Genomic DNA, 57,671 nt, shown 5'->3' with positions numbered 1-57,671 from the left:
AACAGATCTCTTAATCGCCCTTCGCGCTGAAGGTATTCACCTAACGGAATTAAGTGTCCAGAAGCCGACTCTTGACGAGGTATTCCTAACGATTACAGGTAATGGTGTAACGGATGAATCCACGGATACACCTCAGCAATCCAAACAAATGGAGGTAGCAAACGTATGAGTAGAAACGCATATGCAGCAAGTGCAACTCAAACCCTTAAGAAGCATGCCAGCTTCGGTCAATCTATTCGTCAAGCATTAACGATGGCCTATCGAGGTTTACTTAAAATAAAGCGTACACCCGAGCAATTGTTTGACGTAACCCTTCAACCCATTTTGTTCACGTTGATGTTTACGTATATTTTCGGAGGAGCGATCTCCGGTGACATACAAAGTTATTTGCCTGTCATTATCCCAGGGATTCTCGTTCAGACCGTCATTACCACTTCAGTCGTCACAGGTGTTCAATTGCGCGAGGATATGGATAAGGGTGTCTTTGATCGATTCAAATCACTGCCAATTGCACGAATTGCACCCTTAGCAGGTGCGCTGCTTGCCGACACCGTTCGCTATACGATTGCAACTGTCCTTACATTCGTAATGGGATATATCATGGGCTACCGACCTGAAGGTGGACTTGAGAGTGTCGCACTCGCGGCTGTACTCGTTATCTTCTGCTCATGGGCAATTAGCTGGATCTTTGCTTTCTTCGGCGTTATCTCCCGTACAGCTTCCAGCGTACAAGGGATATCGATGATCGTGCTATTCCCACTCACTTTCTTATCCAATGCCTTCGTACCTGTAAACACAATGCCGAGTTGGCTGCAATGGTTCGTGAACATCAACCCTGTATCCCACCTTGTCTCTGCCGTTCGTGAGCTAACGAACACAGGCACAGTTGGATCTGATCTTGTCATCTCCCTAATCGGAGCCATTGTGATTGTCGCGATCTTCGCACCGATTACTGTTCGTGCTTACATGCGCAGAACTTAGTACATGAGTCGTACATTTAACTTCTCTTTGTATACAAAAGACCCCGAACTTGATAACAAGTTCGGGGTCCATCTATTTATCCATAACGATTAAGTAATGGAAGCTTCATAAATACCTTTAATTGTATGACCCAACAAAGCATCGAAATCTTCTTCGGTTTGTTGCGCTGTTAATCCTTGCGATAATGCACGAGAGAAACTTGCGATTAAGCCGTTATTGCGAGATAACTTTTCGTTCGCATCGGATTGTGAATAACCACCAGATAATGCGACAACACGCACCACGCGCGGATCTTCCATCAATTCTTTGTACAAATTATCTTGCGTCGGAATCGACAGCTTCAACATGATTTTCACATCGGAATCAAGCTTGGCTAATTGAGCAGCAATCTCATCTTTCAAAATTTGCTCCGCTTCCGCCTTATCTGAAATGTTAATATCCACTTCAGGCTCGATAATCGGTACAAGTCCCATTGCCGCGATTTGTTTACCGACTTCGAATTGTTGTTCCACTACTTTCTGGATACCAGCTGCATTCGCTTCTTTAATGACAGAACGCATTTTCGTACCAAAAATATGACGATCTACCGCACGCTGAAGTAAATCATTCAGTTCTGGCATCGACTTCATTACCTGAACACCATTCTCAAGATCCGCAAGACCTTTGTCCACTTTCAAAAAAGGAACAATGCCTTTCTTCTCCCACAAATAATCTGCTGTGTATTCCCCGTCAATCTTACGATCCATCGTGTTCTCAAATAGGATCGCTCCCAATATGTACTTGGAATCAAATGATGGACTCTTAATAATGCGTGTACGCATATCGTGTACTCGACCATACATCTCTTCTTCACCTGAATAGCTATCTTCTTTCACACCATACTCCAGCAATGCCTTCGGTGTACTGCCACCACTTTGATCCAAAGCTGCGATAAAACCTTGACCTGATTGAACGCGTTCTAACTGTTCTTTATTCATGAAAAAACGCTCCTTCCCTAGCATGGAATAAATAGTTACTTGAATCCTTTTATTATAGCACTTTTGTGAAAAGACATACATGCCCTAGTTTCAAAAAGGGAATGATTGCCCCTTCGCCGAACATATTCATCATACATATTGGAACAATTTCCGCGTAGAACGGTGGTTTATGATGACAACACCTATCACCCTAACTAAACTAAATATCCCCCACTGTCGAACCAAACTCGTTACTCGTCCTCGATTAATGACTATTCTTAATGAAGGACTAGAACGTAAGCTAACTCTCATCTCAGCATCTGCTGGTTATGGCAAAACGACTCTAGTAAGTGAATGGATTAACCACTCGCCTTACCCGGCGGCATGGTTATCACTAGATGAACAAGACCACAATCCCATCCGCCTCCTCACCTACTTCATTCGTGCACTACAGACGGTAGAACCGAAGTTCGGTGATCATCTAATCGATCGCCTTACCTCCTCACAACCTATACCTAATCATCTATGGATGACAACACTATTAAATGAACTTACCACAATCACAAGCCCATTCGTCCTCATTCTCGATGACTATCATCTCATTGATACTGAACCCGTAAACGATATGATAACTCTACTTATCGAGCATATGCCGCAGACCATGCATCTATATATTCTTACACGTACACAACCTAATTTAGCTCTATCCAGGCTGCGCGTTCGACATCAATTAACCGAAATTCGACCCCCATCACTACAATTCACCTCTGCAGAAACAGATGATTTCTTACATCAAGTCATGGACCTAAATCTTTCTTTGGAAAATAGGATGGTGCTTCATTCCCATACTGAAGGTTGGGTCGCTGGGTTACAACTAGCAGCTCTATCCATTCAGGGTAGTCTAGACCCTAATCCTTCTCTACAACAATCCGAACAAGTTCAGACGTTTCTACTACAAACTTCAATTGTAGAACGGTTGTGTGGCTCGCTTTGTGATGCTTTAACTTCGCATAACTTCGCCTCCACAGACCAGCAATCAAGCACTTTATCAGGTCAAGAAACATTAGAATACCTCGAACAAATAAATCTTTTCATTATACCGCTGGATCAAGAGCGTCGATGGTATCGATACCACCATTTATTTGCGGATGTGCTACGCAAAAAGCTACAACCTCATATCTCCACTCTTGATAATAAGGATGTCTATATGGCTGAGCTGCATCATCGTGCTAGTCAGTGGTTTGAAGAACACCACTTCGAAGAGAAAGCCTTTCACCATGCTGCTCTGTCAGGCAATATCGACCGCGCCGCTTACTTAATGGATGGGAACGGGATGCCGTTCATTTTTCGAGGAATCCTTACACCTGTACTAGAGTGGCTGGATACTTTATCTGACTTGGAACTGAATACCCGACCCTCATTATGGGTCACCTATGCCGCTGCCCTGCTCATCTCTGGTCACATAAGCAACATCGAACCTAAACTCCAAGCTGCCGAAAGCCTGTTAAAGAAGACAACTCACGAACAACATACACGTGATCTAATCGGACATATCGCATCCATACGAGCAACCATTGCGGTAAGTAAACATGATCCTGAAGTCATTATTGCGGAATCTCTCCGTGCATTACATTATTCTAGTCCAATTAACCTCCCTATTCGTACTGCTGCGAATTGGTCTCTTGGATACGCCTACCAACTTCAAGGCAATCGCCTTGATGCAAGTAAAGCCTATACGGAAGCGATAAGAAGCAGCCAGCAAATCAATCACCACATCATCACGCTGCTAGCTACACTTGGGCTTGGCAATCTACAAGAAGCAGACAATTTACTACTTGTGGCTAGCGATACCTATCAACTTGTCATTGAGCAGGCAGGGTATCCTCCCCTTCCTGTAACGTGTGAGGCATACCTTGGATTAGCGCGTATTCAGTATGAATGGAACAACTTGGAGACAGCTTTACAGCATGTGGAACAAGCGATTCAGCTTGCTAGATTATTAGATCAGTCCGATCGGGTCATCGCAGGGGAAATATGGCTTGCGAAGATCAAGCTTGCACAAGGCGATTGTTCTAGCGCGGCCACTCTACTTGCGCAATGCGAACATATTGCTAAACAACATCAGTTCATTCACCAGCTCCCAGATCTCGCTTCTGTACAAGTGCTCGTCTTGATACGACAAAGCAATGAACTTGCAGCTACATTCCTAGCTAAGAAGTTTAACTTAACGCAAGATATAGCTCGGATATATCTTTCGAAGAATGAACCAACAGCAGCGCTAATACTCCTTGAGCCGCTATTCGAACAAGCACAAGGAGCCCAACATCAAGATAAGCTGCTATTGATCATGCTTCAGCAATCGGTCGCCTATTATTCACTTGGAGATAAACGACACGCAATGCAATTGTTAAAAGATAGCTTATACCATACCGAATCCCATGGATTCATTCGAACGTTCATCGAGCTTGGAAAGCCCATGTTTCAATTGCTGCAGGAAACGGCTAATGTTGGCTTGATGCCAAGCTATGTGCAACAAATATTAGTCCATTTTGATACAACGTATACCGCTCATCATACTTATTCTCTGATCGAACCCTTAAGTTCACGTGAAATCGAAGTTCTTCGTCTGATTAGTGAAGGGCAATCTAACCAAGAAATCAGCGAGAAACTGTACATTGCATTGGCAACGGTTAAGGAACATAACCGAGTAATCTTTGATAAATTGCAAGTGAAACGCAGGACCGAAGCAGTCGCTCGTGCACGTGAGCTGGGGTTTCTATAAGGGGACACTCATGCAACCACAACCCCATTTTTACAAAACCATACTTTAGTATCTGTTCTCACTTCGCTCGTAATCGTTATACTCATTGCAAAATGATGTAGAGGAGACACCTTATGCGAGCAATGATATGTACGAAATATGGTTCACCTGACGTGCTTAAACTACAAGAAGTAGATAAACCCTTCCCAAAGCCTGATCAAATCCGAATCAGAATTCATGCTACAACCGTAACCTCTGGAGATTGCCGTGTCCGTGGGTTCAAGAGCCCTCTCTTATTATGGCTTCCTATGCGGCTCTTCTTAGGGATACGTATCCCAAGAAAACCAATTCTAGGCGTCGAATTCGCAGGGGAGGTTGAGGCAATAGGACATAACGTCACACGATATAAAGTCGGAGACCAAGTATATGGACTAAATGGCATGCAATTCGGTGCTCATGCAGAATTTATGTGTATATCTGAGCAAGCTAACCTCGCTCTAATGCCGGCATCGCATACTTATGAAGAAGCGGCTGCAATTCCTTTTGCCGGAACAACGGCCCTTGACTTCCTTCGTCGCGGACATATCCAGAAAGGACAACACGTGCTCATATACGGTGCATCAGGAGCTGTCGGAACCGCTGCTGTCCAGCTTGCCAAACATTATGGAGCGGAAGTAACAGCCGTATGCAGGACAGTCAACTGGGATCTTGTTCAATCGCTAGGCGCAGATCATGTGATTGATTACACGAAGGAAGATTTTGCGAGTATAGGGAAACGGTACGATCTAATCTTCGACGCTGTTGGCAAAATCTCAAAATCTAGTTATAAAAAAGCTTTGCTCCAAAGCGGTAGATTCGTAACCGTGGAAGGGCAAGGCATCGCAAAAGTACACCCAGAAGACTTGGAATTTCTAAAAGTATTAGTGGAAATGGGTAAGCTGAAAGCTGTAATCGATAGAAGCTATCCCTTCGAGCAAATTCCAGAAGCTCATCGCTATGTGGAGCAAGGACATAAGAAAGGGAATGTGGTGATCGTCGTTTCACAATAAATTCGTAAATTATTTTCTAAAAAATGACATATTGTTCCCTCTTCTCGCATGTAATGATTCTGATATCGTTATTTTGTGAAAAGAGGTGAAAATTCGTGTTTAGAAGATTAGCATTGTTCCTAGTTGCCCTTCTTATGGTACAGGCAATATCAATTAGCATTCCTAAGTCCGCACTTGCCGCAAGCAATCGCGCACCAGTCGCCATAAACGGTACACTCACTGTCATGCAGAATCAAGCAGCATTGAACTATTTGCAAGCAACCGATGCGGATCGTGATTCATTAACCTTCATCATCGTCACTCAGCCATCCAAAGGTTCAGTCGCTTTAACCAACAAGAAAACAGGCGAATTTGTATATACACCAAAGTCTAACGTTAGTGGCTCTGATTCATTCACTTTCAAAGTAGATGATGGGGAAGATGACTCCAACCTAGCCACGATGAAAATTACGATTACTGCACCTAATGTGAAACCCGTAGCGATTGGAGCTAATATTGCAACAACCATGAACGCTGAACTTGCCTTTGCTCTGCAAGCTGTAGATTCTGACAATAACACGCTAACCTACAGCATCGTCTCCGCACCAACTAAGGGTAAGATTACTTTCATCGACAAGGATAAAGGCACAATTCGTTACAAACCGAACTTGAATGTTGCAGGAACCGATTCCTTCACATTCAAGGTGAACGACGGTCGAGTCGATTCAGCACCTGCCACTGTAAATGTTTCTATCTATGGGAATAATGAACCCCCTGTCGCTGCAAGTCTCGTCATTACAGGCACTCCTCAAGTCGGAAAAACCTTGACCGCCAACTATATTTACTGGGATCCTGAGAATGATCCAGAAGGCAGATCCCTCATTCGATGGTATGCAGCAGATCCTGATGGAACGGACAAGAGACTCATCGCGAATGAAACAAGTACTACACTGCGCCTAACTTCCGCACATCAAGGTAAAATCATCTCATTTCGTGTGACACCTGTATCGTCGACTGGTAATTCAACTGGATCGGTTGTTGAAAGCCCTGCTACTCCTATCATTGTTGATGAATACGGAGCAGTAGATCCGAATTCAACTTATATCGAGATCCAAACGCCATATGGCGTCTATCGCATTGCCGTGAATCGTGCGTCACTTATCCCTGGACTTAGCCAGTTACTTGCGGCTAATAACCTGAGAGTCGAAGATGTGAAGCTTAATATTTCTTTACGCGATCAGATTAATAGCAAAGATATTCGAAGTGCTCTATCTAAGGATCTACCTAGTGCGAATGTGCTTGGTGCGGTTGTCGATTACAATATCGACATCATTAACAGACGTACAGGAAGAACCCTTACGAATTCAGACTCGATTAGCCTCTCCTTACCGAAGTTAATCCCGCTTCCGAAGAATATGACGCATTTGCCTGATGCATGGGGAGCCTTCCACTATAACACGAAGACCAAATCCTTCGAGTTCGTACCTGCTAGACAAATCACGATCGATGGTGTGACTTATGCTGTCATCACTTCGGGTACGAATGATGTCTATGTGGTTGTCGAAAATCAATTATACTTCTCCGATACCCAGTATCATTGGGGTAAATGGTTCGTACAGAATGCCGCTGCCAAAGGACTGCTCTTCGGGGTTGGTAACAATCTGTTCGATCCGGAAAAATCCGTCACACGAGCCGAATTCACATCCATGATTGTCCGTGCACTCGGTCAAGGAACTTCCGCGTCAAACAGATCTTATAATGATGTGCCAGCTAATGCTTGGTATGCAGGAACAGTAGCTAAGGCCAAAGAACTCGGTCTACTCAATTTCGCAAGTCCGTATTACTTCTACCCAGATGATCCAATCACTCGTGAAGAGATGGCAAGCGTACTTGCCGCAGTCGTTAAGCTCCAGAAAACATCAACCACAATGGAGTATGTGAGCTTGAATCAGTACCAAGATATTCGAAATGCGGATCCTTCCCTCTTGGAGGACATTCGCTTAATTGTTAAGCTCAAAGTGATGACAGGAACGAGCAATGATACATTCAGTCCTAAGGGTGAGACTACACGCGCGCAAGCTGCTGTTGTGCTAATCAAGATTTTGCAGACAACAAGCATGATTGATTAAGTCATTCTCAATTGGAAAATAAATAGAAAAAAGCACCCGATACGGGTGCTTTTTCACTTGCTTGCGAATTAATCCTGCTTATGTTCCTGATTTCCCCACTGGGAAGCACGCTTGCGAACCAGTTCAAGGAACCTTTTGAAAGCGGCAGACTGCCATTTATTCTTATGAAACACAAGCTGTGTCTTTAACTCCACATCTTGCTCCCATACTACTCCAGTTAGCTTACCTTCACTTATTTCCGATGATACCGCAAAATACGGCAAAATGGACAAACCCAGTCCGCACATCACACTTTGCTTCATCGCTTCAACACTCCAGAAATCAAGTGAAGCCTTCGGTGAAATTCGAAGTTCTTGCAAATAACTTTCAAACAAATCACGATACACGCAACCTGATTGTGTAAAAAGAAATGTAGAGCTTGGGATCGCCTCCACCAATTGTGACCAAGAACAGGCACGAAACGTTGGTGGAGCTATCAGTGCGAGCGGTTCATGACTTATGTTCTCAATATGTAAATCTTGTTCTTCTAACATTCTATCTAGCATATAGACCATATCAAGATCACCTGAACGCAGCTGTCTTAATGCTTCGCTATTGGAATGGGATGGTCTTAAGATTAAATCTACTTTCGGATACGATTGGACGAATTCCTTGACAATTGCCGGTAAGCAGTAGCTCGTTAAAGATTCGGGAGCAGCTATCGTAAGTGTACCAGTTGGATGTTCGCTGGATGCAGCTATATTCTTCGCATTCGTGTACAGTTTTAACATCTCAATTGCATAAGGCATTAGTTGCTCACCTGTTTGTGTGAGAATCACACTTTTGCCTAAACGATCGAATACTGGAACGCCTATCTCCGATTCTAGCGATTGGATGTGTGAGGTCACCGTTGATTGAGCGTAACCGAGATGTTCGGCAGCTTTGGTGAAGCCACCATAATCATATATCGCTTTAAACGTAATAAGATGTCGTAGCTCCATACCGTTCACTCCCTAATCAATAACTCGATACATTCCATATTATCACAATATTCGATCATTACGATTATAACTATCTATTTTACGAATTCCGTAGCTCCATATACACTTTGAACATCACAGTGCGAGTTAAAGGAGCTAGGTGAGAATGAACAAATCATGGATTATTATTGGATCAATCACGACAACTTTACTTTTGTGGGCATCTGCATTTGTTGGCATACGAGCAGGTCTTGAAGCTTTTTCACCGACTCATCTATCCTTACTCCGATATGCAACAGCTTCGATCGTCTTAATCATCTATGCCCTAATCGCCAAGGTGCGTCTGCCGGAGCGCAAAGATGTACTGAAAATCATGCTGCTTGGTTTCATTGGCATTACCTTGTATAACGTAGCATTAAACTATGGGGAGCTAAGTGTGACGGCTGGGGTCGCAAGCTTCATCGTCAATTCCGGACCCATATTTACAACGATATTAGCAAGCATATTCTTAAAAGAACGCATTTCCTGCTGGGGTGTATTCGCAATTGTGATTAGCTTTATTGGTGTTCTTATTATCTCTCTAGACGATTTGCGGAAATTGCAATTTAACGAAGGCATTCTGCTACTTATTGTTGCCGCCCTCACACAAGCGATTTATTTCGTCTTTCAAAAACCGCTTCTGCGCAAATATCGACCACTTGAACTAACTACATTCATGATCCTATCAGGAACAATATTCATGCTTCCTTTCTCACCTGGAATAATCGAGGCGATTGCACTTGCTCCAATAGACAAAACGATAACTGTCCTATATTTAGGTATATTTCCCGGAGCGTTAGCTTATTTAACTTGGTCGGTTGCATTATCTAAGATTCGAGCTTCGCTCGTATCCAGCTTTCTCTTCCTTATCCCGCTTCTTACAATTGGCATTGCATGGATCTATTTATCCGAGATTCCGACGCTGTACACATGGATTGGCGGTTTCTTGATTCTAATAGGTGTAATCATAATGAATATTGTCGGAAAGAAATAAGCATCCATGCACCCGTTTTGTGTAATTCTTTATTTAGAAAATGTTTGGTATTGATTTCTTTTTAAAGCAAAAGGTAAAATATGGTTAAGATTGTATTTTTCAAAAAAGAAAGGATGCATTGGCCATGTCCATCTTCAAGATCGCACCACCCCACAAAATTCGGAGGGTGACTCAGATCTAACCCTCCATCAAAATGGAGGAATAACAATTGAATTCAAGAATGAAGAAGTTTATTTCGTATTACAAGCCTTATAAGGGCTTACTACTTGCAGATTTGTTCTGCGCCTTAATCGTTGCGGCAATATCACTTGCTTTACCACTTTTAATCCGACACATTACTATGCTGCTAGATAACAAAGTACCCAATGTACTGGAGCAAATATACATCACAGGTGGCACCATGGTTGTTCTAGTTGCTTTGCTTACCGCATGCAACATGTTTATTACGTATAAAGGACATATGATGGGTGCAATGATGGAAGGCGACATGCGCCGCGAACTATTCGACCACCTGCAGAAGTTATCATTCCGTTTCTATGATGAACATAAGACCGGTCAATTAATGACTCGATCGACGACCGATATTTTCTGGTTAACCGAGCTGTATCACCACGGTCCAGAAGATATTCTAATTACACTTGTTACGATCATTGGTTCCTTTATTATCTTAGGTCAGATTGATATGGAACTGACAATAATCATATTTATGTTCTTGCCGTTCATGGCTGCTTACTTTATTTATTTTAGTAAAAAAATGAATAAGGCAGAGCGACGCAGTAAAGATCGGATTGAAGATATCAACGCGCAATTGGAAGATTCACTCTCAGGTATTCGGGTTGTGAAGTCATTTACGAATGAACATGTAGAGCGGAAGAAGTTCGGTACTGCGAACAAGCGATTTGTTCAGAGCAGAGGCGTTGGGTACTGGAGTATGGCGTATTTCCATGAAGGATTATATGGATTTACACACCTGATCTCGATTGCAGTCATCATATTCGGCGCGATCGGCATCTCCGGAAACGCTCTTACTTTACCGGATCTGCTAACTTTCTTCCTAGTCGTAGGGATCTTGATTGCACCGATTCAGAAGATCATTAACTTCATGGAATTGTATCAAGTCGGTATCACAGGCTTTGAACGATTCATGGAAATTCTAGAGGTAGAACCTGATATCGTAGATGCTCCACATGCCAAGGAGCTTAAACATGCTGATGGGCAGATCACCTTCCAGAACGTTGGTTTCAAATATAATGAGGGTCATGAACACATTTTCCATAATGTATCCTTGAATATCCGTGCAGGTGAATACGTAGCTCTTGTTGGACCTTCAGGTGCAGGGAAGACGACTTTATGCTCCCTCATCCCTCGCTTTTATGAAGTGAATGACGGGCAGATCTTGCTGGATGGTACGAACATTAAAGATATTACGATGCAATCGCTGCGTCAGAATATTGGGATCGTGCAGCAGGATGTTTACTTATTCGCTGGAACCGTTATCGATAATATTCGTTATGGCAAAATGGATGCGACAGACGAAGAGATCATTGCAGCTGCGAAGATGGCCAATGCGCATGACTTTATTATGAGTTTGCCAGATGGCTATCTAACAGATATTGGTCAGCGTGGTGTTAAACTCTCTGGCGGTCAGAAACAGCGACTGAGCATTGCCCGTGTATTCTTGAAAAATCCATCGATCTTGATCTTGGATGAAGCGACTAGCGCACTGGATAATGAGAGCGAGCGTGCGATTAAAGAGTCCTTAGAGAAGCTGACCAACAACCGTACGACCATCGTCATTGCACACCGTTTATCGACTGTCCGTAATGCGGAGCGAATTATCGTGCTTACAGATAACGGCATTGAGGAGCAAGGCACGCATGAGGAGCTGCTTAAACAAGGTGGAACCTATGCGAATCTATATCAGATGCAGGATACTGTAACTACATTCGGCTATTCTAAATACAAACCCCGAGAACCTAACGGCACATGTGCCACCGCTATGCGGTAAGGTTGTCGGGGTTATTTGTTTATACCTGTAATCTCTCCATAATCTGCTTGTACAAGAGAATTGCCGTTTCTTCAACGAACTTATCCATTTCCGTTACGGATACATACTTAAATTCATTATCATCAGGTACACGATTCGTTACATAAAACTGCGTAATTCTATGAATCTGTTTCAATATTTGTCCTTCTTCAAAAAATGGCAGATAGTCCGGGAACTCTTCTATGTATTGAAACACACTCCAAAAGACGTGATTCGGATTATTTTGCAAATATACAAAGTCATGTCCATACCAATCTAATTTAATCAAGTTGTTATATTCAGGATTACCCAGCGTATCAATTATGTCTTGATGCATGGGTTCTTGTCTCTTCTTCCTGTGCAAAATGCTCCATTCTTCATCTGTACGTAAGTGAATGTAATAACCTAAATAAAAGGAAAACTCCTCGTGTGAATAAGCTTGATCCCTTAGGTATTGCTCATAGAATCGTTCTGCACTAATTTCATTATTCACCTTAAAATGCGTAATTTCCTTAGGTGGGTAAAAACCATTTTCCGATGGCAGACCACAATCTGGTCCAATATTCCCCACAACAAATTCCTTCTGACTTACATCAAGTCCTAGTTCCATCATCTTCTCAGCAATTCTAAAATGGGTAATCCACGTTGCCATCACATGTACCTCCAATTGTGTTCGATCACTTGCAACTCAATTCAATCTAATTTCACACTTATGCTTTCGCTCTTACTAAACTGTAAACCTTCTTTTACTTCGTTTATATATCCATTCATTTCGATATACAGATGGTCTGAATTAATATGTTTATTGCCTTCATACATTTCTTTAGGTGCAAAGGCAGTTAATAGGACAACCTCATTAGGTACAACATTTAACTTGTTATTCTGCAATTCAATTTTAAACCCATTCACTTTTGTTCCACTTGCAGTTTTTATTGGGTAACTCAAATAAACATTGTTTTGGATTATTGTTAACTTAGATTCATTTATTAATTTGAAAGTATATAACTTGCCATCCGGTGTTATAGACGACTTAACAATCTCAATCTTAATCTGATCGATTTCAATCTGATTAGCTACTATATCTCTCTTACAGCCGGCTAAGATCAAGATACTCACGAACAATAATACAATAACTTTCAGACTTTGCATCCTCGCACCACTCCTCGAACGATTTTCAAACCATAAGGAAAATTTTCAAATCCCTATCCGTCTCTAATAATATACGATGAAAACGCAGTAACTTCCCTCTACCTCAACTCCATTCCCGAAATATTCTTCACAAAAACAAGCAAATTTTTTATCAAAACAACAACAAATACATATCAATAATTAGTAATAATTTATTGTAAAACAATAAAAACTATGTTAAGTTGTGTGTAGAAAAATCAAATGAGGTGCTTCTTATGAAACACAATACACTCTTTTTAAAAATCGTCATTATTTTAATGGGTCTTCCAGTTCTGGCATTATGTATATTTGGACTGCCAGCTTTCGCTCTTAATGCCTCTGAACATTTCTCCACGTGGGTATATGTAACTTGCATAGTTGTCGCGTATTTGGCTGCAATCCCGTTCTATATTGGATTGTATCAGGCTTACAAGCTGTTGTGTTATATTGATAAGAACAATGCATTCTCGGAATTGTCTGTACGTGCTTTAAGAATTATTAAGTACTGCGCGTCCACTGTCAGTTTCTTATACTTAGGCTGTTTGCCCTTCATTTATTATGCAGCACAAGAGGAAGATGCTCCCGGTCTAATGATTATCGGAGTAGCCTTTATCTCTGCTCCACTTGTGATCGCAGTCTTTGCAGCTGTTCTTCAGAAGCTATTAAAGAATGCCATCGATATCAAATCTGAAAATGATTTAACAGTCTGAGGTGAATAACATGGCGATAATTATTAATATTGATGTGATGTTGGCAAAAAGAAAAATGAGCGTAACCGAGCTATCGGAGCGGGTTGGCATTACGATGGCTAATCTTTCGATATTGAAGAATGGCAAAGCTAAAGCAATTCGATTATCAACCTTAGAGGCCATTTGCAAGGCACTTAACTGTCAGCCTGGAGATATTATCGAATACCAAATGGACGAAGAAGAGATATCATGAACAACTGCACCTCCTGCGTTAGATCCTGTCTAACCATGGGGTGCAGTTCTTTTTACAACCATTCCTGAAAAAGATCTCTTAACTCGCGAAGCATCACTTGCTGATATTCGTTTCCTGACCGATAAAGACTTCCGATTTCCCGATAGGTCTGATTCAGGTTTTCCCGATAATCAGGTGCCTCTTTATCTGGATTATTCGCTTTAAACCGGTCCATCACCGCTTGGATATAAGCAGGACGTGCTCCCCAACTGCCAAGCACCTCTCCACTAGTCTTCATTAGTACAGCAATCGGCTGTGCCCGCCCACCATCCGTTAAAAATAGATCCATCGTCTCTAGATGATCTTCCATAATTAATACTTCAACCGCAATAGCTGCCTGCTCCATTACCCGAAAGAGCACCGGAACATTCCAGATGACATCCGGACACCAATCCGTACATAAGATCAAGCAATGTAAATCCTCAAGAATCGTGCCGAAATAATCACTATCCTCATCACTTACCCAAGCAAAATTCTCATATATCGAGTTCAACTGATCTTTGGTATTTGGGATTCCGCTAAGCTCCATCGTACGTACTTCCATCCCTTCCATAAATGCACGAGGTGAAATTCCTTGACCGATTTTGTGTTTTAAATTCAATATTTCATTCATAGGTAACACATCCTTCTTGTCAGCTCCATTTATATAAAAAGGATATAAGAAAACTGACCCTCATTAAATGGTCAGTTTTTAAGTGAATTTAAAGACAGATTTTGTATATAAAAACAAAATAACTATTTTCAAAAATAATGTCACAGATCCTCTTACTTCGCCGTCATACATGTACAAAACTTGAAAGGAATGGTTCTGATGATGAAATATGATGTAGCAGTAATCGGTGGAGGTATCGCAGGGTTAACAGCTGCAATCTATACAGCGAAAGCAGGCAAACAAGTCGTAGTTATTGAAAAACAAGAGCGTTTAGGCGGTCGCGCGATGACGAATTATAAGAATGGTGCTTTCTTCAATCTTGGTGGTCATGCGCTATACTTTGGAGATGCCTATCACACATTCCGTGAATTAGGCCTAAGCTTACAAGGGAATAAACCTTCTACCGATGCACATGGTGTATGGAAAGATACCGTCAATACACTACCTTTAAGTGTTACGTCGTTATTGACAACCCCACTTCTGACTTGGAAAGGCAAGATGGAATTTGCAAGCTGGTTTACGAAACTTACCAAGCTAGACACGCACAAATACGATCACATCAGCCTGCGTGAATGGATCGAAGGGCATATTAAAGATCCGATGTTAAGGAACATTTTCTATGCCTTGCTTCGTACTACTAGTTACGTTGCATCCCCTGATCTACTTGCAGCAGGTCCTGTGCTCAAGCAATTAGCCTCATCCATGAAAGGTGTACTTTATCTTGACCGTGGTTGGGCACCTATGGTTGAACAATTAAGACAACTAGCAGTCAAGCTCGGCGTCCATTTTGTCACGAAAAATAAAGTCGTGGCAGTTGGTCATCAGAATGGGGTCGTTCAACATGTACGATGTGAAGATGGAACGCAAATTGAAGCGAGCCATGTCATCATGACAGTTTCCCCAGCAATCGCTCATCAGCTTGTTCCTGATGCAGAATATACTGCCCTCCACACATGGAGAGATCAAGCGATGGAAGCTACTGTCGCCTGTCTCGATGTTACATTGAAACGTCTGCCGAAACCTAAACAGCAATTTGTATATGGGATTGATCAGACTGTATTCTTATCCAATCACTCGCGTGCTGCTTACGTAACAGATGATGGATCACAGCTCATCACATTGTGTAAGTATCAAGGTCCAACAACAGATGCACAGCAGGACTTACAAGATTTAGAGCATATGCTAGACTTGGTGCAACCCGGTTGGAGAGACGTGCTTGTTGCGAAGCAATATTTGCCTAAGATTACCGTCAGCTATGACTTCATGCATACGAAGCGTGTAGAGAATCCGGGTCCGGCTGTTCCTGAGATTAAGGGATTATATGTAGCAGGAGAGTGGGTTACACATGGTGAATTGTTGGTAGATGCGGCTACAGCAAGCGCTAGACGAGCCGCCGAGCATATTATCGCGCACGATAGATCGGAGCGGACTGCCAATTATGGACATCGCAACATTATATAAAACGTATCGCACACCCCTGTTTTCACTCGCTTACCGAATGTTAGGCAGTGTCATGGATGCTGAGGATATTGTGCAAGAAGCTTTTCTTGCCTACGATCAGCTTGCAGATCGCACAACCATACAGAACGAACGTGCTTTTCTTTATAAAATCGTAACGAATCGCTGTCTGGACCTCCTTCGTTCTTCGCATAAGAAGCGAGAGCTGTACGTTGGTCCTTGGTTGCCTGAACCTTTAATCGAACGCGGATCTATGAGCGATGGCGACCCAGCCAGCACCTATTTACAGCACGAGTCCATTTCAACTGCCTATCTGCTCTTATTACAACAATTGAACGCCGTGGAACGTGCCATCTTCCTGCTACGCGAAATCTTTGACTACTCTTATGAAGAAATTGCGTACATGGTGGGGAAAAGAAGTGCTAATTGCAGACAAATTTACTCACGAGCGAAGAAAAGCTTCGATCATCACCCAAACCAAGCTCCGAGCATATCCGTTGCTGAGACGCAAATCAAGGAATTTATCGGCTCCCTTCTTCAAGGTAATAGGAGTAGATTACTAGAGCTTGTCAGCAGCGATGTTGTATTCCTATCGGATGGTGGCGGCAAAGTGAAGGCATCTCTAAATCCTGTTATTGGATTCAAAGCCGTTATTTCCGTTATTGGCAATTTACTTAAATTATATGAAGGTCAATATTCGTTTGAATTCGTAGAAGTCAATGGTCATATCGGTACACGCATCGTCATCAATAATGGCATTCAGTATATCCTTTCATTTGCTTTCCAAGATGGTCAAATTCAAGGCATTTACGCTGTTGCTAATCCAGATAAACTGCGTCACTTATCCTAACTCACACACAATTTACGCAACAAAAAGCCCCGAGCTAATTCGCTTGGGGCTTCTGCATTTCTTTTCCTACAACTTTATGCTTCTTTCATTAACTGTTCTTGCAAAAGAGTCGATATCTGCCCACTCGGGACAGGACGACTGATCAGGTAACCTTGTGCTTCATTACACTCTTTTTCCTGAAGGAATTGAAGTTGATCCTGTGTCTCAACACCTTCGGCTATTACTTTTAAATTCAAGTTATGCGCCATTGCAATAATCGTATGCACAAGCGCTGCATCTTTCGTATCGGAGAAAATATTCATCGTGAACGACTTGTCGATTTTCAAGCAATCAATCGGGAACTGCTTTAAATAACTGAGCGACGAATACCCCGTTCCAAAGTCATCAATCGACAGATGAATACCCATGTCCTTAAGCTTATGCATAGTCGCAATCGCATACTTGGAATCTTGAATGATGCTCTCTGTTAGTTCCAATTCAAGACTAGATGGTGGCAAACCTGTCTCATCCAATATTCGACTAACCACCTCAACTAGATTGTTTTGTTGGAATTGACGTGAAGATATGTTAACAGCGACTCGCAAATAGTGGAAGCCTTCATCCTGCCAGGTTTTATTCTGCCTACATGCTTCACGCAGTACCCATTCCCCAATTGGAATAATAAGCCCTGTCTCTTCTGCCAGTGGAATAAAGTCCATTGGAGAGATAAAACCAAGTTCAGGATGCTGCCAACGAATAAGCGCTTCTACGCCAACAAGTTTGCCCGAACGAACATCAATCTGGGGTTGATAATAGATTTCAAATTCTCCACGCTCTAGCCCTTTGCGTAGCCCGATCTCTAGCTGCATTTTTCTCGAGACAGCCTCATTCATCTCTGGTGTATAGAACCGGAAGTTGTTACGTCCTTGCTCCTTGACCTCATACATGGCCGTGTCTGCATTCTTAATAAGCGTATCTGAATCTCGTCCATCTGATGGATAGACACTAATACCTATTGAAGGAGAAACGAACATCTCATGTTCTTCAATGACAAAAGATTGGCTGAGCTTATCAATGATCGCATTTGCTTTTTTAGTCAGGTCATCTGATGTGCTATTAGGTAGTAATACGATAAATTCATCTCCACCCTGCCTTGAAAGTGTATCCACTTGATGAATACAAGACTCAAGCCGTCTAGCAACTTCGAATAACAGCCGATCCCCAATCGCATGACCTAATGTATCATTAATATTCTTGAAGCGATCCAGATCAACAAACATGATTCCGATCATCTGCTTATTCATTTCAGCCTGATTAATGGCAAGTTCAAGGCGATCATTCAATAAATGTCGGTTCGGGAGCCCCGTCAGAGAATCGCGATAAACCATCTGATTAATTTTATCCTCAGTTAATTTACGTGCCGTAATATCTCGAATAATACTGCTAAAATATACGTGATCTTCCTCCTTCCAAGTTGCAATTGAAAGTTCAATTGGGAATTCACTTCCATTCTTCTTTAGTCCTAATAGCTCAATCGTCTTCCCAATAACGCTTGGGTTACCTGTCGTTATGTATTGTTCAATCCCTTGTTGATGTGCTTCACGGTAACGTTCTGGAATAATAATGTGTAAGGATTTACCTAGAACTTCTTCTTCTTTATAATCAAAAATACGCTGTGCACCATGGTTCCATGAGACGATGATACCCGCATGATCGGCCAATATAATCGCATCATTCGCCGACTCTACAACAGAACGGAACTTCATCTCGGACGTTAACATGCGCGATTCAAATCTCTTATCAATAAACATGCAAAGAAAGACTAAACCTATAATAATGAAGATGACAATCGCAATGGCGTAAGCAAGCAATACATTATTAATCACGGGATCACCCATCTGATGTGAATGAAGATCATGATTCATGTTGTACGACGCTGCTGACATCCCCGTATAGTGCATACCTGCAACTGCAAAGCTCATAATGATCGCACTACCCGCTTTTTTCCAACCATAGCCCGCTGTATCTGAGTTTCGCTGCGCGTTATACAATAAATAAAGGGCAGCAAGTGATGAGACGAATGCAACGACAACAGACAAGGTCCATAATAACTTGTCATACTGAATATCTGCCGTCATCACCATGGCTTCCATCCCGATATAATGCATCGCAACAATACCACTTGCAATCCATATTGCCCCATTAATGACATGCGAAGGTCGCATGACCTGCTGACTTACAATTCGTAAAGCCAGCCAACAAGCTAAGATCGCCGGTACAATGGACACAATAACGAGGAATACATCATAAGTGACAGAAATCGACAAATGATACGCCAACATCGCGATAAAATGCATCGCCCATATACCCATTCCCATCGCAAATGCTCCGCCAAACAACCATACCTTACGCATTGTGCCTTTTGCTTTATAAATGCGAACCCCTAAATTCATTCCTGCATATGCCGCGATAAAGGCTGTAACGATAGACAAAACGACGAGCGACAAATTGTAACTACTTGTAATCATATCCATGCTTGTTTGTTTAGTTGCCTCCTTTTTAATAAAATTTTCCAGAATAAAATGACATGGAATATCTTATTACAACCTCTAAGCAATTACAATGGGTTTTTGGATAAATTCACCAATGTTTGTCATAATTCGACATACAATTGTCGAAACTTCTTTTACCATTATATATGAAAAAACAACCTTTCGGCTGCCCTTCATCATGATCTACGATTTTATTTTGTGCAACATATCTAATTGATCCAATAACTCTGCTTCAAGCGCTTCGGTTCGAGGTTCACGAAATAACCTCTCATTCAATTCCACACTTCGAATCTCGATCTCATATTCACCTTGATCCTTAGGAATCGGTATGCGATATGCCCACTGCAAAGCCTCATCCTCACTTGGGACTTCAATCAAGTAAAATTGTGCAAGAACCGAAGGATCAACCGGAAACGGCCCCGCCTGTGTCACAGGAATCTGCTCATGTAAGGGATATATAATCCGAATTCCTCTTGAACTTGGCTCCAGCACCTCATCTGCAAGCCATACACCTGCCGCAGCTAGTGCAGCTTTGAACGCAAGGGTCGCATTAATATGGGTTTGATCATGCCTTACACCTGCTTCTGAATAACCCGTTGCTTTCACCATCAACATAAATTTCATCGTCATTCCTCCTTACTTTAACGACGAATAGCATCGGAGGAAATCGACATGTTGGTTCGATTTATTGGAAAATATTATTTGGCTGCAAGGGATCTACATTCCACCGCACGATTATGTAATAACTCCTGCTCTCGGCTATTACGCGTCATGCTTGCCGCACGTTCAAATTCGATACGCGCCTCATCAAAGCGTCCGAGCTTCACTAGTAAATCACCACGCACACTTGGCAGCAGATGATAAGTTTTAAGGGCAGGTTCCGTGCTTAATTCATCTATAATCTGTAAACCATAGTCAAGACCGAATGCCATGGATATGGCGACAGCTCGATTTAGCTCCACGATCGGTGAAGGGGTTAATCTAGAGAGTGCTTCATAGAGCGCAGCAATTCGAATCCAATTGGTTTGATCAGGGGTTAAAGCCTCGGCATGGCAGGCTGATATTGCTGCTTGCAGGGCATAAGGACCGAGTGTTCGCCCCAGCTTCTGAGAGCGTTCAAGTGCAGTTAAGCCACGCCGAATGAGCAAGCGATCCCATTTGGCACGATTCTGATCCATCAATAGGACTGGCTCACCGGAAGCGTCAATACGCGTTTTCAATCTCGATGATTGAATTTCCATTAACGCAACCAAACCATGCACTTCGGACTCATGAGGTGCCATCTCAGCAAGTACACGTCCTAAACGAAGCGCTTCTTGACATAATAGAGGTCGAACCCAATTATCCCCAGAGGTAGCCGAATAACCTTCATTGAACATCAAATAAATGACTTCTAGAACCGTAGTCAGGCGTGCTTTAAGCTCCTCGCCTTCTGGTACTTCAAACGGAACTTTCTCCGTATTTAGCGTCTTCTTCGCGCGCACGATTCTTTGTGCAATCGTTGTTTCCGCTGTAAGGAACGATCGAGAGATTTCATCCGTCGTCAAACCACATAATAGACGCAGCGTGAGTGCAACTCGAGCATCTTGAGATAGAATCGGATGACATGTCATGAAAATCAGACGAAGGAGATCGTCACCGATCTCCTCATGAACCTCACGGTCTGTGTCATCCTCTGTATACATCTCCACATCCCGAGCAAACGCCTCATACTTCTGATCGCGCATCTTGTTACGGCGCATGAGGTCAATCGCGCGTCTCTTCGCTGTCATCATGAGCCACGCACCCGGATTGTCTGGAATACCGCTTTCCGGCCACTTCTCCAGCGCGATAACGAGTGCATCCTGCGCTAAATCCTCGGCAAGACCTACATCTCTCACCATTCGGGTTAAACCTGCTATGATTTTAGGAGATTCAATTCGCCATATGGCGTCAATGGACTGCTGAGAATAGGAATGTGTATGTGTCACGCTTCTTTGTACGCCTCCACTTGTTTACGTAGATTAACTTCTTTTTCTACATTGTCCGGATTACTCATTATGTCCTCGAAATCGTATACTTGGCGAAGCTCAATCTCACCTTGACCATTTCCATGAGGATCTGGCATACGCTTCGCCCATTCAATCGCTTCTTCTCTGGATTTAACTTCAATAAGTGTGTAGCCTGCGATCATTTCCTTCGCTTCCGTGAACGGACCATCTACAATCTTTCCCTTGCCGCCTGACTCTGGATAAGAGATACGAATTGCATTGGTGCTTGGCATAAGTCCGTCAGCTGCAAGTAGCACGCCTGCTTTCACTAATTCTTCATTGTATTTTTGCATCGCATTAATCAATTCTTCACTTGGCATATTACCCGCTTCTGAATCCGTAGTCGCCTTTACAATCATCATAAATCTCATATTAATTCCTCCATGATTTCGATTTTTTATTTTAATTTTCAAATAATAGTTATTAGTTAATGATTCGTACAATTAATTTCGGCACTTGAACTTTTATATCCTGCATTCCATTCCTTATATAGATAGCTTCAACACTTCACCTCTTAATCTTGCAGCAAGCAAGGAAACCCAACCAAATGCCACAATACCCGCACAACCCATGATGACACCGATCATACTACTGATGCCCATTCCTACCATGATAAATAGAGGGGCAGCAATACATGTTAGCACGCAGTATACTTTCCATTTACCCTCACCTTGTGATGCAAACCGGCGGGCAAATACGATACATGCTGCAATGAGACAGATGAATGCGGTGAAGAATGCCAATAGCTGCAAACACAGCGAGTAAACCCGTAATGATAAAGTTAGCACTTTGAATCCAGCCCAGATCCCCTAATGTTAAGGAGCTGATCGCATGAATACGGATATCAAATCCTGTTCGGGTAAAAACTTGTGCAATCGTGATCAAAAAAAACAACGGTGCAGAGAGGATACCTCCAATTAGTAACAACTTAATTAAACTTTTTTTCATCTGAATCCAACCTTTCTTACTATCATTTATTTGGTTTTGCTATTTTTGTTAAAAGAATGCTTTCAGCTCAGCTGCAATCAGCTTCGCATTTAACGCCTTGGTGTGACCCAAACCTTTTTTACTAACTAATTGTGCATTCGGTAATACGCTTGCTATGCTTTGTGCCCCATTACGCAGTCCAATTGGGCTTTCCGTGCCTTCCATCACGAGCGTTGGCAGTGTGATCGACTTCCACAAGTGTTTCGGAAGCGGTTTGCCTTCCATAAATCCATCTGCAACAGCTGCATCATAAGGAAGTGTGTGCGCAACCGCCATCAAATTTTTCCAAACACTAGGCATGAGACGCATCATCGTTACGATAAACCCTGGTGCACCCATTCCCTTGGTCATAAAATATTTGATTGCCTCCGCACGTTTATTCGCTGCGATTAAACCCGAAACCTGTGCAAGAAAATCTTCCGGTACTTTGCGATCCGTGCTTTTCACTACAAATGGAGGTTCATGTAAAGCTAATTTCGTGATGTTTAAACCGCTCGCTGCCGCATGTACCGCAAGTACAGCTCCTGAAGATAAACCCCATACATTCGCTGAGCCGCCTGCTGCATCAATGACTGCTTCTAGATCTTCAATCTCGCGTTCCACTTCATAAGCACTTGAATCACCGCTATCCCCGCGTCCCCGCCGATCATAGCTGTAAACTGTGTATTTATCTGATAGTAACGTTGCTAGTTGAACAGTTGCAGGGAACTTACGATAGCTGAATGCACCTGTTACTAGGATTAACGCTGGCCCTTGACCTACCTTGTCATAAGCAATCTTCGTACCGTCTTTCGAAATCACTGTATTCATATTTTCATTCTCCTTTAGGTTTCATTTGTTTGCCATCTTCTTGCCCTTTACTAAGACAACGAATGGCTATTCGTGTAATCGACATGATTTAGAAAAAAATTAAAAACCTTTTTTAAAACAAAAAAAAGCCTCAAGCAATGGTCGCTCAAGGCTCATTAATCCTTCTCATCCTTATGATTTCAATGCAGTTGCATGCTCCGTGGATGTTTTTGCAAAATGTACTTTCTTTCCTGCAAACCTTGTTGCTCCAATGACCCCAACGACAATTAACATCGATCCTATTAGGTGATACCAAGTTACTTGTTCGCCAAGAAATACAGCGCCTGCAACAATGGAGACAACCGTTGAAAGGTTCGTAAATACCGTCATCTGGGACGCTTTGATTCGGGCAAGCACGAAACTAGCTAGAAACGCAGTCACGATCTGAATCACACCAATCAGAACAATGAGTAGTGTAAATGTCGGGGTTGCAAACGGTGTAACAAGCGCATCCCATGTTCCGCTTAGTCCGTGTGAAGTGAGTGACATTAACATCATAACGATAAACCCCGTTCCAATAAGAACATAACTGATTTCCATTGGGGTGAAATCCTTCGCGACAAACCGAGTTAGCACACTATATCCAGCGAATACGACACATGCAACAAGGAGTAGGATAATACCTGACATCTTCGATAGATCCACACTGCTGCCTTTCATGATAAAGATAAACACAACTCCGAAAATCGATAAGAAAGTAAACAACTTTTGAAGAAGCGTCGTCGATTCTTTTAAAAAGAGGGAAGCAATAGCCATCGTAATAATCGGTGTAAATGCACTAATGATTCCGCCTTCTGCGGAGGTCGCAGATTTAAGGCCCAACGTCTGAAGGATAAAGTATCCAAGCGGGTACATGCTTGCTAGCAGTAGCAGCTTATAGAAGGGCTTGCCGCGGTAGTTCAACTTCACAAGTCCACAAGCTAGAACGATTAACAAGATGACAAATGCAGCGGCAAAGCGAAATGTCAGTGTATCGAGTGGACTTGCGTAATCTAATGTCTTCTTTACCAACATGAAGGATATCCCAATGACAACCGCGTTGATCACAGCAAACAAATATGCGAGCTTCACGTTACTTCCTTTTGTAAATAATTGACTAAATTTCATTATCATCATCCTCCAAAAACGGTTAATAGACTGTCAGTACTGACTGACATAAATGCTGTAAAAAAACTAGGGAGTTAATGCCCTAGCGAATAGCTTCACACTTTCTATCATAAATGGTTCCAGTTGAATTCCGGGGTAGCTCTTTCCTGAATCCAGATCGTTCACAAACGCACCGAAATGCGACATCATGAATGTAAAGGCATGCATCCTCGGATTTGTCTGAATCAACTTTCCTCTCTTACCCATCTCGATGAAGTATTCGGTCAGAAATTCAAGTAACTCTTTTGGATATTGGTGTGCACGTTCACGAAGCTCGGGCAGCAGTGTCGCTTCCCTTAAGTTGATCTGTACAATCTTCCGATTACGATTCATGATCTCATGATACTCTCTGCAAACCATAAGCAAATCTTCTTCCAGTTCCCACACTAGCTTTTCCTTAAACAGCTTTCGCATCTCATTCCCATAATGGAAACGATCTACTGCGGATTCTAGTAGGTTTAGCTTACTACCGAAGTGACGGAATAAGGTTTTCTCACTAAGTCCTGCGGCTGTCGCAATCTCTTGTGTTGTAACGCCATTGTAGCCGCGCTCTGAGATTAGGTTGATCGCAGCCATCAGCAATCGATCACTAGTCCCCATTTTCGAGTTATCCATATCCCAATCCCAATCCCAATCCCAATCCCCTTCTTACAATAAATGTCTGTCAGTGATTACTGACATTAGATTAGCTCGATTGCTTTCCAATGTCAATAGGAATTTTGATGTGGTATGGTAATGATATAAATATAACTGACCGATAGGAGATCACCATCATGAACAAACCTGTACATACCATCATTGCCCAAGTGCCCTGCTTGCGCGTAGAACCAATCGGACCATCCATCGGAACAATCATCCTCTATCACGGGTGGAGTTCTACGATTCAAGACTATACATTCTTTGCATCCACCGTTGCAGGCTGGGGGTATACAACAGTCGTACCTGAACTTCCACTGCATGGAGAGCGCGGCACGCTCGATTATTTCAATCCAACTGTGCTGCAGCAAAATTTCTGGAGTGTTGTCTTGCAGGGTGCTGAAGATGCTGCTCGCATTGCAACCGAGCTTACACAAGACGGCAATCGAGTTGGCATTATGGGCAATTCCTGCGGCGGTTTCATTGCGTCAGGGGCATGGACGAAACAGCCTTTAATTTCAACCGCTGTCATTAAGAATGCTTCCTGTGCGTGGAGTAAGTTCGAAGAGCTATACCGTGCGATGCATGGTGCACCGCCGATGAGTGAAGAAGAGATGTCTATTTTCCAAGCGCATGATCCATTGTCCAAAATCCAATTTGAGCCAAATAGAGCCGTGTTGATCCTTCATGGGAAGGAAGACACAACGATCCCTATCCAGAGTCAGCGCTACTTCATGGAGCAACATGTCCATATCCCAACAGATCAGCTTCAAATGGTTGAGTATTCCGGTGTGAATCATCACATCACACTTGGCATGTTAGAACGTGCGAAGGCATGGTTTGATCTGCATCTTGCTCAAGTGCAATAAGATTATTAAAAAGGAAAATTTATGCACTTTGTCGAATCTGGAGCATATCTTCATTAATAAATTGTAAAGGATGGATGCACAGATGATACAATTCGTGGATTACTTATTTATTGTCTCATCCGCAACCCTTGTTATCGGACTCATCATTAATGGAGCTGCCTCATTTGGCGAATCACGCAAACGTATTGTGCCATCACCTACGGAACTGGACAAAGATTTGCGTGAAGACGTTCTTTCCGTGCAGGAGAAGGATGGAAATATTCTAGGGGCCATAATCAGATCCTACTTGGTCTGGATTGGCTTTATCGGAATGGTTGTCTCCATCCTCTTGCCTAAATATTTTATATAAAATATTACGATATAATTAAAGCCATCCTTCGTGGGATGGCCATTTCTTTGAACACATTCAGATATTATATTTCGAATAAACCTCTTTAACCATGCCCTTTGTATTTCTCACAAAATTCTCTATAATTAACCTATTCTCCTGCTCCATTCGGATAACATGAGACATCTACTAATCAGCAAAGGATGTGTTCAACGATGATCACACACATATCCAACTACTTGTTTATCATTTCTGGAGCTGTTCTTATTCTTGCATTAATCGTTAAAGGGGCCTTCTCCGTTGGTGCTTCAAGAAACCGTGTTAAGCCTAACTTGGCTGAATTAGACCATGAGATGAGTAAAGACCATCAGGAAGTCATTGAAGAAGATCAGACAATCCTGAAGTCCATCTTCAAATCCTACTTGATGTGGGCTGGTGCTATCGGGATGACGATCTCCATACTGCTACCTAAATGGTTCTTGTAACGGGATAACGAAGTATCGTCTTCCTCGCTGACGGCTCCACTCTGCGAAAGTCTGATAAATAGATTTCATGATGCAATCCACTAATGTGAAGTGAATTCTCCTTCATGAAAGCCTCCATTACTTTCACCGTTTCCGGTTCCGTACGAAATGGACCGATGTGCAGCATTTGAACACATAAACCCTCATGTATACGCTCATAAGAGACTTGATCAATCCGATCAAGCTCTTTTTTCTTATGGGCAGCAACTTGTCGAGCCTTATCTACCACTTCCTGATCGACAAAGTCAAGCATCCTAATAATTAATCTCCATAGCCACTCGCTTCGCGGTATTTGAGACATATCCTGATTCGCTTCTTCCCATGCTGCGTCTTCAACCCACCACTGTCCTTCAAGCTTCGCAACCGTAAAGTCCCGCCCTTCTTTCTTACACATCATCTTAACCCCATAAGCAACGCTGTACAGAGCTTCAACTGCAACCTTAAACACCTCCGTGTCCGGGTCCCCCTTTCCATCAATCACAACATATGGCAACGGAGCCAGTTCGATTAATGTGGGTACGGATCGTGTCCCGTAATATGTTTTGTCCATTTTCGCTAGATCAAGCTTGATTGCATTCGTTCCCATAGTCATAACCCCTTACGTTAATTCATTTATTTTCATCTTACACGAGGAAACTAGACATCTGTATGTCAGGTATGTTTTGCTTATTTTATGTAATTTTCTGAAAATAATTATTTACATACATTCTGTATGTATGTTAATCTGAATCCATAAATAACCAACATTTATTTAAGGAGCTGTTATTCATGAAAATATCGAGCTTTTACCCTGTTATTCTAACGGATCAGGTTGCGGCAACGTCCACCTTTTACAAGGAATACTTTGGATTTGAGGCTGTTTTTGAGGCAGATTGGTATGTAAGCTTGCGCTCTACAGGCAGTGAAACAGCTTATGAACTCGCAATCATGGACCCTGCTCATGCCACAATTCCAGAAGCGTACCAGAATAGAGTTCAGGGCTTGATTCTGAACTTTGAGGTAGCAGATGTTGATGCAGAGTATGAACGCTTGATTACGCAAGCTAATCTCCCACTCCTCTCTGAGCTGCGCAGTGAAGATTTCGGACAACGCCACTTTATTACAGCAGATCCAAGTGGGGTCCTGATCGATGTCATTACAATCATTCCACCATCTGAAGAATTCAGCAACCAATATGCAGAAGAAGTCTGGGAGTCATCTCATCATGAAGAGAAATAAAGAAGAGACGAATGAAACCATTCAAAGACTCCTCGACATTGCCAGAACACATTTTACCGTACATGGTTATGCAGGAGCTGCACTAGAGTCAATCGTGCAAGAAGCGAACCTGACCAGGGGAGCCGTGTATCATCATTTTCGCAATAAGAAAGAGCTGTTTCGCAGTGTACTGGAAGTGGTTCAGCAAGAGGTCGCATCGCGCGTGGAGCAAGAAGCATCAACAAGTGAAGATGTATGGCAGCAGCTTGAACTTGGTTGTCGTGCATTCGTCTTAGCCTCTGTTGAAGATCGTAACAAGCGCATTATGCTCATTGATGGACCTTCGGTGCTTGGGGCTGAAGAGTGGCGAACGATGGATGCGAATCATTCGATGCGCCTCTTGCGGGGACAATTTGAGATCATGCAGCAAGGTGGATTTGTCAAGCATGCATCACTTGATGCTCTAACCCATTTCGTATCAGGTGCTTTGAATGAAATAGCATTATGGCTTGCAAATGGAACTGTCGATGAAAACGCCTTAGAAGATACGATGCACGTCATTTCCTTGGGACTGGAAGGCTTTAAAGCTTAACATTCCCCGCTTTTCCTTCACCCAATTACAATATCTTCGCTTATAATGAGGCTAACGCTTTTTTCAAAAGGAGTGCTTAGCCTTGACCCTACAACAGTTAAAATACGTCATTGAAGTCGCCAATCGCGGCTCCATTAATGAAGCTGCCAAGCGGCTCTTTATTTCCCAACCAAGCTTATCCAATGCGATCAAAGATCTTGAAGAAGAAATGCAGATTGAAATATTCGAACGTTCCAATAAAGGAATCTCGCTGTCCAAAGAAGGTGTTGAATTCTTAAGTTATGCTAGGCAAGTTGTAGAGCAGGCAGAGCTTCTTGAGAGTAGATACCTCAATGCGAAGCCTTCTCCGCAGCATTTTTCCGTATCGACACAACACTATGCCTTTGCCGTTAATGCTTTCGTCAGTCTCGTACAAGAATACGGACAGGATGAGTATGAATTAGCACTGCGTGAGACGAAAACCTACGAGATCATTGAAGATGTCAGTCAGATGCGCAGCGAGATCGGTATTATTTATCTCAATGAATTTAACGGAAAAGTGATCAATAACCTGCTCAAGAGTGCGAATCTGCAGTTCAATAGTCTTTTTATCGCGAAACCACACGTCTTTATTAGTACAAATAACCCCTTGGCGAAGCAGTCGATCGTCACGATTGAACAGCTTGAGGCGTACCCCTATTTATCATTTGATCAAGGGGAGTACAACTCATTCCATTTTGCAGAGGAGATATTAAGTACGTTGTCTCATCCCAAAAGCATCCGTGTGAATGATCGAGCCACTTTATTCAATCTGTTAATTGGACTTAATGGATATACAATCTCAACTGGTGTGTTAAGTGCGGATTTAAACGGCAGTGAGATCATCCCCGTTCCCCTCGATTGTGACGAGACGATCAATGTAGGCTGGATCTCCCACCGCAGTGCATCCCTCTCCAAGCTTGGAATGGCTTATGTCGATGCACTTCACCGTGCAGTAAACAAATATCTGGTATAGCTTTTGGCTATGACTAGATATAGGATTATCCAGTTACGCTATACCTGAGAAAACATGGTATCTTTCTTGTAACATGATTCGAATAGGAGTGTTGCAAGATGGTAAAGAGCAGTAACTTAGGCTATCCGCGTATTGGTGAAGACCGTCAGTGGAAGAAAGCATTAGAAGCATTCTGGGCTGGCAAAATAGAGGAATCCGAGTTCCACCAACAATTACAAGAAATTCGCTTGAATCATTTGCGCAAGCAGCAAGAACAAGGGATTGATCTAATCCCTGTCGGCGACTTTAGCTATTATGATCAAGTCCTTGATACAGCAGTAATGTTCGGTATTGTTCCAAAACGCTTCTCCTATGATGGCGGAACCGTTCCCCTATCCGTTTACTACGGTATTGCTCGCGGAACGAAGGAAGCTACAGCTAGTGAGATGACAAAGTGGTTCAATACGAACTACCACTATATCGTGCCAGAATTCGATAACACTACACCTGTCCTTACTGAAAATAAACCACTTATCGCGTATCGCGAAGCGAAAGAGAAGCTTGGGATTGCAGGTAAACCGGTTATTCTAGGTCCACTTACATTCTTGAAACTATCCAAAGGCTATACGGCTGCTCAATTTGATACTTGGTTAAATATCCTTATCCCGCTCTATGTAGAAGTGCTTGAGCAACTTGCTGCTGAGGGTGTGCAGTGGGTACAAATTGATGAGCCTTCACTAGTTACAAAAGTTAGTAACGAAGATATTCAGCGTTTAAATAAAATTTACAGCGCATTTACGGCTGCAGTGCCGAACCTCAACATCTTACTGCAAACGTATTTTGAAGCAGTCGATCACTATGAAGACATTGTTAGGCTTCCAGTTCAGGGTATTGGACTTGATTTCGTACATGGATTACAAGGCAACTTGCAAGCGATCCAGACACTTGGCTTCCCAACAGACAAAGTGCTTGGTGCAGGTGTGATCGACGGTCGTGGCATCTGGAAAGCAGATGTTCGTGAGAAGCTAGCACTACTTGATGTGCTAGCTGCTATCGTCCCTGCAGATCGCCTTCTTGTTCAATCCTCATGCAGCTTGCTTCATGTACCTGTTACAGTGAAGAGGGAAACCAAGCTTCAGCCTGAACTTCTTGGCGCTCTTGCATTTGCAGATGAGAAATTGGAAGAAATTCAACTTCTTGCTAAAGCTCTTACAGATGGAAAAGAATCCGTATCGAGCGAGCTTGAGCAATGTGATGCTGCTATTCACGCAATTAAGCATTCTGCTGCACGCAATCGCAGTGACATTCAACAAACCGTTGCAGCAGTTAGCAGTGATTCACCTGCACGTAAACAACCATTTGCACAGCGCAATATTGCCCAAGCTGCAAAATGGAATTTACCGATTTTTCCAACAACAACAATCGGCAGTTTCCCACAATCTGCTGAAGTGCGTAAAGCACGTCAACTGTGGCGCAAAGGCGAATGGAAAGAGGAGCAATACGCAAACTTCATTCGTGAACAGATCGACCTGTGGATTAAACTTCAAGAAGAAATCGGCATTGATGTCCTTGTACATGGTGAGTTTGAACGTACGGATATGGTGGAGTTCTTCGGAGAAAAACTTGGTGGATTCGCATTCACTCAGCATGGATGGGTGCAATCCTACGGCTCTCGTTGTGTGAAACCTCCAGTAATTTACGGAGATGTCGCGTTTGTTGCACCAATGACAGTCGAAGAAACGAAATATGCACAATCCAAGACGAACCGTCCGGTAAAAGGTATGCTTACTGGCCCAATTACAATCATGAACTGGTCATTTGTTCGTGATGATATTTCCCGTGAGCAGATCGCTTATCAACTCGCATATGCACTTCGCCTAGAAGTTGAAGCCCTTGAGCAAGCTGGTATTGGTATGATTCAAGTCGATGAGCCTGCTGTTCGTGAAGGATTACCACTTAAAGCGGAAGATCAAGCTGCATACTTAGCATGGGCAGTTAAAGCGTTCCGCTTAACGACTTCAACTGTACAAGACACAACACAAATTCATACACATATGTGCTATTGCGAGTTCCACGATATGATCGATTCCATTGAAGCAATGGATGCTGATGTGATTTCTATCGAGACATCCCGTAGTCATGGTGAGCTGATCCATAGCTTCGAGCAGAACACATATGAACTCGGTATTGGTTTAGGTGTGTATGACATCCACAGCCCTCGTGTACCGCAAGTGGAGGAAATGACAACTATGATTGATCGTGCACTTCGCGTACTTGATCCGAAGCTGTTCTGGATCAATCCAGACTGCGGTTTGAAAACACGTGGTTACGAAGAAACTGTTGCTTCCCTGCGTAATATGGTTGAGGCGACACGCATTGCGCGTGACAAGTATACTGCGTAATTACTGAGATAAATCTGTTTGTAACAAAGCAGAGCAAGATTGACCCGACAAGAAATCCATGTCTGCGGGTAATCTTGCTCTTTTTGTTCATTTTTAGAGTCTATTTTTCATCCAGTATCCCCCATCCGCTTGTGATTTGGCCCTTTTTTTCACATAATAGAGGTTGTACATCGTTCTTATTTTCCCTCAGATTGGAGTTATCCCATGAAATATCGAAATTTAGAAGAATGTATCCTTGATCTTGAAAAACACGGCCATCTGGTTCGTATTAAAGAAGAAGTAGATCCGAATTTAGAGATGGCTGCTATACATATGAAAGTTTATGCGGCTGGCGGTCCTGCTCTATTATTTGAAAATGTAAAAGGCTCCAAGTTCCCTGCGGTATCGAACTTGTTCGGAACGATTGAGCGCAGCAAGTTTATTTTCAGAGACACATGGAATTCAACGACAGATGTGATCTCGCTTCGCAACGATCCGATGAAAGCACTCAAGCATCCTTTTAAATACGTAGGTACGGGTTTAGCTGCGAGAAAGGCTCTCCCTCTTAAGAAAATGGGCAATTCCGCTCCTGGATTCAAAGAGATTCAAATCGCAGACATGCCGCTCATTAAGCACTGGCAAGGCGATGGCGGCGCGTTCATCACGCTTCCGCAAGTGTATTCCGAAGATCCGGAGAAGCCGGGCATCATGAACTCGAACTTAGGGATGTACCGCATTCAACTGAACGGCAATGACTATGAGCTTAACAAAGAAGTCGGTATCCACTACCAGATTCATAGAGGCATTGGTGTACATCAAGACAAAGCGACGAAGCTGGGTCAACCGCTGAAAGTGAGTATCTTCGTAGGCGGACCTCCATCCCATACGTTATCTGCGATTATGCCGCTTCCAGAAGGAATGAGTGAGCTTACTTTTGCAGGATTATTGGGAGGTCGTCACTTCCGTTATAGCTATGTGGATGGACATTGCATTAGCTTAGATGCCGATTTCGTCATCACTGGCGAACTTCACCCGAATGAAACGAAACCAGAAGGACCTTTCGGCGATCACTTGGGCTACTACAGCTTGATACATGAGTTCCCAGTGCTTAAGGTTCATAAAGTGTATGCGCGAGATAACGCAATTTTCCCATTCACAGTAGTGGGACGTCCTCCTCAAGAGGACACGTCATTCGGCGATCTCATTCATCAGCTGACAGGCAGTGCGATTCGTCAGGAAATTCCGGGAGTGAAGGAAGTTCACGCAGTTGACGCGGCTGGTGTGCATCCGCTGCTATTCGCAATTGGAAGTGAGCGTTATACGCCATACACAACGGTGAAGCAACCGATGGAAATTCTGACGCAAGCAAACCGTATTCTCGGTACTGGACAGCTCAGTTTAGCGAAATACTTGTTTATGACAGCGGAAGAACAGCAGCCCGTTACAACACACAAGATGGATGAGTTCTTGGCTTATATCTTGGAGCGGATCGATATGAGACGCGATCTTCATTTTCAAACGAATACAACGATCGACACCCTAGACTACTCCGGTACAGGGTTTAATACAGGAAGTAAGGTCGTCATTGCAGCGGTTGGTGATAAGAAGCGCGAGCTATGCCGCGAGGTGCCAGAGCAGTTGCAAGGCTTGCAAGGGTTTGAGAATGTGAACCTTATTATGCCGGGGATTGTTGCCATTCAAGGCAGTAATTTCACGACTTACGAAGATGCGAAGCATGAGATTGCTAAGCTTTGTGAAGCGATAGAAGCACGCGGTGAGCTGACTAGCTGTCCGATGATCATCCTCTGTGATGATAGTGAGTTCCTGAGTGCGACTCTCGATAATTTCCTATGGGCAACATTCACACGAAGCAATCCATCCCATGACATGTATGGCGTGAACAGTGGCTACGACTTCAAGCATTGGGGCTGCGATAACCTCATTATCGACGCACGTACGAAGCCGCACCAAGCTCCACCGCTTATTCCAGATCCGAATGTGGAAGAGAGCATTAAGCGCGTGTTTGCAGCGGGTGGAAGTTTGGCGCATGTCTCGATCTAGGTAAAATGATTCAAGCTTGCATAAAGGGTGTTCTCTAGTCTCTCGGGACTTTAGGGAACACCCTTTACTTTTTAGTGGATTGACGTCATAAGGAAGGTTTAAACTCGCTAGTAGATTGGTCATCGTAGTTGATTACTTCGTCTTAAGTTGCATCATGAAAAATAATCCCCAAGCTGTATCTCACTCCTGCGTTTATCGTGCTGACACCGTGACGCATTGTCGCTCTGTAATACCCCCGAGAACCTAGTATCGGTCGATATTGTGTCGGAAAAATAAGTGCTGATCCTTGTTCGATCACGATCGCATGTCCTCTACTCTGCGCTCTTGGGCGCTGCTCAACGAGTAAAAACTCCCCACCAGTATAGTCTACTCCCTGCTCCGTTAAGACCATAACAACTTGGAATGGAAAATATACTTCGCCATATAAATCCTGATGTAAACAATTGTAACCACCAGCTTCATAGCGCAAGATTAGCGGTGTTGGACGCTGTTGTCCTCGTGCGTGACATTGTTCAAGAAACTTGGGTAAAGAATCAGGGTAATTAGCTTCTAACCCCAAATGCTGATGCCAAACATTTGCGAGCCTCGCCAGCTCAGGATATAACCCAGCTCGTAATTGATCAAGAAGTGACGGAAGTGGAGATTGATAATATTTGTACTCACCTACTCCAAATCGGTATCTCGCCATGTTGATCGTCGTTCGAAACAGTTCGTCTTGCTCATAGGTGCTAATTATCTGCTCACATTGCTCTTTATCTAGTAGATTAGGAATGACTGCATACCCCTGCTCATTCATCATTCCTCGCAGCTTCTCCCAATCTAAAGACTCCATTCTCCCTAACAATCCTGAACGTTCAGTCATGCTCGATCACGCTCCATTTATTCATAAAGATACACGCTATGAAGCTCAGTATACCTCTCGAACCTGCCTTTTGTACGTAATCAGGAATAGGAACGCAAGATAGTGAAAGTGGATAATTCTAGAAAATTAGAGAGCAACATTGTGAAATTGCGATCATGGTACAACTGATTTGTGCAAGAAAACAAATGAACAGGAGTTGTTGAAAATGAGTAATTTAATGGGTAAAGTAGCAATCGTAACAGGTGGGAGTAGAGGGATTGGCCGCGCTATCGCACAGCGACTTGGACGTGAAGGTGCAACAGTTGCTGTACATTATGGAACAAACCTCGGTGCAGCCCAGGAGGTAGTCAAAGAGATCAATTCTAGCGGCGGTTCTGCCTTTGCTGTTGGAGCTGACCTCTCAACGCTTGATGGAATTCAGACACTCTATGCGGCTGTTGGCAGTGAACTCGTCGAAAGATTCGGCACGACAGCAATTGATATTCTGGTCAACAACGCAGGAACTAGTCTTGGTGCGAGCATCGCCGATACGAAAGAAGCAGACTTCGATGCATTGATGACGCTAAATGTGAAGGCACCGTTCTTCATGATTCAACAAGCAATGCCTCACCTACGTAATGGCGGACGTATCATTCAAATTTCGTCAGCTGTTACACGTATTTCCCTACCGGGAGTCCCAGCATACAGCATGTCGAAAGCAACGATCAATGCATTGACTCTTTCCTTGGCTAATGAGCTCGGTCCACGCGGTATTACGATCAATGCAATCGCACCCGCTTTCGTCGCTACCGATTTGCAAGCAGGTATGCTGCAAGATCCGGAAAGCTATCAGTTTGGTGCTAACTTCTCCATTTTCGGTAGATGGGGTGAGCCGAAGAATATCGCAGATATCGCAGCCTTCCTCGCATCCTCCGAAAGCGGATGGGTGACAGGTCAAGTCATCGACGCAAGCGGTGGTTCACATTTGTAATTTGGAACATTTTTTATGAGATATGTATTTCGGCTAGATTAGAGAGACAAAACCTAGATGGTTCATTGACGTCTTTAAACCTGTCGACTAAATCTAGTTCCTGTTCTGGCAAAAAGCAAAAAAATGACCGCCTCTCAACACTCGAGAGTATGGTCATTTCTCTTTATTCTTCGTGTAAAATGTACTGCGCAATGTTCTTACAGTGATCCCCTACACGCTCTAGATTACTTAGTATATCCAGATAAATCGCACCTGACGCGCCGTTACACAAGTTCTTATTCAGACGGCTTAGATGGGCTTTGCGGTACGCTCTTTCCATGCGATCCAGCTCAGACTCGCTCTTCAGCACTTCTTCCGCAACTTTTAGATCATGATTTTCAAGCGCATAGAGCGCACGCTCAACAGTCGTATCTGCAAGCTCCAACATGTTCTTCAGATCTTGCATCGCTTCTTTGGAGAATTCATATTTGTTCGTATGACTCAGCTCCGACAATTCCACAATGTTCTCTGCATGATCCCCAATACGTTCAATATCGTTAATCGTCTGCATCAGAATGGACGCTTTCGCTGCCTCTCCTTCGGTCAATCCGTTCTGCTGAATCTTAACCATATATTCGGTGATCTTCCGATCCAGCTCATTAATAAGTTCTTCTTTTTGCAGCGCGAGCGCCGCGACCTTCTCTTCTTTATTGAAAAAATAATTGGAAGCATCATTAAGCGTTTCCTGCGCAAATTTACCCATTCGTAAAATCTCATTCTGCGCTTGACCTAGCGCTACCGCTGGTGTTGCTAAGAATGCTGCATCCAAGAATTTAGGTTTAAACTCAATTTCTTGCATCGATCCTGGAACAATCTTCGTTGCCAGCCATGCAAGTGCTGGAATCAATGGTATGAAGATAAGCGTATTCGTAAGATTAAACAAGCCGTGTGCATACGCAATTTGCATCCGAATATTCACATCTTGTCCAATCCATAGAACAGCCTGGTACACAAGTGGCAGAGCCAACATGAAAATAATCGTACCTACTACGTTAAAAATAACGTGAGCAAGCGCCGTTCGCTTCGCTGCAACAGATGTACCAATTGCAGCAAGAATCGCTGTAATCGTCGTACCGATATTGTCCCCGAATAGGACAGGCAGTGCTGCATACAAATCAATCATGCCTTCATCGGCAATCGTCTGCAAAATTCCAATTGTCGCACTCGAACTTTGGACGATCATCGTAAACACGGTTCCAACCATAACACCAAGGAAGGAATTATCCGAGATCTTTACGATAAAGTCAGCAAATGCTGGCAGTTCACTAAGTGGCTTTAACCCTCCACCCATCGTTGACAGACCAAGGAACAATGTACCGAACCCGAATATAATCTGACCGATGTACTGGAACTTCTTTTTGCTAATGAAAAATAGGAAGAACGCCCCTACTGCAATAATCGGCAGCGCATATTTCTCAATCTTGATCCCGACAATGAATGCCGTCATCGTTGTTCCGATGTTTGCTCCCAGAATAATACCAATTACTTGGCGAAGCGTAATAAGACCAGCGTTTACAAGTCCAATTGCCATCACCGTCGTACCTGTAGAGGATTGAATTAAGATTGTAACTGCAATACCGACCAGAATCCCAAGAATCGGATTTGATGTGTAGGCAGCTAGAATCCCCCTCATTTTATCGCCTGCTGTTTTCTGTAACCCATCCGACATCGATTTGATACCGAATAAGAAGATACCCAGCCCCCCGACGAACTTAAACAAAATATCTTGCCAATCCAAGATGTGATCCCCCTCAACATGGTGTCTAAAAAATGTATGCTCATGTATTTTAATAAATTTTGATGCAAAAATATCACTTTTTCGAAAGAAAAAATTAGTAATTTGTGGAAGCTATTAAAAATGTTACACAAAATCACTCTTTTTTCTTAAAAATCATACGAATACTTTCAAATGTTTACATTTAATTCATTTTTATGTATATAATATATAACCATATGGTTATATGATTGGAGGTCATTTTGACCATGACAGACATCTATCGTGCAATTGCAGATCCAATTCGTAGAAAGATTCTACATATGGTCGCAAGAGCAGAATGTACACAGTCTGACATCGTTGCTGCATTCTCAATCTCTCAGCCTGCGATTAAGAAACATCTTGCGATTTTACAAGAAGAGCAACTTCTGCTAGAACGCAAACAGGGTAAGTATTGCTATTATCGACTCAACACGCCGGTGTATCAGCATGAATTCTCTCAACTGCAGCGTGAATTAGGTCTTGTCTTGGAAAAGAAACTGGCAGGACTCAAACACTTTCTGGAGGAGGAACAATAAATGTTCGATTCACCGATTACAAGCATCAAGCGAGACATGTTCATTCGTACGACCCCTGAGCGGGTATGGAAAGCACTGACGATTGCAGAGGAGCTGAATCGCTGGGAAACGCAAAGCGCATCGATAGATCTTCGAATTGGTGGGAAAGTAGAACTGGATTATGGCTGGGGTGTACTTACTTCTACCACAGTGAAAGAGTTCGAAGTGAGCAAGAGGCTTGTCCTAGAAGAAGAGAATGGCGATCTTACGATCTGGACCCTTGAAGAGGTTGATGGAGGTACACTCGTGACACTTGAATATACTGGCATTTGGGCTGGAGAAGACGGCTTTATGATGGTCGAAGATATGGCGTTTGGTACGGAGCAATTTTTCCGTAATATGAAGAGTGTGCTAGAAGAAGATCATGATCTACGTTCTACATTCTGGACAAGCTGGGTCGGGGTTAGACATCACACACATCTTGGACAAGGTACGCAAGGTTCTATTGTATGTGGGATCACCGAAGGAACACCAGCTTGCAGTATCATTCAAGAAGGAGACATCATCGTTCGCGTCAACGAGCGTACAGTCGAGTCGTATAACGACTTTGAAGAGATCGTTTCCATGACACCTCCTGGTCAATCCATTGCGGTCACAGTGCATCGTGATGGCGAGCAGCATGTACTTCACGTTACAACTGTTCCATTTGGCGAGAAGTCGCCTTCTTGATTTCAACCAAGCTATTCTTTTAAACCATCCAATAACGAATGAGTCCTAATAGTGCAAAGCCAAACAAAACAGTTCCCGCTCCAATTCCCGTAATTGCGCTGTAACCTACTTTCAGCTTGCGTGATGTAAGAAGCGCGATTACCGATACAGCTACTAATAAGCCGGCTAGAAGGTACAAGCTTGCATCATCAAACACACTTTTCAATCCGATAAAATGAATGCCTACAATGAAAGCGATCCACGGGGCGACGAATTGTTGTTTCTTCTTACGAAGCAAGACGATCGCCCCAATTCCTCCGATTGCAAATTCCGCGTATACCGAAATTAAATAACTTTTGAAAGCTGCCGTATCATTCAATGCAGATGGCGCGTGCCAATTCGTCACGCTTAAATATACTCCATACAAACAGACAAGTAATGCGATCCCCGAAGCAATCCCGATGTATTTCCTCCAGCTTGCCCTCGGATTCTCCTGTGCCCAACCAAACCATGAGAAACTAAACATTCCAAAAACTGATGCGTACATCACGTAATCTCTTATGTAGTCCATGTCCTCACTCCTCTTTCTTTTTATGAAAATAAACAAGTGCCTGTCTAAAAATAGTTGCTTATCCAAAGAATCCAACTCAAGCAAGTCATAGTATAGGTAGCAGACGACGGTCAAACGTTGAGTCTGTTTTATATGCTCACAAATACAAACCGAAAGAAGCGTGATGATATAGTGGCCATACGGGCGAAAAATAAGCTTAAGAGGAAGCGCCCACTTCCTAAGCTAGCTAAACCTCCTAAATCACTAGGCAAAGTACGTAAATTTAAAAAGAAGAAGCGTCCCTGCTGCTGTAAGCCTGTTAAATGCAGAAGAGGACCACGAGGTCCAAGAGGCTTCAGAGGACCCATCGGTGCGACTGGGGCGACTGGCATTGGCGTTACTGGGGCAACAGGAATAGGTTTAACAGGTGCCACAGGGGCAACTGGACCTATCGGGGCTACTGGGGCGACCGGCGCGACTGGTTTAACGGGACCTACAGGGGCAACTGGCGTTCTTCCACCCGTCGTTCTCCCCTTTAATCGCATATTTATAGCGAACACAGATGATAACACCGTATCTGTACTAGATGGCAATTCCAATTCTGCTATTGCTACTATTCCTGTAGGTTTTGCACCTTCTTCGCTCGCAGCTGATTCCAATCGGAACTTGCTATATGTAAGCAATGAAGGAGGCAATAACCTTTACGTCATTGATGCGATCACGAACAGCTTACTTACCATCATCCCTGTTCCAGGCGCACCTTCTGAACTTAGCTTGAATCCTTTAACAAATGAATTATATGTAGGGTATTCTAACAGCAATAATCTATCGGTTATTGACGGAATTAGTCGTACGATCACTCGCACAATCCCTGTTGGATTCATTCCTACTAATCTGGATGTCAATCCAACTACAAACTTAGTCTACAGCAACGCACAAGGTGCCGGGAATCCCATCTCTGTCATCTCCGGTACATCCGGTTCTGTCATTGCTACGATTCCAGCTGGGCAAGGGCAAGAAGAAGGCTTTATGCGTTCCGGGGTAAATCCTGTTACGAATCTCATTTATATTCCAAACGTAGGTGGAGCCCTGAATCAGTTAGCGGTTATCGATGGAGTGAACAATAGCCTACTTACTTCTGTCCCCGTTGGCATCTCACCTGCCAGAGTTGCTACCAATTCACAAATCAATCGTGCTTATGTGACGAACGAAGGCAGTTCAAACCTATCTGTCATTGACGGCGTAAGTAATACTGTCATTGCAACTGTCAATGTTGGCACCGCACCTAGAGGCATTGATGTCAATCCAACTCGGAATACCATTTATGTAGCCAATTCAACGACAAACAATTTATCTATCATTGATGGTGGCTCTAACACGGTCATTGCCACAGTTTCTGTCGGCAGACGACCTCGTAGTGTAGCTGTACTTGCTTTACAACGATAACAGGCTGCTCCCATGAAAGCAGCCTGTTATTATATGTCAGGTCAAGAACACTCATCTTCACGCAAACAACCCATGCAGTAATGCCTTAAGGCATTACGATCCAATTCCGAATACTTTCACGAAGTGAAGTTGTGGGTCTTCCCAGTAAATTCTCCAAATCATTTGAAGTAGAAGCTGCATCTATATGTTTCAAAAATCCATAAATCCAACTTTGAATCAAAGGATTCTGACGAACTGCAATCGGTTTACCTGTAAGATCTGTGAGCACATCGCTTAAGTCCTGAAAAGTCCAAGGACTAGATGCAGTCAACTCATAGGTCTTATTGGTATGTCCGGATTCAGATAAGACCGTTGCAATCCCTTCGGCAAGATCTTCACGCGTTACTGAATTGAATTTCCAATCTCCTGGATAGATATGAAGTTCACCACTTGTAATAGCCTCATCTAAACCAAATACATGCACAAAGTCCATGTACAGTGCATTTCGAAGAAACGTGTACGCAATACCTGTTGTGAGAATCGCATGCTCCGTTGCCAAATGCAAATGCGACGGGGCTATGTATCCTTTTCCAAGAAAGGCAAAGCTCGTATATAAGATATGCTCTACATTCGCATTCTTCGCTGCTTCAATGACTTGCGCATGCTGACGAAGACGGATTGTATCATCATGATGCGAGCTGGAGATAAGCAATAACTTCGTGATGCCAACAAATGCCTGTGCCAATGAATCCGAAGAATCATAATCACAATACCGCACTTCAATTCCTAGGTTTACATATTTCTGCGCTTTACCTACATCTCGAACACACGCAACTATAGATCCCGCTCCAACTGTCCCAAGTAGCTGCTGAATGATGTGTGCACCCAATTGACCCGTAGCCCCTGTAATCGCAATGGACATGTGACTCCCCCCCTTGTTCCACTGTATTCAATCCATCTGACATCGAGCACATTTTTTATAAGGCATTGACATTTAGAATTTTCTGACATATATTAAAAACAAATGAAAGCAAGCACTTGCATTCTTTAGTTTGTAAAAAGGAGGTTTCGATCATTAGCGATAAGATTTGCAAACGAGATCAACTACTCACAGCCGTCATTGATCTAGTCGCCGAAAAAGGTTATAACGGTGTTTCCACCAAAGAGATCGCGGCAACTGCCGGAGTGAATGAAGTGACGTTATTCCGTCAGTTTGGTAATAAGCAAAATTTGCTCGAAACAGCATTCCATCATTTTCACTATGCAGATGAGATGACGAAACTTTTTCAAGATAAAATAACTGGGGATTTACATACGGATCTCTTGCTCATCAGCCGATCCTACCAAGAAATTATGTATCGCAATCGGAAGGTCATGCAGATCGCTCTCAAAGAACATCACATCTTCGCAGGATTCCAAGAGAAGGCGAATAAGCATCCGAAGAAACTACTGGAGCTGCTCACGCAATATTTTGACAAGATGCTCAATCAAGGGAAATTAATCGAGACAAACACGAACACACAAGCTTTATCGTTTATGTGGATGAACTACGGGGCATTCATTTCGAATATGTACGAGAGTGAATCGTCCTTCCCTTCTACAACGATGGAGCAGTTCATTTTGGAAAGTGCAGTCACATTTACTAGGGCATTAACCCCCTAGTTTTTTTACCTCATGAATGCAAGTAAGCACTTGCATGCTATTGCCTGCGTTTACGATCACAAATAAAATTTTGAAGGAGGCTTCCTCTATGGAAACCACAAGTAAGCTGCAAGTCGGCGATAAGTTAATTCGTATTCTAATGCTCACCATGATGATCTCATCCATGAGCGCTTTGATGTTCAATATCGTACTTCCCCAGATCAGTAAGGAATTTAATCTTACAATCTCTGAGGTTAGCTGGTTCTCATCCGCCTATACGTTAATTTATGCAATTGGCACTGTCACATACGGCAAGCTAGCGGATCGCTTCCGGTTAAAAAATATACTTACATTCGGAATATTCCTATTCGCACTAGGGTCATTAATCGGTCTCGTCTCCCAAACATTCTGGATGGCACTTGTCGGTCGGTGCATTCAATCCGCTGGTGCAGCCGCAATTCCAGCTATTGCTATTCTTATTCCGATTCGTTACTTCGCACCTGAACGCAGAGGCGCTGCTCTTGGTATGACTGCTGTTGGTTTAGCCTTAGGCAGCGCACTCGGTCCTGTTATCGCTGCATTAATCGTAAGTATTGCCCACTGGAGATGGTTGTTCTTCGTTCCGCTTCTTATCTTGGTAACTCTACCGTACTATCGTAAATATTTGAATGATGAACCGACCTCTACAGGTAAATTTGATTGGATTGGTGCAGGTTTACTAGCAGTTACCGCAGCTACCCTGTTACTAGCTGTAACGAATAGTACATGGTTACTCCTACTAGTCAGTGCAATTTCCTTCATCTTATTTATCCTTCGTATTCGCACTGCTGCTGAACCGTTCGTTCAGCCTCGCATTTTTCAGAATAAACAGTATTCAGTAGGTGTCCTTCTTGCTGTTCTCATCACTGGAATTGGGATCTCACTTTATTTCATAACTCCAATCTTGCTCGCACAGGTGTATCATCTACCTCCATCTTGGATCGGATTTGCCATGGTCCCTGCCGCAATCGCCTCCGCTTTCTTAGGACGTAAAGGTGGCACGCTTGCTGATCGCAAAGGAAATGCTTACTCATTCACAATCGCATCCAGTTCATTAATTCTCTGCTTCTTTCTGCTCTCGTCATTTACAGGTATCTCACCGATACTCATTGCCGTTTTTCTCATTTTGGGAAACGTCGGGCAATCGTTTATGCAAATTGCGATGTCCAATTCGATTTCAAGTACGCTGCCGAAAGATCAAATCGGCGTCAGTATGGGGATTTTTTCGATGATGAATTTCATTACACAAGGGATGGCAACAGGGGTGTATAGTAAATTGACTAATGTTCAATCCGATATGGCGTGGAATCCACTTCATTCAGATGCAGTCAGTTCCTCTTATAGCAACCTATTTCTTGTTCTTGCAGCGGTGCATATCGGTATTCTTCTATTCTACATGTACCAGAGTGCAGCATCACGAAAGCTTGCCTATCGTGTGGAACACAATTCGTAAACCATGTCGATGATAACGAAACTGATTTAAATTACCTATGATGTAAGTGTCGAGTGCCGGATGATAGAACATGAAAGAACCAGTAGCTCCGGCATTCCCCCACATCTCAAACTTGCGCGGCATGAATAGCGGTACGGCTTTAAATTGCATAAGACCATAACCATAATCAATCCCCAGGAAGAACCTCGCCTTATCTGCTTTCATCCTCTCAATCGTGCCTAGGCTTACAAGTTCCCCATGCACTAGCGCCCTCATAAATAGAAGCAATTCCTCTGAAGTCGATACGATCCCACCTCCTGCATAATCAAATCCAAGACTCGGATAATCCACCACATTCTTGTCTCCTATATAAACACCTGCTCTGGGGTATTTACTTTGAACGATAGGCTCCTCATCAATTAAACAGGACTGGTTCATACCAAGAGGTTCGAATATATAATGACGTAACGCCTCAGGATGCCGTCGATCTGTTATTTTCTCAATAATTTGTCCTAATAAATTGTAGCCTGTATCTGAGTAGTGGAATCCCTTGCCAGGCTCAAATCGAGCTTGCAAATGTGCTTTGGAAAAGTCCAACAATTCACGCTGTGACCATATGCGATTTGGTTCATCCAAAATAAGCGTAAGAATCGACTTCGCTTGCTTCGGCTGATCTTCAAAATAACACGGTAGCCCTGAAGTATGATTGAGCAAATGTCGAATCTGAATGGTGTTGATATAATCTCTATCCTTATACACATGTAATCCTTGAAGCAAATCTGCATCCAAATACTGCGTAATCAAATCCTCGTAAGCAAGCAATCCTTTTTCAACCAATATCCCAATGAGTACAGAAGTAAACAGCTTCCCAACGCTCGCAATAAAATATGGCTGATCCGCATGTGCCTTCTGCCCTGCTGTTACGCCCTCCGCAAGTTTCATATGGATATCCAATTTATCAGAGTGAACAAGCAAGTATGCATTATGTATACGGGGATCTTTATGGACTTTTGTTCGAAAATAGCTTTCGATGGATGTTTGTGCCCGATCAGTCCGGCTCATGGCAGAACCTCCGCTCTTCTTTAACTTTTGTAAGTATATATGTACTAATTATGATTATTATCATAAAAAATCGCCCCATTCTTATGGCATGATGCCAAGAAGAGACGATAGTTGGGTACATCCAATATTGAGAAATGCATGCGACTTATGATGCCAAATAAGAGATACGCTTTTTACGAGATTCTCTCATACTAATGACAGCTGCAATCATTGCGAGTACGATCATTGAGCTTGCGAGTAATGGATGGAAGGACAACGTTGAAGATGTTTCCACCAAAATCCCGCCTGTTCCCGCTCCCGCCGCAAGACCAAGATGTACAACAGATGTGTTGATGCTAAGGACTAGGTTAGAGGAAGACGGTGCTTTTTGAATAAAATAGCTCTGAACAGCAGGTATTCCTACAAACAATGACATCATCATGATACCGATCAATAGTATACCTACAATCATGATATGACCGAATATCGACAAGAACAGAAGTGAAGCAGCTTGCACGATAATACTGATCATAATCACTCTGCCTGGTCCAAATCGATCCACACTGTAACCACCAATACGGGAACCTATTGTTCAGAAAATTCCGAATATAAGCATCATGATGCTGGCATAAGAAGCTTTAACACCTAGAATGGACTGCATATAAGGAATTAAGTACGTCATCATCACGGAATTACCTGTTTCCTTAAAGAATGTGATGAATAGTCCACTTACGATCACCAAGCTGCCTAATACTTTAAACTGTGCCCAGAAGGATACTGGCTCATCACCCTTTACTTCAGGAACAAGACGAATGATAACGAATGTAATAATCAACGTTGCTACGCTCAAGATCATGAAGATTGCTTGCCAGTTCAGCCAATTCGTAATCATAATTCCAATCGGAACCCCGAAGATCATCGAAGTGCTAAATCCAAGAACGATTGTACCAACCGCGCTACCAACCTTCTCAGCAGGTACAAGCTTCGCTGCTACACCGAATACCACTACGATATAAACGCCTGAGCTAATGCCTAGAATGATACGTGATAACATGAGAAGCTCCACATTATGACTAAAGAACGCAATTAAACTACCGAATACGAATACAAGCAGTGAAGTTAACATTAACTTCGTACGACTCACACGAGAAGTAAGTGAGATCAAGATGGGTGTCCCAATTGCAAAAGATAGTGAGTACACCGTGACTAGTTGCCCGCTAAGTGCTAGTGAAATATTAAGGTCCTGTGAGATAACGTTCAGGATACCTGAAATAACAAGCTCCGAAGTTGCTGTTAAGAATACACCTAATGCTAATATATATATTACGAATCGATTCATAATTGAATCACTCCTCTCTTTACACGTATTATAATTAAGCTGTATACTTTTCGTAAGAACGCAAAACATTTGGATATACTCCAAACATTTTGACCAACTAACTAATAGTAAGTAGGTGGCGTACATGGAATTAAAAATAACTGAATTCACAAAAAATTACACCAGCCTCTGCAGTGTACTTGAAATTCTAGGATCGAAGTGGGCATTCTTCGTCATTGCAGAACTGGATAGAGGACCTCGTAGATTCAAACAACTATTACGTGATGTCGCGATCATAAAGACGCAATCCTTAACCGATACCCTCAGACATCTCGAAAGCTTTGGGATCGTTAACCGTGTAGTAACACCTACTGTACCTGTTTCAGTCGAATATTCTTTAACGGAAAAGGGAAAAGATTTCAAAGCAGCACTTAAGGAAATGGAAGGTTGGACGGAGAGATGGGAGCGATAAGCCCCGTTATCCGTCCATTTTTTTATCTAATCGAAATAAGGGATTCTGCCTAAAGAACACAGGGATACCGGTCCATATAATGGGAATCAAATGAAAACCATCAATGTTCAGCCTTCATTCACCTAAGATTCAGGAAGGGGATCAGCTATGGATAATAAAAAAAAAACAAAAGCGACCGCAGCAAAGAATTCCATATCCGTTCCACCTAACAAAAAAGCATCTATTCCTGGCACAACTAAAAGTACTATACCTGCTTTATCAGCAAAAAAGGCACCCTATGCTACACGTACAACAGATAAGATTGTCTCTACTGAACCTAATGAAATCGAGCCTTCTATCGATCCAATAAGCTCAACTGAAACAACCGACCCTCAGATTCATATTCACAAAACGAACACATCGGTCACGGATAAGAAACCCAAGCGATTCGAGAAATCGGGCAACAAATCATCTTGCTGCAAAATTGTACACAGCAAGGGACCCACGGGACCCACAGGACCTACTGGTGCTCCTGGCCCTACAGGTCCAATCGGTCCCGTAGGTGAAGTTGGACCCGAAGGACCACAAGGCATAATGGGGCCAGTTGGGGCAAGCGGTCCCGTCGGAATTCAAGGCTTGCAAGGGATTCCTGGACCCACTGGTGCTACAGGACCTACGGGGTCTACATCTGTAAACCGTATCTTCATTCCAGGTGATGGAAACATCTCTGTCATTGATGGAATGACCAATCTAATCCTTGCAACGATTCCAACGGGTACGACATCCAGTGGAATTGGTGTCAATACCAATACCGACTCTGTGTATGTTACCAATGGACCTTCCAATACCGTTACGGTTATCAATGGTATTGCGAATACCGTCGTAGCAACCATTCCCGTTGGCTCCCTGCCATCTGGGGTATGTGCCAATCCCAACACCAATATCCTGTGTGTTTCCAATGGTGCAAGTAACAACATTTCCATCTTAAATGGTATCCTCAATACACCGATTACAGCTGTACCTGTAGGTATGGCACCACAGAATCCAAGCGCGAATCCCAAAACGAATTTAATCTATGTGAGCAATGCCGTCAGTAATAACGTCTCGGTTATGGATGGTGCAACAGGAATCATCATTTCAACAATTCCTGTTGGTAGTGCACCCGCAACACTTGCTGTTAATCCGAACACCAATCAAATCTATGTTCCCAATCTGAATAGCAACAACGTATCCGTTATCGATGGTGTCACGAATACAGTCATTACAACTGTTCCTGCTGGCTTGTCTCCTGGAGCAGCAGCAGTGAATCCAAATTCGAATACCATTTATATTGCCAATCAATCTAGTAACCAAGTAACTGTTATTGAAGGGATTACTTATACGATCATCGCATCGATTTCTGTCGGTCAATTCCCAAGTGGCATTGGTGTTAATCCGACAACGAATCGCATTTATGTATCCAATTTAATCAGCAACAATGTAACTGTCATTGATGGCGACACCAATACGGTAATCGACACCATACTCGTCAATCATGCCCATGGAGTCGGCATTCTGCCATAGCTTAATTCATCATGGTCTTATTCGGAAAGGTGATCGCAAATGGCCGAGAAATAAACAGTTTCTACGAAGAGACCTTTTCAGAACGGCTCTAAATCTTCTACTACCAAACGAACATCATTCAAAGGTACTGTACCCACTCCACCTGTACGTGGTTGTTCGGGTCCAACAGGGACGACTGGCAATCCAGGCATAACAGGTTCTACAGGACCAATGGGATCGATAGGCCCACCTGGTGTGGTAGGACCAATAGGCACGCAGGGCCCTCCCGGCCCGATTGGCATTACAGGTTTTGATGGTGTCTCTGGTATGCCTGGTATCACTGGCGTAACTGGCTCAACAGGAGCTTCCATGACGCACCAGATCGATCGCTTCCTTGTTCCAATCGTTGAAGGTACTTCCTCTATCTATGTCATGAATATCGATGATCCAATTGCAATTTTTCCGACTGGAGTCAGTTCCAATAGCGTTGATATTAATCCGAATACGAATCGTGCCTATGTAACAAGTGGTGCATTAAATCTACTTAATGTGATCGACCTAACTTCCGGTAAAATCACGACAACGATCCCAGTAGGTAACATGCCTTCAGGTGTCGGGGTGAATCCCAACACCAACATCGTTTATGTTTCCAATGAAACGGATGGGACTGTCTCTGTTATTAATGGGATCACTAATATAGGTATTGCTACCATTTCAGTTGGAGCTAATCCACAAACGCCAATCGTCAACACCAACACGAATCAGATTTATGTCGCGAACTCTTTTAGTAATAATGTATCTGTCATTAATGGTGCTACCAATACGGTGATTGCAACGATTGCCGTAGGGCTAGAACCCATCCGAATGGGTTTCAATCCAAATACAAATCGTATTTACGTCCCTAACCACACAAGTCTCGACATTTCCGTTATCAACAGCTTGACCAACACACTCATCGGAACAATCCCATCAGGAGATTCGCCTATAAGTATCACCGTAAATCCAGCTACAAATTTGTTGTACGTCACGAATCAGGTAAGCAGTACAGTCCATGTGATTGAGGGGATCATGAACACACTTATTGCCGTTATACCTGTCGGAGCATTGCCAGTTGGCGCAGCCATCAGTTCAACAAGTAACCGCCTTTACGTTGTTTCTTATACGGGCAGGTCGGTCACTATCATTGACTCGACTACGAATACAGTCATTGATACAATCTTTGTCGGCTCCGCTCAAGACATCAATCTCCTTCCATAGTTGGATCAAAGCGAAGACCGTGTGACCCGAAATATGGGGTTCACACGGTCTTCTTGTTCATACTACATCTCGATATCATTCGAATACTTCCACCCATTCCCAATCATGTTGCGCTGTACGTGCTGCCCATTCGGTTCATAAGGCTTGTAATGCTTCGTATAGTGTTCCTCTACATGATGAATAACGGCTTTCTCTTCTTTTCTAATTTTGCAATCGCTCGGGGGTCCGATGACGACTGTTGTCTTAATTGGAGCGAATGCTTCCTGCACCTTCTCTTCATTCAGACAATACGTACGCGCAAGTAAACTAGCAGGTGTCAATCGCAGCACATCAGAACCTGGAATAAACTCAGGCACAGGCGCATCAAAGATCGCAAGCAAGTGGGTATTATCTTCTGAAGCAACCTCATAGTGCCACCAGCCTTGCGGTACATTCGCAACCTGCCCTGGGCCCAGTGGATAATGATGCAGCTCTTTTGTAAAAGGATTAATGATCGACACGACAGCTCCACCTGATATCAGATAGACAAGCTCAGTTGCATTCTGATGTGTATGTGGCTCAATGATATTGCCCGTACTCAAATAAATATCTAGTAAGGATGAATTCCCTAGTGTGTTTAACTGACTAATGGAAAGTGCTAAGATGAAATTCTGATTATCTTTTTTGTAAAATACATTGTTTCGCAAGTCATACGTAAATTGTGCATTAGGTGAAGCATAGTCCATATAAGATACCGCCACTATCCTCACAGCCCCCTCGTCCGTAGTAGGCATCTGCCTGATTGCATATCTTATGTTAGCCGCTTCTTGAAAGTTCGGTTTTGTAATGAAAAATAATTAAAAAGTGATATACTGTTTATTAAATAAACAATTTACGGGAGACAACATAATGTCGAATGATTCATGGATCGATAACGAAGAAATCAAGAAGTTACCTAATGGCGTTGCGATTTCTTGGGGATTTATTAAACAATCGAAGCGAGGCCCTAAAGGCGAGCTTAGTATTGATAAAATCGTCGAAGCTGCCGTTCAAATTGCCGATCAAGATGGACTTGGAGCTGTCTCAATGAACCGGGTAGCCGCATCGCTTGGTTTCACACCAATGTCGCTTTATCGCTATATTACAAGCAAAGACGACTTATTAGTCTTGATGCAAGAAGCGATATGTAAACTGGATATTCCTCCACTTGATGACTCCATCGGCTGGCGGGAAGAAATGCGTCAGTATGTCCAGACTTGTATTTACATCTTTAACAAACATCCATGGTTCGGTGATATTCCTGTATCAGGTATTCCCCTAACGCCTAATAATCTTGTTTTTGTGGATTGGGGTTTACGCACAATGCGGCATTTCCCCTTGAGTGATTATGAAAAAATGTCCTTCATCCTCCTATTAAGCAGTTATGCGCGTTCGGTAGGAATTATTTCGGCTGACTTTACCAAGGCCATTCAGTCAGGTGTAAATCCAGAGACAATTAACGGAAGCTACTATACGGGGGCACTCAAGCAGCTCGTGACGAAGGAGCGCTATCCCTATTTAGCACCACTTGTTGAGTCAGGCGCGTACACAGAAGATCAAGAACAAGAATCAGATACCATTAATGACTTCGATTTCGGACTCGAACGCATTCTTGATGGGATCGAGCACTATTTGAATCATGGACAAAGTAAATAGTCTTCACATACAAAAACAGCAGCTCGATTGTGTAACGAGCTGCTGTTTATTTACTTATATTCACACGATATTATCTTCTACCCGCTTTACGCTTAAATGCGTACACACTCCATATCATCGCTATGAAGAGAAGCCCCAGACACCAAGCAATTGCGCTCCACACTTGATTGTACGCAAGTCCACCTGTTAGAAGACCTCGAATACTCTCAATAACAGGTGTAATCGGTTGATACGTAGCAACACCCTGAAGCCAAGAAGGCATCGTGTCAATCGGAACAAAGGCACTAGAGAGATAAGGAAGAAATAGAAGTGCGAACCCATATCCACTTGCAGCAGACGGACTTCCCGTCACTAAGCCAATCGCAGCAAATAACCATGTAAACGTAAGCAGGAATAGAACGATAATGCCTAACGCACCCAGCCATTCCATGAAACTAGCTGAAGGGGAGAACCCGACAAGTAACGCGACACCAATGACAATACCTGTAGCGAATAAATTCCGTACTAGACTCGCCACAACATGACCAACCACAACGCCCATACTTGATATCGGCATCGTTCGGAACCGATTAATGATCCCATTGGTCATATCCGTTGCTACATCGACTGCTGTACTCGAAGAACCGAACCCTACGCAAAGCAGAATGATGCCGGGAACGACGTAATTCACATAGTCGCCTTCCCTTGCAATTGCACCGCCAAATACATACGTAAAGAGCAGCATAAGCATTATTGGCAGCATGATCGCCATAATAAGTTGTTCGGTATTTCGCAAGCTCAGTCTTAGGCTACGTCCGATAAAAATCGCGTTCACACTTGCAAATGATGCATCTCGACTTGGTTGAACCATATGATTCATATTCATGAAATCGACTCCTCTACTTGCATAGAATTGGACGTAAGGGCAACGAACACATCATCCATACTTGGTTTGCGAAGACTCACTTTCGTATCATGCGGAAGTTTATTTGCAATCTCATTCAAGGTGAAACGAATATCTTGCATATCACCTGATGTTGGTATCGTACGAATGACTTCATCCTTAGCATTCCGTAGTTCGATCACTTCTCCGCCTACACGAGATTTAAGTTCTTCAGCAGTTCCCGTTGCTACAATGCGACCACCGTTAATCACACTAATGATGTCTGCCAACTGATCAGCTTCCTCCAGGTACTGCGTAGTGAGAAAGATCGTAATACCTTGCTGCTTTAAATTCAGAATAATTTCCCACAAAACACGTCTACTCGTTGTATCAAGCCCCGTAGTCGGTTCATCCAAGAATAGAACAGGTCTGCTAATCACAAGACTAATGGCTAGATCCAATCTTCGTCGCATTCCGCCAGAGTAGGTATGCACTTGTTTTTTGGCGGATGCCATTAAGTCAAAATGATTCAGTAATTCACTAGTACGCAAGTGAGCTTCTGGTTTGGTCAATCCACAAAGTCTACCGATCATGTTCAAGTTCTCCTCCGCGGTTAACTTCTCATCCACAGCTGCGAATTGCCCTGTTAAACTGATCGAACGTTTAACTTCATCCAACTCACGACGAACATCATACCCCGCAATTTTCACTTCCCCGTCATCTGCGGCAACTAATGTCGATAAGATGTTAATCAGAGTCGTCTTCCCCGCACCATTAGGACCAAGAAGTGCATACACACTTCCCGTTGGAACCATCAAATCCACCCCATCTAGCACCACTTGTTTACCGAAACTTTTCTTTAGCCCTATCACTTCAATGGCATATGGCCGCATACACATTCCCCTCTCATAATCGCTCAATTAACTGTGTTTTATATAAACAGTATATGATGTATACAATTAAATATCAACTCTTTATTTGAAAAATATTTCTGAAAATTAACTATTGACAATTAGTTCTGTTTCCCCTAAAATCAGTTTTAATCAATTTCATATTCGAACGTTATGATTAGAAATAGTAGAAGTGCAGTGACTTTCCAGAGAGCCGTTGGTTGGTGTGAAACGGTAATGTCGTCCATTTCGAACTCGTCTATGAACTGCTGCCTGACTATAAGTAGGGTAAGCCGGAATTCCACCGTTACAGGGATAGATGGTGCTAGCCATCGAATTAAGATCATTTCTTAAATGAAATGAATTAGAGTGGTACCGCGGGTTCAACCTCGTCTCTATACGTAGAGACGGGGTTTTTTTGTTAGTTAAAATCCGGATTTAACTAACCCCGCTTCACATATAAATACAAATGAGAAGACTTAGGAGGCGTTTATGATGAGTCGAAAAATTATTGTGTTTGATACAACATTACGTGATGGTGAACAGGTACCAGGGGCTAAACTCAATTTACAACAAAAAATCGAAATCGCTCAGCAACTTAAGCGGTTGAATGTAGATATTATCGAAGCAGGCTTCCCCGCTTCTTCTGCAGGGGATTTTCAAGCGGTACAAGAAATTGCAAGAAGCGTAGGCGACACCGTGTCGATCACTGCACTTGCTCGTGCTGTCAAAAGCGACATCGATGCGGTATACGAAAGTGTCCGCATTGCTCAAAATCCGCTCATTCATATCGTACTAGGTACTTCCAACATTCATGTGGAAAAGAAATTCAATCGCTCCAAGACTGATATATTGCAAATGGGAATTGATGCAGTGAAATATGCGAAGACACTCCTTCCGAATGTGCAATACTCCACGGAAGATGCATCCCGATCTGATTTTGAATACTTATGGAGTACGATTGAAGGGGTTGTGAAGGCTGGGGCAACGATGATTAACGTCCCAGATACAGTGGGCTATGCTGTTCCAGAAGAATTCGGGGATTTAATTCGTAGAATTAACGATCGTCTGAAGAACTTGAATGATAAAGTGATCCTAAGCGTTCACTGCCACAATGACCTTGGCATGGCAACAGCAAATACATTGCAAGCGATCAAGAATGGTGCGGAGAAAGTGGAAGTAACGATTAACGGACTAGGTGAGCGCGCAGGTAATGCTTCTCTTGAAGAAGTTGTGATGGGGATTAAAGTTCGTGAGAACTACTACAATTGCCATACCGACATTCGCACAACAGAATTACTTCGTACATCGCGCCTTGTCAGCCATCTGACAGGACTTGATGTTCAAGTAAACAAAGCGATCACAGGCGAGAACGCATTCGCGCATTCATCCGGTATTCACCAAGATGGATTGCTTAAGGATAAGCAAGTGTATGAGATCATGGCGCCAGAAGATGTGGGTGCAGACAGCATGGAGCTGATCCTAACTGCCCGCTCCGGTCGTCATGCGTTTAAGAATGCGGTAGAGAAAATGGGCTTTGACACGAGTGACAATGATGACTTCGAGCAATTATTTGCGAAGTTCCTAACTCTTGCGGATGCGAAGAAAGAAGTATATGACCATGACGTCTTCTACTTGGTGACGAACCACCGCACAATAGACGCAAGTGAACATCAATTGTTTGATATGGAATCGTTCCAAGTGGTGACCAATGACATGTATCCAACTGCAACCGTTAAGCTACGTCGTGGCAGTGAAATTCTTAAGGGCAGCAGTGTTGGCGATGGTCCAATCGATGCGCTGTACAGCGTTATTCGTCAGCTTGTCGGAATCGATGTACAGCTGAAGGACTATAAGATTAACAGCTTATCTCGTGGAAAAGAAGCCGTTGGCCGCGTCAACATCCGCGTCGAATATGAAGGTAAAATCTATTCCGGTCGTGCGATGGATACCGACATTATTAAGGCAAGTGGTCTTGCTTTCTTGAACGGTATTAACGCGATCTTACTCGACGCTTCGAATAAGTTTGAACAAACTGAGGAAGCCGAAGACGAGTATTTGATCGCGGAGTAAACAGGAATACAACTCATGCATGGATAAGCTACAATTTAGCGCAAAAAAAGCCTCCTATATGGAGGCTTTCGTTATTTATCACCTGTTATTATTGATTATCACACACGTGCATATCGCTTAATAAGATCCTGCACATATTCGATCGCATTCTCCTGCTTACTATTACGCATATTGGTAATATACTTGTCTCGGTTCGTGTGCAAATCATTCATTCCTTTGAGTAACGTACCTGCTGTTAAATTCTCTTCCTCGATGACTTCACAATACCCAGCTTTATGGAAAGAACGAGCGTTGAGTATCTGATCGCCCCTACTCTGCTTCGCTGATAGTGGAATGAGCAGCATCGGCTTGTGCAGCGCACAGAACTCGAAGATCGAATTCGATCCTGCACGTGAGATCACTAAATCTGCCATCGCTAGGACATCAGGAAGTTCTTGTTCGATATATTCGTACTGACGATAATTCGGATTGGTAATCGATGCATCCAATTGATTCTTTCCACATAAATGAACGACTTGGAACTCCTCTGTAATCAGAGGCAATACTTCACGTACGGCGCGATTAATACTCTGAGCACCTAGACTACCGCCCATAATAAGCAGAATGGGTTTTGCGGATGTAAAGCCAGCGAACGCTCTGCCCTTCACTGCATCCCCGTTCATTATCTCAGGACGCATAATCGCCCCAACATGATACCCATTAACCCCTTGTTTAAGCCCTTTAACGGTCTCCACGAAGGTTGTACATACCGCCGTCGCCATCGGAGTCGCAATTCGATTCGCAAGTCCCGGTGTAATATCCGATTCATGAATAATGACTGGTACTTTGTTCATCTTCGCACCCATAATGACAGGAACGGATACAAAGCCACCTTTTGAGAATAACAGATCCGGTTTACGCTGTTTAATGATCTTGATTGCTTGTAATACGCCCTTACATACTTTGAACGGATCTTTGAAGTTATCCCAACTCCAATATCTTCTTAATTTCCCTGTTGCAATTGGAAAATAATTCACATTCGGAAGCGAAGCGATAAGCTGCTTCTCAATGCCATTCTCTGAACCAATATAATCCACCACATAACCTTGCTCGAGATAGTGTGGAATTAACGCCAAATTCACAGTCACATGCCCCGCAGAGCCTCCACCGGTAAACATTATTCTTTTCATAAATAAATCCTCTTTTATTTTCAATTAGTCTCACTCGATTATACTTGAAAAAAAAATGAAAACAACTTACTTGCGATACTTCAATTTGCACAGACACCGCCCTTTTTTTCTAATACAATTAAAGATAGGAGGGATGGTCGTTGACTAAGAAAATGAAAATCACACTTATTACAAGTCTTGTTGTCGTAATTGTTATTGTAGTTGGACTTGGCTTTATCGGGAATTACTTTTATAATCTAGCACTTAATCCGAAGGCTGAGCGTCCATTCTTGAAGAATAATCCGGATTTATCACGCGCAATGCCTACGATGAAGCTGGAAGATCAAGAAGTTCAAGAGGGTAAACTTGCGAAGATATGGATTGAGACAGCACCACATAACCAGGTAACGCTAACATCTTATGATGGACTAAAGCTACAAGGTTATGAATACATGCAAGAAAGGTCAACAGATCGTTGGGTCGTCGTTGCACATGGCTATTCCGGCTATGGCAAACAAATGGCGCAATCCACCAAGAAGTTCTTCGATCAAGGGTATAATGTCTTATTAGTTGACTTGCGTGGACATGGAGAAAGTGAAGGCGACTATATCGGTATGGGCTGGCATGATCGATTCGATATGATGGGGTGGATCAACCAAATTGTAGAGAAAGATCCACAGTCACAGATTATGCTATATGGGGTATCGATGGGTGGAGCTACCGTTATGATGACTTCTGGGGAAAATCTTCCCGGGAATGTCAAAGTGATTGTGGAAGACTGTGGGTATACATCAGCTTATGATGAATTCGCGTATCAACTCAATCGTTTATTCAAACTGCCACCATTCCCTATCATGACGGCTTCGAATCTAGTTGCCGAGTATCGTGCGGGATACGATATGAAAGAAGCTTCTGCATTAGAACAAGTTAAGAAGAGCAAGACTCCAATGTTATTCATTCATGGTGACCAAGATACTTTCGTGCCGTATGAGATGGTTCATGAGCTATATCAGGCAGCCTCTGTTGATAAAGATCTTCTGATCGTTGAAGGAGCAGGTCATGGAGGAGCTCATCTTGCAGGCGCTGTTTACTGGAATAAAATTTGGGATTTCACGAACAAATACATGAAATAATCGCTCATAGTCGAATTAGGAGAACTACAATCGAGTAGATAGGGGCGGCTAGCCCCTAACCTCTCACACCATCATACTTGAAAAATATCTGATAACAACAAATTTGAATTAATCGTACATCGACTGTCCACTCTAATCGAACACGATCGCATCCCGCTTCTTATTCTGATTGATGGCAGTAAAGGAACCAAACATGAGAATTACATTCAAGAATTGTATCAACTCATGGCAGACAATGTGCCCACCCATCTCACAACCTA

Annotated in this window: 59 protein-coding genes and 1 other annotated feature (2 of these 60 running past the window's edge); of the genes, 32 read left to right on the top strand and 27 right to left on the bottom strand. The window is 43.1% G+C overall.

The window, feature by feature from the left end:
• Both NV379_RS14265 and NV379_RS14260 read left to right on the top strand, forming a co-directional pair.
• On the top strand, window positions 1-169 hold the 3' portion of the coding sequence (locus NV379_RS14265) for an ATP-binding cassette domain-containing protein (RefSeq protein ID WP_258207985.1). 839 nt of this gene lie to the left of the window's left edge; the window shows 169 of its 1,008 coding nt (coding positions 840-1,008); the start codon falls outside the window, past its left edge; the stop codon is at window positions 167-169.
• Window positions 166-981, top strand: coding sequence for an ABC transporter permease (locus NV379_RS14260; protein WP_258207984.1), 816 nt, complete (start codon window positions 166-168; stop codon window positions 979-981). Before NV379_RS14265 ends, NV379_RS14260 begins: the two co-directional genes overlap by 4 nt.
• An 89-nt stretch (window positions 982-1,070) precedes the next feature.
• Here NV379_RS14260 and NV379_RS14255 read toward each other — a convergent pair whose 3' ends face one another.
• Complete coding sequence (locus tag NV379_RS14255; RefSeq protein WP_258207983.1) at window positions 1,071-1,958, bottom strand: fructose bisphosphate aldolase; 888 nt, start codon at window positions 1,956-1,958, stop codon at window positions 1,071-1,073.
• A 172-nt stretch (window positions 1,959-2,130) separates the two neighbouring features.
• Between NV379_RS14255 and NV379_RS14250 the strand changes: the two genes are divergently transcribed.
• The 3 genes from NV379_RS14250 to NV379_RS14240 all read left to right on the top strand — a co-directional run bounded on the left by NV379_RS14250 (window position 2,131) and on the right by NV379_RS14240 (window position 7,855).
• On the top strand, window positions 2,131-4,719 hold the full coding sequence (locus NV379_RS14250; RefSeq protein WP_258207982.1) for a winged helix-turn-helix domain-containing protein: 2,589 nt from the start codon (window positions 2,131-2,133) through the stop codon (window positions 4,717-4,719).
• A gap of 113 nt (window positions 4,720-4,832) precedes the next feature.
• Entirely contained in the window at window positions 4,833-5,747 is a 915-nt protein-coding gene (locus NV379_RS14245) for an NAD(P)-dependent alcohol dehydrogenase (protein WP_258207981.1), read from the top strand.
• A 95-nt stretch (window positions 5,748-5,842) separates the two neighbouring features.
• Complete coding sequence (locus NV379_RS14240; protein WP_258207980.1) at window positions 5,843-7,855, top strand: S-layer homology domain-containing protein; 2,013 nt, start codon at window positions 5,843-5,845, stop codon at window positions 7,853-7,855.
• A 68-nt stretch (window positions 7,856-7,923) separates the two neighbouring features.
• On the opposite strand, the gene NV379_RS14235 is transcribed toward NV379_RS14240, so the two are convergent.
• A complete protein-coding gene (locus NV379_RS14235; RefSeq protein ID WP_258207979.1) occupies window positions 7,924-8,835 on the bottom strand; it encodes a LysR family transcriptional regulator in 912 nt (303 codons plus the stop codon).
• A 145-nt stretch (window positions 8,836-8,980) separates the two neighbouring features.
• Here NV379_RS14235 and NV379_RS14230 point away from each other — a divergent pair, with 145 nt between their 5' ends.
• Both NV379_RS14230 and NV379_RS14225 read left to right on the top strand, forming a co-directional pair.
• Window positions 8,981-9,847, top strand: a complete 867-nt coding sequence (locus NV379_RS14230; RefSeq protein WP_258207978.1) for a DMT family transporter — start codon at window positions 8,981-8,983, stop codon at window positions 9,845-9,847.
• A gap of 208 nt (window positions 9,848-10,055) precedes the next feature.
• Window positions 10,056-11,855: an ABC transporter ATP-binding protein gene (locus NV379_RS14225; RefSeq protein WP_258207977.1), complete on the top strand. Its 1,800-nt coding sequence runs from the start codon at window positions 10,056-10,058 to the stop codon at window positions 11,853-11,855.
• 19 nt (window positions 11,856-11,874) lie between these two features.
• Here the strand turns inward: NV379_RS14225 and NV379_RS14220 are convergent, their stop codons facing one another.
• On the bottom strand, window positions 11,875-12,525 hold the full coding sequence (locus tag NV379_RS14220; protein WP_258207976.1) for a zinc dependent phospholipase C family protein: 651 nt from the start codon (window positions 12,523-12,525) through the stop codon (window positions 11,875-11,877).
• Between the two features lie 41 nt (window positions 12,526-12,566).
• Window positions 12,567-12,989: a hypothetical protein gene (locus NV379_RS14215; RefSeq protein ID WP_258207975.1), complete on the bottom strand. Its 423-nt coding sequence runs from the start codon at window positions 12,987-12,989 to the stop codon at window positions 12,567-12,569.
• 287 nt (window positions 12,990-13,276) lie between these two features.
• Between NV379_RS14215 and NV379_RS14210 the strand changes: the two genes are divergently transcribed.
• Complete coding sequence (locus tag NV379_RS14210) at window positions 13,277-13,750, top strand: DUF2975 domain-containing protein (RefSeq protein ID WP_258207974.1); 474 nt, start codon at window positions 13,277-13,279, stop codon at window positions 13,748-13,750.
• A 10-nt stretch (window positions 13,751-13,760) separates the two neighbouring features.
• Complete coding sequence (locus tag NV379_RS14205) at window positions 13,761-13,982, top strand: helix-turn-helix domain-containing protein (RefSeq protein WP_258207973.1); 222 nt, start codon at window positions 13,761-13,763, stop codon at window positions 13,980-13,982.
• A gap of 52 nt (window positions 13,983-14,034) precedes the next feature.
• Here NV379_RS14205 and NV379_RS14200 read toward each other — a convergent pair whose 3' ends face one another.
• Window positions 14,035-14,634, bottom strand: coding sequence for a thioredoxin family protein (locus NV379_RS14200; protein ID WP_258207972.1), 600 nt, complete (start codon window positions 14,632-14,634; stop codon window positions 14,035-14,037).
• A gap of 189 nt (window positions 14,635-14,823) precedes the next feature.
• On the opposite strand from NV379_RS14200, the gene NV379_RS14195 reads away from it, so the two are divergent.
• A complete protein-coding gene (locus NV379_RS14195) occupies window positions 14,824-16,134 on the top strand; it encodes a phytoene desaturase family protein (RefSeq protein WP_258207971.1) in 1,311 nt (436 codons plus the stop codon).
• The gene (sigJ, locus tag NV379_RS14190; RefSeq protein ID WP_258207970.1) at window positions 16,112-16,981 is read left to right on the top strand and encodes an RNA polymerase sigma factor SigJ; all 870 of its coding nucleotides are present in this window, start codon (window positions 16,112-16,114) and stop codon (window positions 16,979-16,981) included. The genes NV379_RS14195 and sigJ overlap by 23 nt, the downstream gene beginning before the upstream one ends.
• A gap of 74 nt (window positions 16,982-17,055) precedes the next feature.
• Here sigJ and NV379_RS14185 read toward each other — a convergent pair whose 3' ends face one another.
• From NV379_RS14185 to NV379_RS14145, 9 genes are all read right to left on the bottom strand, one after another.
• The gene (locus NV379_RS14185; protein WP_258207969.1) at window positions 17,056-19,494 is read right to left on the bottom strand and encodes a bifunctional diguanylate cyclase/phosphodiesterase; all 2,439 of its coding nucleotides are present in this window, start codon (window positions 19,492-19,494) and stop codon (window positions 17,056-17,058) included.
• 201 nt (window positions 19,495-19,695) lie between these two features.
• Entirely contained in the window at window positions 19,696-20,136 is a 441-nt protein-coding gene (locus tag NV379_RS14180; protein ID WP_258207968.1) for a YciI family protein, read from the bottom strand.
• A gap of 74 nt (window positions 20,137-20,210) precedes the next feature.
• On the bottom strand, window positions 20,211-21,482 hold the full coding sequence (locus NV379_RS14175) for an RNA polymerase sigma factor (protein ID WP_258207967.1): 1,272 nt from the start codon (window positions 21,480-21,482) through the stop codon (window positions 20,211-20,213).
• Window positions 21,479-21,913, bottom strand: a complete 435-nt coding sequence (locus NV379_RS14170; protein WP_258207966.1) for a YciI family protein — start codon at window positions 21,911-21,913, stop codon at window positions 21,479-21,481. Before NV379_RS14170 ends, NV379_RS14175 begins: the two co-directional genes overlap by 4 nt.
• A gap of 114 nt (window positions 21,914-22,027) precedes the next feature.
• Window positions 22,028-22,186, bottom strand: a complete 159-nt coding sequence (locus tag NV379_RS14165; RefSeq protein WP_258207965.1) for a hypothetical protein — start codon at window positions 22,184-22,186, stop codon at window positions 22,028-22,030.
• 22 nt (window positions 22,187-22,208) lie between these two features.
• A complete protein-coding gene (locus NV379_RS14160; protein ID WP_258207964.1) occupies window positions 22,209-22,490 on the bottom strand; it encodes a DUF998 domain-containing protein in 282 nt (93 codons plus the stop codon).
• 48 nt (window positions 22,491-22,538) lie between these two features.
• Complete coding sequence (locus NV379_RS14155) at window positions 22,539-23,339, bottom strand: alpha/beta fold hydrolase (protein ID WP_258207963.1); 801 nt, start codon at window positions 23,337-23,339, stop codon at window positions 22,539-22,541.
• A gap of 171 nt (window positions 23,340-23,510) precedes the next feature.
• Entirely contained in the window at window positions 23,511-24,485 is a 975-nt protein-coding gene (locus NV379_RS14150) for a DMT family transporter (protein ID WP_258207962.1), read from the bottom strand.
• Window positions 24,486-24,551: 66 nt separating this feature from the next.
• On the bottom strand, window positions 24,552-25,139 hold the full coding sequence (locus NV379_RS14145) for a TetR/AcrR family transcriptional regulator (RefSeq protein ID WP_258207961.1): 588 nt from the start codon (window positions 25,137-25,139) through the stop codon (window positions 24,552-24,554).
• Between the two features lie 158 nt (window positions 25,140-25,297).
• Between NV379_RS14145 and NV379_RS14140 the strand changes: the two genes are divergently transcribed.
• The 3 genes from NV379_RS14140 to NV379_RS14130 all read left to right on the top strand — a co-directional run bounded on the left by NV379_RS14140 (window position 25,298) and on the right by NV379_RS14130 (window position 26,842).
• On the top strand, window positions 25,298-26,029 hold the full coding sequence (locus NV379_RS14140) for an alpha/beta hydrolase family protein (protein ID WP_258207960.1): 732 nt from the start codon (window positions 25,298-25,300) through the stop codon (window positions 26,027-26,029).
• 82 nt (window positions 26,030-26,111) lie between these two features.
• Complete coding sequence (locus NV379_RS14135; protein WP_258207959.1) at window positions 26,112-26,378, top strand: hypothetical protein; 267 nt, start codon at window positions 26,112-26,114, stop codon at window positions 26,376-26,378.
• 194 nt (window positions 26,379-26,572) lie between these two features.
• Complete coding sequence (locus tag NV379_RS14130) at window positions 26,573-26,842, top strand: hypothetical protein (protein ID WP_258207958.1); 270 nt, start codon at window positions 26,573-26,575, stop codon at window positions 26,840-26,842.
• Here the strand turns inward: NV379_RS14130 and NV379_RS14125 are convergent.
• Window positions 26,826-27,467 carry a GyrI-like domain-containing protein gene (locus NV379_RS14125; RefSeq protein ID WP_258207957.1) on the bottom strand — a complete coding sequence of 214 codons (642 nt, stop codon included), beginning with the start codon at window positions 27,465-27,467 and terminating at the stop codon, window positions 26,826-26,828. The two genes, NV379_RS14130 and NV379_RS14125, sit on opposite strands and share 17 nt — an antisense overlap.
• Before the next feature lie 182 nt (window positions 27,468-27,649).
• Between NV379_RS14125 and NV379_RS14120 the strand changes: the two genes are divergently transcribed.
• The 5 genes from NV379_RS14120 (at window position 27,650) to NV379_RS14100 (ending at window position 34,085) form a co-directional block, all read left to right on the top strand.
• Window positions 27,650-28,099 (top strand): VOC family protein, encoded by a 450-nt coding sequence (locus NV379_RS14120; protein ID WP_258207956.1) that lies wholly within the window; start codon window positions 27,650-27,652, stop codon window positions 28,097-28,099.
• The gene (locus tag NV379_RS14115; protein WP_258207955.1) at window positions 28,086-28,670 is read left to right on the top strand and encodes a TetR/AcrR family transcriptional regulator; all 585 of its coding nucleotides are present in this window, start codon (window positions 28,086-28,088) and stop codon (window positions 28,668-28,670) included. Before NV379_RS14120 ends, NV379_RS14115 begins: the two co-directional genes overlap by 14 nt.
• A gap of 82 nt (window positions 28,671-28,752) precedes the next feature.
• Window positions 28,753-29,664, top strand: a complete 912-nt coding sequence (locus NV379_RS14110) for a LysR family transcriptional regulator (RefSeq protein ID WP_258207954.1) — start codon at window positions 28,753-28,755, stop codon at window positions 29,662-29,664.
• Between the two features lie 98 nt (window positions 29,665-29,762).
• A complete protein-coding gene (gene metE / locus NV379_RS14105) occupies window positions 29,763-32,045 on the top strand; it encodes a 5-methyltetrahydropteroyltriglutamate--homocysteine S-methyltransferase (protein WP_258207953.1) in 2,283 nt (760 codons plus the stop codon).
• A 204-nt stretch (window positions 32,046-32,249) separates the two neighbouring features.
• Window positions 32,250-34,085 (top strand): UbiD family decarboxylase, encoded by a 1,836-nt coding sequence (locus tag NV379_RS14100; protein ID WP_258207952.1) that lies wholly within the window; start codon window positions 32,250-32,252, stop codon window positions 34,083-34,085.
• A 142-nt stretch (window positions 34,086-34,227) separates the two neighbouring features.
• Here NV379_RS14100 and NV379_RS14095 read toward each other — a convergent pair whose 3' ends face one another.
• On the bottom strand, window positions 34,228-34,947 hold the full coding sequence (locus NV379_RS14095; RefSeq protein ID WP_258207951.1) for a 2OG-Fe(II) oxygenase: 720 nt from the start codon (window positions 34,945-34,947) through the stop codon (window positions 34,228-34,230).
• Window positions 34,948-35,152: 205 nt separating this feature from the next.
• Here NV379_RS14095 and NV379_RS14090 point away from each other — a divergent pair, with 205 nt between their 5' ends.
• Window positions 35,153-35,917: an SDR family oxidoreductase gene (locus NV379_RS14090; RefSeq protein ID WP_258207950.1), complete on the top strand. Its 765-nt coding sequence runs from the start codon at window positions 35,153-35,155 to the stop codon at window positions 35,915-35,917.
• A gap of 163 nt (window positions 35,918-36,080) precedes the next feature.
• On the opposite strand, the gene NV379_RS14085 is transcribed toward NV379_RS14090, so the two are convergent.
• Complete coding sequence (locus NV379_RS14085; RefSeq protein ID WP_258207949.1) at window positions 36,081-37,694, bottom strand: Na/Pi cotransporter family protein; 1,614 nt, start codon at window positions 37,692-37,694, stop codon at window positions 36,081-36,083.
• A gap of 245 nt (window positions 37,695-37,939) precedes the next feature.
• Here NV379_RS14085 and NV379_RS14080 point away from each other — a divergent pair, with 245 nt between their 5' ends.
• Window positions 37,940-38,248: a metalloregulator ArsR/SmtB family transcription factor gene (locus tag NV379_RS14080; RefSeq protein ID WP_258207948.1), complete on the top strand. Its 309-nt coding sequence runs from the start codon at window positions 37,940-37,942 to the stop codon at window positions 38,246-38,248.
• Window positions 38,249-38,956 (top strand): SRPBCC domain-containing protein, encoded by a 708-nt coding sequence (locus NV379_RS14075; RefSeq protein ID WP_258207947.1) that lies wholly within the window; start codon window positions 38,249-38,251, stop codon window positions 38,954-38,956.
• A 19-nt stretch (window positions 38,957-38,975) separates the two neighbouring features.
• Here the strand turns inward: NV379_RS14075 and NV379_RS14070 are convergent, their stop codons facing one another.
• Window positions 38,976-39,506, bottom strand: a complete 531-nt coding sequence (locus NV379_RS14070; RefSeq protein WP_258207946.1) for a hypothetical protein — start codon at window positions 39,504-39,506, stop codon at window positions 38,976-38,978.
• A 132-nt stretch (window positions 39,507-39,638) separates the two neighbouring features.
• Here NV379_RS14070 and NV379_RS14060 point away from each other — a divergent pair, with 132 nt between their 5' ends.
• A complete protein-coding gene (locus tag NV379_RS14060; protein ID WP_308860291.1) occupies window positions 39,639-40,931 on the top strand; it encodes a YncE family protein in 1,293 nt (430 codons plus the stop codon).
• Between the two features lie 85 nt (window positions 40,932-41,016).
• On the opposite strand, the gene NV379_RS14055 is transcribed toward NV379_RS14060, so the two are convergent.
• Complete coding sequence (locus NV379_RS14055) at window positions 41,017-41,832, bottom strand: SDR family oxidoreductase (RefSeq protein ID WP_258207945.1); 816 nt, start codon at window positions 41,830-41,832, stop codon at window positions 41,017-41,019.
• Window positions 41,833-41,948: 116 nt separating this feature from the next.
• Here NV379_RS14055 and NV379_RS14050 point away from each other — a divergent pair, with 116 nt between their 5' ends.
• Window positions 41,949-42,572 carry a TetR/AcrR family transcriptional regulator gene (locus NV379_RS14050; RefSeq protein ID WP_258207944.1) on the top strand — a complete coding sequence of 208 codons (624 nt, stop codon included), beginning with the start codon at window positions 41,949-41,951 and terminating at the stop codon, window positions 42,570-42,572.
• Window positions 42,573-42,660: 88 nt separating this feature from the next.
• Window positions 42,661-44,043, top strand: coding sequence for an MFS transporter (locus NV379_RS14045; protein WP_258207943.1), 1,383 nt, complete (start codon window positions 42,661-42,663; stop codon window positions 44,041-44,043).
• Here the strand turns inward: NV379_RS14045 and NV379_RS14040 are convergent.
• The 3 genes from NV379_RS14040 to NV379_RS14030 form a co-directional block, all read right to left on the bottom strand.
• Window positions 44,005-45,084 (bottom strand): serine hydrolase domain-containing protein, encoded by a 1,080-nt coding sequence (locus NV379_RS14040; protein ID WP_258207942.1) that lies wholly within the window; start codon window positions 45,082-45,084, stop codon window positions 44,005-44,007. The genes NV379_RS14045 and NV379_RS14040 overlap by 39 nt on opposite strands.
• A gap of 145 nt (window positions 45,085-45,229) precedes the next feature.
• Complete coding sequence (locus tag NV379_RS14035; RefSeq protein ID WP_258208130.1) at window positions 45,230-45,640, bottom strand: MFS transporter; 411 nt, start codon at window positions 45,638-45,640, stop codon at window positions 45,230-45,232.
• 15 nt (window positions 45,641-45,655) lie between these two features.
• A complete protein-coding gene (locus NV379_RS14030) occupies window positions 45,656-46,402 on the bottom strand; it encodes an MFS transporter (protein WP_258207941.1) in 747 nt (248 codons plus the stop codon).
• Window positions 46,403-46,526: 124 nt separating this feature from the next.
• Here NV379_RS14030 and NV379_RS14025 point away from each other — a divergent pair, with 124 nt between their 5' ends.
• Window positions 46,527-46,853 carry a winged helix-turn-helix transcriptional regulator gene (locus NV379_RS14025; RefSeq protein WP_258207940.1) on the top strand — a complete coding sequence of 109 codons (327 nt, stop codon included), beginning with the start codon at window positions 46,527-46,529 and terminating at the stop codon, window positions 46,851-46,853.
• 147 nt (window positions 46,854-47,000) lie between these two features.
• Window positions 47,001-48,395, top strand: a complete 1,395-nt coding sequence (locus NV379_RS26080; RefSeq protein WP_308860290.1) for a YncE family protein — start codon at window positions 47,001-47,003, stop codon at window positions 48,393-48,395.
• Window positions 48,396-48,472: 77 nt separating this feature from the next.
• On the opposite strand, the gene NV379_RS14010 is transcribed toward NV379_RS26080, so the two are convergent.
• Window positions 48,473-48,649: a hypothetical protein gene (locus tag NV379_RS14010; protein WP_258207939.1), complete on the bottom strand. Its 177-nt coding sequence runs from the start codon at window positions 48,647-48,649 to the stop codon at window positions 48,473-48,475.
• On the opposite strand from NV379_RS14010, the gene NV379_RS14005 reads away from it, so the two are divergent.
• Complete coding sequence (locus tag NV379_RS14005) at window positions 48,630-49,631, top strand: YVTN family beta-propeller repeat protein (RefSeq protein WP_258207938.1); 1,002 nt, start codon at window positions 48,630-48,632, stop codon at window positions 49,629-49,631. The two genes, NV379_RS14010 and NV379_RS14005, sit on opposite strands and share 20 nt — an antisense overlap.
• A gap of 62 nt (window positions 49,632-49,693) precedes the next feature.
• Here the strand turns inward: NV379_RS14005 and NV379_RS14000 are convergent, their stop codons facing one another.
• A complete protein-coding gene (locus tag NV379_RS14000; protein ID WP_258207937.1) occupies window positions 49,694-50,371 on the bottom strand; it encodes a cupin domain-containing protein in 678 nt (225 codons plus the stop codon).
• Between the two features lie 148 nt (window positions 50,372-50,519).
• On the opposite strand from NV379_RS14000, the gene NV379_RS13995 reads away from it, so the two are divergent.
• Window positions 50,520-51,305, top strand: a complete 786-nt coding sequence (locus tag NV379_RS13995; RefSeq protein ID WP_258207936.1) for a TetR/AcrR family transcriptional regulator — start codon at window positions 50,520-50,522, stop codon at window positions 51,303-51,305.
• A gap of 70 nt (window positions 51,306-51,375) precedes the next feature.
• On the opposite strand, the gene NV379_RS13990 is transcribed toward NV379_RS13995, so the two are convergent.
• Together NV379_RS13990 and NV379_RS13985 are read right to left on the bottom strand one after the other, a co-directional pair.
• Complete coding sequence (locus NV379_RS13990; RefSeq protein WP_373426117.1) at window positions 51,376-52,164, bottom strand: ABC transporter permease; 789 nt, start codon at window positions 52,162-52,164, stop codon at window positions 51,376-51,378.
• Between the two features lie 2 nt (window positions 52,165-52,166).
• Entirely contained in the window at window positions 52,167-53,060 is an 894-nt protein-coding gene (locus NV379_RS13985) for an ATP-binding cassette domain-containing protein (RefSeq protein WP_258207934.1), read from the bottom strand.
• A gap of 162 nt (window positions 53,061-53,222) precedes the next feature.
• Window positions 53,223-53,457, top strand: a binding site (T-box leader).
• Window positions 53,458-53,552: 95 nt separating this feature from the next.
• Between NV379_RS13985 and NV379_RS13980 the strand changes: the two genes are divergently transcribed.
• Entirely contained in the window at window positions 53,553-55,130 is a 1,578-nt protein-coding gene (locus tag NV379_RS13980; protein ID WP_258207933.1) for a 2-isopropylmalate synthase, read from the top strand.
• Between the two features lie 98 nt (window positions 55,131-55,228).
• Here NV379_RS13980 and murG read toward each other — a convergent pair whose 3' ends face one another.
• The gene (murG, locus tag NV379_RS13975) at window positions 55,229-56,299 is read right to left on the bottom strand and encodes an undecaprenyldiphospho-muramoylpentapeptide beta-N-acetylglucosaminyltransferase (RefSeq protein ID WP_258207932.1); all 1,071 of its coding nucleotides are present in this window, start codon (window positions 56,297-56,299) and stop codon (window positions 55,229-55,231) included.
• Window positions 56,300-56,451: 152 nt separating this feature from the next.
• Here murG and NV379_RS13970 point away from each other — a divergent pair, with 152 nt between their 5' ends.
• On the top strand, window positions 56,452-57,411 hold the full coding sequence (locus tag NV379_RS13970) for an alpha/beta hydrolase (protein WP_258208128.1): 960 nt from the start codon (window positions 56,452-56,454) through the stop codon (window positions 57,409-57,411).
• A gap of 225 nt (window positions 57,412-57,636) precedes the next feature.
• A protein-coding gene (locus NV379_RS13965) for a hypothetical protein (RefSeq protein ID WP_258207931.1) crosses the window boundary here: on the top strand, window positions 57,637-57,671 show its 5' end (the start). Its footprint extends 175 nt past the window's final position; 35 of the gene's 210 nt are visible here — the first part of the coding sequence; it begins with the start codon at window positions 57,637-57,639; its stop codon lies beyond the right edge, outside the window.

It is taken from the genome of Paenibacillus radicibacter, from assembly GCF_024721995.1.
GTDB lineage: Bacteria > Bacillota > Bacilli > Paenibacillales > NBRC-103111 > Paenibacillus_AM > Paenibacillus_AM radicibacter.
This window is presented reverse-complemented; position numbering and strand designations above follow the sequence as displayed.

Excerpts from the sequence above, each read along its gene's own strand:
- NV379_RS14080 (WP_258207948.1), top strand. The coding sequence starts at position 37,940 with ATGACAGACATCTATCGTGCAATTGCAGATCCAATTCGTAGAAAGATT.
- NV379_RS14115 (WP_258207955.1), top strand. The coding sequence starts at position 28,086 with ATGAAGAGAAATAAAGAAGAGACGAATGAAACCATTCAAAGACTCCTC.
- sigJ (WP_258207970.1), top strand. The coding sequence starts at position 16,112 with ATGGACATCGCAACATTATATAAAACGTATCGCACACCCCTGTTTTCA.
- NV379_RS14030 (WP_258207941.1), bottom strand. The coding sequence starts at position 46,402 with ATGAATCGATTCGTAATATATATATTAGCATTAGGTGTATTCTTAACA.
- NV379_RS14125 (WP_258207957.1), bottom strand. The coding sequence starts at position 27,467 with ATGGGAACGAATGCAATCAAGCTTGATCTAGCGAAAATGGACAAAACA.
- NV379_RS14155 (WP_258207963.1), bottom strand. The coding sequence starts at position 23,339 with ATGAATACAGTGATTTCGAAAGACGGTACGAAGATTGCTTATGACAAG.
- NV379_RS14205 (WP_258207973.1), top strand. The coding sequence starts at position 13,761 with ATGGCGATAATTATTAATATTGATGTGATGTTGGCAAAAAGAAAAATG.
- NV379_RS14060 (WP_308860291.1), top strand. The coding sequence starts at position 39,639 with ATGCTCACAAATACAAACCGAAAGAAGCGTGATGATATAGTGGCCATA.
- NV379_RS14150 (WP_258207962.1), bottom strand. The coding sequence starts at position 24,485 with ATGAAATTTAGTCAATTATTTACAAAAGGAAGTAACGTGAAGCTCGCA.
- NV379_RS14180 (WP_258207968.1), bottom strand. The coding sequence starts at position 20,136 with ATGAAATTTATGTTGATGGTGAAAGCAACGGGTTATTCAGAAGCAGGT.
- NV379_RS26080 (WP_308860290.1), top strand. The coding sequence starts at position 47,001 with ATGGATAATAAAAAAAAAACAAAAGCGACCGCAGCAAAGAATTCCATA.
- NV379_RS14220 (WP_258207976.1), bottom strand. The coding sequence starts at position 12,525 with ATGGCAACGTGGATTACCCATTTTAGAATTGCTGAGAAGATGATGGAA.
- NV379_RS14075 (WP_258207947.1), top strand. The coding sequence starts at position 38,249 with ATGTTCGATTCACCGATTACAAGCATCAAGCGAGACATGTTCATTCGT.
- NV379_RS13985 (WP_258207934.1), bottom strand. The coding sequence starts at position 53,060 with ATGCGGCCATATGCCATTGAAGTGATAGGGCTAAAGAAAAGTTTCGGT.
- NV379_RS13970 (WP_258208128.1), top strand. The coding sequence starts at position 56,452 with ATGAAAATCACACTTATTACAAGTCTTGTTGTCGTAATTGTTATTGTA.
- NV379_RS14160 (WP_258207964.1), bottom strand. The coding sequence starts at position 22,490 with ATGAAAAAAAGTTTAATTAAGTTGTTACTAATTGGAGGTATCCTCTCT.
- NV379_RS14195 (WP_258207971.1), top strand. The coding sequence starts at position 14,824 with ATGGTTCTGATGATGAAATATGATGTAGCAGTAATCGGTGGAGGTATC.
- NV379_RS14025 (WP_258207940.1), top strand. The coding sequence starts at position 46,527 with ATGGAATTAAAAATAACTGAATTCACAAAAAATTACACCAGCCTCTGC.
- NV379_RS14145 (WP_258207961.1), bottom strand. The coding sequence starts at position 25,139 with ATGGATAACTCGAAAATGGGGACTAGTGATCGATTGCTGATGGCTGCG.
- NV379_RS14235 (WP_258207979.1), bottom strand. The coding sequence starts at position 8,835 with ATGGAGCTACGACATCTTATTACGTTTAAAGCGATATATGATTATGGT.
- NV379_RS14185 (WP_258207969.1), bottom strand. The coding sequence starts at position 19,494 with ATGGATATGATTACAAGTAGTTACAATTTGTCGCTCGTCGTTTTGTCT.
- NV379_RS14100 (WP_258207952.1), top strand. The coding sequence starts at position 32,250 with ATGAAATATCGAAATTTAGAAGAATGTATCCTTGATCTTGAAAAACAC.
- murG (WP_258207932.1), bottom strand. The coding sequence starts at position 56,299 with ATGAAAAGAATAATGTTTACCGGTGGAGGCTCTGCGGGGCATGTGACT.
- NV379_RS14255 (WP_258207983.1), bottom strand. The coding sequence starts at position 1,958 with ATGAATAAAGAACAGTTAGAACGCGTTCAATCAGGTCAAGGTTTTATC.
- NV379_RS14135 (WP_258207959.1), top strand. The coding sequence starts at position 26,112 with ATGATACAATTCGTGGATTACTTATTTATTGTCTCATCCGCAACCCTT.
- metE (WP_258207953.1), top strand. The coding sequence starts at position 29,763 with ATGGTAAAGAGCAGTAACTTAGGCTATCCGCGTATTGGTGAAGACCGT.
- NV379_RS13995 (WP_258207936.1), top strand. The coding sequence starts at position 50,520 with ATGTCGAATGATTCATGGATCGATAACGAAGAAATCAAGAAGTTACCT.
- NV379_RS14040 (WP_258207942.1), bottom strand. The coding sequence starts at position 45,084 with ATGAGCCGGACTGATCGGGCACAAACATCCATCGAAAGCTATTTTCGA.
- NV379_RS14170 (WP_258207966.1), bottom strand. The coding sequence starts at position 21,913 with ATGAGATTTATGATGATTGTAAAGGCGACTACGGATTCAGAAGCGGGT.
- NV379_RS14250 (WP_258207982.1), top strand. The coding sequence starts at position 2,131 with ATGACAACACCTATCACCCTAACTAAACTAAATATCCCCCACTGTCGA.
- NV379_RS14045 (WP_258207943.1), top strand. The coding sequence starts at position 42,661 with ATGGAAACCACAAGTAAGCTGCAAGTCGGCGATAAGTTAATTCGTATT.
- NV379_RS14130 (WP_258207958.1), top strand. The coding sequence starts at position 26,573 with ATGATCACACACATATCCAACTACTTGTTTATCATTTCTGGAGCTGTT.
- NV379_RS13980 (WP_258207933.1), top strand. The coding sequence starts at position 53,553 with ATGAGTCGAAAAATTATTGTGTTTGATACAACATTACGTGATGGTGAA.
- NV379_RS14090 (WP_258207950.1), top strand. The coding sequence starts at position 35,153 with ATGAGTAATTTAATGGGTAAAGTAGCAATCGTAACAGGTGGGAGTAGA.
- NV379_RS14140 (WP_258207960.1), top strand. The coding sequence starts at position 25,298 with ATGAACAAACCTGTACATACCATCATTGCCCAAGTGCCCTGCTTGCGC.
- NV379_RS14070 (WP_258207946.1), bottom strand. The coding sequence starts at position 39,506 with ATGGACTACATAAGAGATTACGTGATGTACGCATCAGTTTTTGGAATG.
- NV379_RS14200 (WP_258207972.1), bottom strand. The coding sequence starts at position 14,634 with ATGAATGAAATATTGAATTTAAAACACAAAATCGGTCAAGGAATTTCA.
- NV379_RS14260 (WP_258207984.1), top strand. The coding sequence starts at position 166 with ATGAGTAGAAACGCATATGCAGCAAGTGCAACTCAAACCCTTAAGAAG.
- NV379_RS14230 (WP_258207978.1), top strand. The coding sequence starts at position 8,981 with ATGAACAAATCATGGATTATTATTGGATCAATCACGACAACTTTACTT.
- NV379_RS14055 (WP_258207945.1), bottom strand. The coding sequence starts at position 41,832 with ATGTCCATTGCGATTACAGGGGCTACGGGTCAATTGGGTGCACACATC.
- NV379_RS14120 (WP_258207956.1), top strand. The coding sequence starts at position 27,650 with ATGAAAATATCGAGCTTTTACCCTGTTATTCTAACGGATCAGGTTGCG.
- NV379_RS14245 (WP_258207981.1), top strand. The coding sequence starts at position 4,833 with ATGCGAGCAATGATATGTACGAAATATGGTTCACCTGACGTGCTTAAA.
- NV379_RS14210 (WP_258207974.1), top strand. The coding sequence starts at position 13,277 with ATGAAACACAATACACTCTTTTTAAAAATCGTCATTATTTTAATGGGT.
- NV379_RS14095 (WP_258207951.1), bottom strand. The coding sequence starts at position 34,947 with ATGACTGAACGTTCAGGATTGTTAGGGAGAATGGAGTCTTTAGATTGG.
- NV379_RS13990 (WP_373426117.1), bottom strand. The coding sequence starts at position 52,164 with ATGAATCATATGGTTCAACCAAGTCGAGATGCATCATTTGCAAGTGTG.